The 54,127-nt window shown below is 65.0% G+C and carries 62 protein-coding genes (2 of these 62 cut by a window edge); 27 read left to right on the plus strand and 35 right to left on the minus strand.

Annotated features, from left to right (window positions below; translation table 11 throughout):
• Together ASF51_RS17515 and ASF51_RS17520 are read right to left on the minus strand one after the other, a co-directional pair.
• Positions 1-203: the 5' portion of a hypothetical protein gene (locus ASF51_RS17515; RefSeq protein WP_055933011.1), read on the minus strand. The gene continues 52 nt to the left of window position 1, outside the view; only the first 203 of its 255 coding nucleotides appear in the window; the start codon lies at positions 201-203; its stop codon lies beyond the left edge, outside the window.
• A 48-nt stretch (positions 204-251) separates the two neighbouring features.
• The gene (locus tag ASF51_RS17520) at positions 252-644 is read right to left on the minus strand and encodes a hypothetical protein (protein WP_157412210.1); all 393 of its coding nucleotides are present in this window, start codon (positions 642-644) and stop codon (positions 252-254) included.
• 137 nt (positions 645-781) lie between these two features.
• Between ASF51_RS17520 and ASF51_RS17525 the strand changes: the two genes are divergently transcribed.
• Both ASF51_RS17525 and ASF51_RS19475 read left to right on the plus strand, forming a co-directional pair.
• Positions 782-1,627, plus strand: coding sequence for a CPBP family intramembrane glutamic endopeptidase (locus ASF51_RS17525; protein ID WP_055933017.1), 846 nt, complete (start codon positions 782-784; stop codon positions 1,625-1,627).
• Positions 1,611-2,396, plus strand: coding sequence for a CPBP family intramembrane glutamic endopeptidase (locus ASF51_RS19475; RefSeq protein WP_055933020.1), 786 nt, complete (start codon positions 1,611-1,613; stop codon positions 2,394-2,396). Before ASF51_RS17525 ends, ASF51_RS19475 begins: the two co-directional genes overlap by 17 nt.
• An 11-nt stretch (positions 2,397-2,407) precedes the next feature.
• Here the strand turns inward: ASF51_RS19475 and ASF51_RS19480 are convergent, their stop codons facing one another.
• On the minus strand, positions 2,408-3,034 hold the full coding sequence (locus ASF51_RS19480; protein ID WP_055933023.1) for a response regulator transcription factor: 627 nt from the start codon (positions 3,032-3,034) through the stop codon (positions 2,408-2,410).
• Positions 3,031-4,266 carry a sensor histidine kinase gene (locus ASF51_RS17540; RefSeq protein ID WP_055933026.1) on the minus strand — a complete coding sequence of 412 codons (1,236 nt, stop codon included), beginning with the start codon at positions 4,264-4,266 and terminating at the stop codon, positions 3,031-3,033. The genes ASF51_RS19480 and ASF51_RS17540 overlap by 4 nt, the downstream gene beginning before the upstream one ends.
• A gap of 109 nt (positions 4,267-4,375) precedes the next feature.
• On the opposite strand from ASF51_RS17540, the gene ASF51_RS17545 reads away from it, so the two are divergent.
• A complete protein-coding gene (locus ASF51_RS17545) occupies positions 4,376-5,305 on the plus strand; it encodes a CPBP family intramembrane glutamic endopeptidase (protein ID WP_055933029.1) in 930 nt (309 codons plus the stop codon).
• A 126-nt stretch (positions 5,306-5,431) separates the two neighbouring features.
• The gene (locus ASF51_RS17550; RefSeq protein WP_055933032.1) at positions 5,432-5,995 is read left to right on the plus strand and encodes a hypothetical protein; all 564 of its coding nucleotides are present in this window, start codon (positions 5,432-5,434) and stop codon (positions 5,993-5,995) included.
• Between the two features lie 114 nt (positions 5,996-6,109).
• Here ASF51_RS17550 and ASF51_RS17555 read toward each other — a convergent pair whose 3' ends face one another.
• From ASF51_RS17555 to ASF51_RS17570, 4 genes are all read right to left on the minus strand, one after another.
• Positions 6,110-6,817 carry a hypothetical protein gene (locus tag ASF51_RS17555; protein WP_055933035.1) on the minus strand — a complete coding sequence of 236 codons (708 nt, stop codon included), beginning with the start codon at positions 6,815-6,817 and terminating at the stop codon, positions 6,110-6,112.
• Positions 6,810-7,184, minus strand: a complete 375-nt coding sequence (locus ASF51_RS17560) for a VOC family protein (RefSeq protein WP_055933038.1) — start codon at positions 7,182-7,184, stop codon at positions 6,810-6,812. The genes ASF51_RS17555 and ASF51_RS17560 overlap by 8 nt, the downstream gene beginning before the upstream one ends.
• Positions 7,181-7,996, minus strand: coding sequence for an alpha/beta hydrolase (locus tag ASF51_RS17565; RefSeq protein WP_055933041.1), 816 nt, complete (start codon positions 7,994-7,996; stop codon positions 7,181-7,183). The genes ASF51_RS17560 and ASF51_RS17565 overlap by 4 nt, the downstream gene beginning before the upstream one ends.
• Before the next feature lie 104 nt (positions 7,997-8,100).
• Positions 8,101-8,478, minus strand: a complete 378-nt coding sequence (locus tag ASF51_RS17570; protein ID WP_055933606.1) for a DUF1801 domain-containing protein — start codon at positions 8,476-8,478, stop codon at positions 8,101-8,103.
• Between the two features lie 162 nt (positions 8,479-8,640).
• Between ASF51_RS17570 and ASF51_RS17575 the strand changes: the two genes are divergently transcribed.
• Complete coding sequence (locus tag ASF51_RS17575) at positions 8,641-9,540, plus strand: MerR family transcriptional regulator (RefSeq protein ID WP_055933044.1); 900 nt, start codon at positions 8,641-8,643, stop codon at positions 9,538-9,540.
• A 15-nt stretch (positions 9,541-9,555) separates the two neighbouring features.
• Here ASF51_RS17575 and ASF51_RS17580 read toward each other — a convergent pair whose 3' ends face one another.
• A complete protein-coding gene (locus ASF51_RS17580) occupies positions 9,556-10,404 on the minus strand; it encodes an SDR family oxidoreductase (protein WP_055933047.1) in 849 nt (282 codons plus the stop codon).
• 106 nt (positions 10,405-10,510) lie between these two features.
• Between ASF51_RS17580 and ASF51_RS17585 the strand changes: the two genes are divergently transcribed.
• From ASF51_RS17585 to ASF51_RS17595, 4 genes are all read left to right on the plus strand, one after another.
• The gene (locus ASF51_RS17585; protein ID WP_200926159.1) at positions 10,511-11,104 is read left to right on the plus strand and encodes a TetR/AcrR family transcriptional regulator; all 594 of its coding nucleotides are present in this window, start codon (positions 10,511-10,513) and stop codon (positions 11,102-11,104) included.
• A gap of 24 nt (positions 11,105-11,128) precedes the next feature.
• Entirely contained in the window at positions 11,129-11,527 is a 399-nt protein-coding gene (locus ASF51_RS17590) for a DUF2256 and DUF3253 domain-containing protein (protein WP_235497306.1), read from the plus strand.
• Between the two features lie 132 nt (positions 11,528-11,659).
• Positions 11,660-11,827 (plus strand): hypothetical protein, encoded by a 168-nt coding sequence (locus ASF51_RS19485; RefSeq protein ID WP_200926160.1) that lies wholly within the window; start codon positions 11,660-11,662, stop codon positions 11,825-11,827.
• Between the two features lie 145 nt (positions 11,828-11,972).
• A complete protein-coding gene (locus ASF51_RS17595) occupies positions 11,973-12,269 on the plus strand; it encodes a DUF2277 domain-containing protein (RefSeq protein WP_055933053.1) in 297 nt (98 codons plus the stop codon).
• Positions 12,270-12,277: 8 nt separating this feature from the next.
• Here the strand turns inward: ASF51_RS17595 and ASF51_RS17600 are convergent, their stop codons facing one another.
• From ASF51_RS17600 to ASF51_RS19625, 4 genes are read right to left on the minus strand one after another with little or no spacing between them, the layout of a single operon-like run.
• The gene (locus ASF51_RS17600) at positions 12,278-12,604 is read right to left on the minus strand and encodes a type II toxin-antitoxin system PemK/MazF family toxin (RefSeq protein WP_235497307.1); all 327 of its coding nucleotides are present in this window, start codon (positions 12,602-12,604) and stop codon (positions 12,278-12,280) included.
• Positions 12,605-12,618: 14 nt separating this feature from the next.
• Complete coding sequence (locus ASF51_RS17605) at positions 12,619-12,864, minus strand: CopG family transcriptional regulator (RefSeq protein ID WP_055933059.1); 246 nt, start codon at positions 12,862-12,864, stop codon at positions 12,619-12,621.
• Between the two features lie 17 nt (positions 12,865-12,881).
• On the minus strand, positions 12,882-14,753 hold the full coding sequence (locus tag ASF51_RS19620; protein ID WP_235497308.1) for an alpha/beta fold hydrolase: 1,872 nt from the start codon (positions 14,751-14,753) through the stop codon (positions 12,882-12,884).
• Between the two features lie 60 nt (positions 14,754-14,813).
• Entirely contained in the window at positions 14,814-15,281 is a 468-nt protein-coding gene (locus tag ASF51_RS19625; protein ID WP_235497309.1) for an NAD(P)-binding protein, read from the minus strand.
• 70 nt (positions 15,282-15,351) lie between these two features.
• Between ASF51_RS19625 and ASF51_RS17615 the strand changes: the two genes are divergently transcribed.
• From ASF51_RS17615 to ASF51_RS17625, 3 genes are all read left to right on the plus strand, one after another.
• Positions 15,352-15,981, plus strand: coding sequence for a TetR/AcrR family transcriptional regulator (locus tag ASF51_RS17615; RefSeq protein WP_055933063.1), 630 nt, complete (start codon positions 15,352-15,354; stop codon positions 15,979-15,981).
• 12 nt (positions 15,982-15,993) lie between these two features.
• Positions 15,994-16,851: a 3-hydroxyacyl-CoA dehydrogenase gene (locus ASF51_RS17620; RefSeq protein ID WP_055933066.1), complete on the plus strand. Its 858-nt coding sequence runs from the start codon at positions 15,994-15,996 to the stop codon at positions 16,849-16,851.
• A gap of 209 nt (positions 16,852-17,060) precedes the next feature.
• A complete protein-coding gene (locus ASF51_RS17625; protein ID WP_055933069.1) occupies positions 17,061-17,675 on the plus strand; it encodes a hypothetical protein in 615 nt (204 codons plus the stop codon).
• Between the two features lie 671 nt (positions 17,676-18,346).
• Here the strand turns inward: ASF51_RS17625 and ASF51_RS17630 are convergent.
• Positions 18,347-18,781: a hypothetical protein gene (locus tag ASF51_RS17630; RefSeq protein ID WP_369797330.1), complete on the minus strand. Its 435-nt coding sequence runs from the start codon at positions 18,779-18,781 to the stop codon at positions 18,347-18,349.
• A gap of 165 nt (positions 18,782-18,946) precedes the next feature.
• Between ASF51_RS17630 and ASF51_RS17635 the strand changes: the two genes are divergently transcribed.
• Positions 18,947-19,528: a TetR/AcrR family transcriptional regulator gene (locus ASF51_RS17635; RefSeq protein WP_055933075.1), complete on the plus strand. Its 582-nt coding sequence runs from the start codon at positions 18,947-18,949 to the stop codon at positions 19,526-19,528.
• 13 nt (positions 19,529-19,541) lie between these two features.
• Here the strand turns inward: ASF51_RS17635 and ASF51_RS17640 are convergent, their stop codons facing one another.
• From ASF51_RS17640 to ASF51_RS17675, 8 genes are all read right to left on the minus strand, one after another.
• Positions 19,542-20,408 (minus strand): CPBP family intramembrane glutamic endopeptidase, encoded by an 867-nt coding sequence (locus tag ASF51_RS17640; protein WP_055933078.1) that lies wholly within the window; start codon positions 20,406-20,408, stop codon positions 19,542-19,544.
• Positions 20,409-20,418: 10 nt separating this feature from the next.
• The gene (locus tag ASF51_RS17645; protein ID WP_055933082.1) at positions 20,419-20,613 is read right to left on the minus strand and encodes a hypothetical protein; all 195 of its coding nucleotides are present in this window, start codon (positions 20,611-20,613) and stop codon (positions 20,419-20,421) included.
• Complete coding sequence (locus ASF51_RS17650) at positions 20,610-21,422, minus strand: MerR family transcriptional regulator (RefSeq protein WP_082480566.1); 813 nt, start codon at positions 21,420-21,422, stop codon at positions 20,610-20,612. The genes ASF51_RS17645 and ASF51_RS17650 overlap by 4 nt, the downstream gene beginning before the upstream one ends.
• 77 nt (positions 21,423-21,499) lie before the next feature.
• Entirely contained in the window at positions 21,500-23,401 is a 1,902-nt protein-coding gene (locus ASF51_RS17655; RefSeq protein ID WP_055933087.1) for an ABC transporter ATP-binding protein, read from the minus strand.
• 68 nt (positions 23,402-23,469) lie between these two features.
• Entirely contained in the window at positions 23,470-24,327 is an 858-nt protein-coding gene (locus tag ASF51_RS17660; protein ID WP_055933090.1) for a helix-turn-helix transcriptional regulator, read from the minus strand.
• Positions 24,328-24,399: 72 nt separating this feature from the next.
• Entirely contained in the window at positions 24,400-25,149 is a 750-nt protein-coding gene (locus tag ASF51_RS17665) for an SDR family oxidoreductase (RefSeq protein ID WP_055933093.1), read from the minus strand.
• Positions 25,150-25,283: 134 nt separating this feature from the next.
• On the minus strand, positions 25,284-26,150 hold the full coding sequence (locus ASF51_RS17670; protein ID WP_055933096.1) for an LLM class F420-dependent oxidoreductase: 867 nt from the start codon (positions 26,148-26,150) through the stop codon (positions 25,284-25,286).
• 34 nt (positions 26,151-26,184) lie between these two features.
• Positions 26,185-26,934, minus strand: a complete 750-nt coding sequence (locus tag ASF51_RS17675) for an SDR family oxidoreductase (RefSeq protein ID WP_055933100.1) — start codon at positions 26,932-26,934, stop codon at positions 26,185-26,187.
• A gap of 98 nt (positions 26,935-27,032) precedes the next feature.
• On the opposite strand from ASF51_RS17675, the gene ASF51_RS17680 reads away from it, so the two are divergent.
• Positions 27,033-27,860 (plus strand): helix-turn-helix transcriptional regulator, encoded by an 828-nt coding sequence (locus ASF51_RS17680; protein ID WP_055933103.1) that lies wholly within the window; start codon positions 27,033-27,035, stop codon positions 27,858-27,860.
• Between the two features lie 17 nt (positions 27,861-27,877).
• On the opposite strand, the gene ASF51_RS17685 is transcribed toward ASF51_RS17680, so the two are convergent.
• The 4 genes from ASF51_RS17685 to ASF51_RS17700 form a co-directional block, all read right to left on the minus strand.
• The gene (locus tag ASF51_RS17685; RefSeq protein WP_055933106.1) at positions 27,878-28,393 is read right to left on the minus strand and encodes a hypothetical protein; all 516 of its coding nucleotides are present in this window, start codon (positions 28,391-28,393) and stop codon (positions 27,878-27,880) included.
• A 93-nt stretch (positions 28,394-28,486) separates the two neighbouring features.
• Positions 28,487-28,801: an EthD family reductase gene (locus ASF51_RS17690; protein ID WP_055933109.1), complete on the minus strand. Its 315-nt coding sequence runs from the start codon at positions 28,799-28,801 to the stop codon at positions 28,487-28,489.
• A gap of 46 nt (positions 28,802-28,847) precedes the next feature.
• Positions 28,848-30,290 (minus strand): NAD(P)/FAD-dependent oxidoreductase, encoded by a 1,443-nt coding sequence (locus ASF51_RS17695; RefSeq protein ID WP_055933112.1) that lies wholly within the window; start codon positions 30,288-30,290, stop codon positions 28,848-28,850.
• Between the two features lie 2 nt (positions 30,291-30,292).
• Entirely contained in the window at positions 30,293-30,868 is a 576-nt protein-coding gene (locus ASF51_RS17700; RefSeq protein ID WP_157412213.1) for a hypothetical protein, read from the minus strand.
• A 185-nt stretch (positions 30,869-31,053) separates the two neighbouring features.
• On the opposite strand from ASF51_RS17700, the gene ASF51_RS17705 reads away from it, so the two are divergent.
• Together ASF51_RS17705 and ASF51_RS17710 are read left to right on the plus strand one after the other, a co-directional pair.
• The gene (locus tag ASF51_RS17705; protein ID WP_055933115.1) at positions 31,054-32,238 is read left to right on the plus strand and encodes a sensor histidine kinase; all 1,185 of its coding nucleotides are present in this window, start codon (positions 31,054-31,056) and stop codon (positions 32,236-32,238) included.
• Positions 32,235-32,894 (plus strand): response regulator transcription factor, encoded by a 660-nt coding sequence (locus tag ASF51_RS17710; RefSeq protein WP_055933119.1) that lies wholly within the window; start codon positions 32,235-32,237, stop codon positions 32,892-32,894. The genes ASF51_RS17705 and ASF51_RS17710 overlap by 4 nt, the downstream gene beginning before the upstream one ends.
• Positions 32,895-32,987: 93 nt before the next feature.
• On the opposite strand, the gene ASF51_RS19630 is transcribed toward ASF51_RS17710, so the two are convergent.
• From ASF51_RS19630 to ASF51_RS17735, 5 genes are all read right to left on the minus strand, one after another.
• Positions 32,988-33,509 (minus strand): hypothetical protein, encoded by a 522-nt coding sequence (locus ASF51_RS19630; RefSeq protein ID WP_055933122.1) that lies wholly within the window; start codon positions 33,507-33,509, stop codon positions 32,988-32,990.
• Between the two features lie 124 nt (positions 33,510-33,633).
• Positions 33,634-34,497, minus strand: a complete 864-nt coding sequence (locus tag ASF51_RS17720; protein ID WP_055933125.1) for a hypothetical protein — start codon at positions 34,495-34,497, stop codon at positions 33,634-33,636.
• A gap of 59 nt (positions 34,498-34,556) precedes the next feature.
• Positions 34,557-35,738 (minus strand): AAA family ATPase, encoded by a 1,182-nt coding sequence (locus ASF51_RS18870; protein ID WP_157412214.1) that lies wholly within the window; start codon positions 35,736-35,738, stop codon positions 34,557-34,559.
• 789 nt (positions 35,739-36,527) lie between these two features.
• Positions 36,528-36,851: a hypothetical protein gene (locus ASF51_RS19255; protein ID WP_235497311.1), complete on the minus strand. Its 324-nt coding sequence runs from the start codon at positions 36,849-36,851 to the stop codon at positions 36,528-36,530.
• An 848-nt stretch (positions 36,852-37,699) separates the two neighbouring features.
• The gene (locus ASF51_RS17735; protein ID WP_157412216.1) at positions 37,700-38,152 is read right to left on the minus strand and encodes a hypothetical protein; all 453 of its coding nucleotides are present in this window, start codon (positions 38,150-38,152) and stop codon (positions 37,700-37,702) included.
• Between the two features lie 423 nt (positions 38,153-38,575).
• Here ASF51_RS17735 and ASF51_RS18875 point away from each other — a divergent pair, with 423 nt between their 5' ends.
• The 8 genes from ASF51_RS18875 to ASF51_RS17770 all read left to right on the plus strand — a co-directional run bounded on the left by ASF51_RS18875 (position 38,576) and on the right by ASF51_RS17770 (position 48,115).
• On the plus strand, positions 38,576-39,064 hold the full coding sequence (locus ASF51_RS18875; protein WP_369797331.1) for a recombinase family protein: 489 nt from the start codon (positions 38,576-38,578) through the stop codon (positions 39,062-39,064).
• Between the two features lie 334 nt (positions 39,065-39,398).
• Positions 39,399-40,400 carry a hypothetical protein gene (locus ASF51_RS17740; RefSeq protein ID WP_157412217.1) on the plus strand — a complete coding sequence of 334 codons (1,002 nt, stop codon included), beginning with the start codon at positions 39,399-39,401 and terminating at the stop codon, positions 40,398-40,400.
• Positions 40,397-41,038 (plus strand): hypothetical protein, encoded by a 642-nt coding sequence (locus ASF51_RS19260; RefSeq protein ID WP_157412218.1) that lies wholly within the window; start codon positions 40,397-40,399, stop codon positions 41,036-41,038. Before ASF51_RS17740 ends, ASF51_RS19260 begins: the two co-directional genes overlap by 4 nt.
• The gene (locus ASF51_RS19265) at positions 41,028-43,142 is read left to right on the plus strand and encodes a DNA recombination protein RecN (protein ID WP_157412219.1); all 2,115 of its coding nucleotides are present in this window, start codon (positions 41,028-41,030) and stop codon (positions 43,140-43,142) included. Before ASF51_RS19260 ends, ASF51_RS19265 begins: the two co-directional genes overlap by 11 nt.
• Positions 43,143-43,306: 164 nt before the next feature.
• Positions 43,307-44,413, plus strand: coding sequence for a histidinol-phosphate transaminase (locus tag ASF51_RS17755; RefSeq protein ID WP_082480570.1), 1,107 nt, complete (start codon positions 43,307-43,309; stop codon positions 44,411-44,413).
• 31 nt (positions 44,414-44,444) lie between these two features.
• Entirely contained in the window at positions 44,445-45,566 is a 1,122-nt protein-coding gene (locus tag ASF51_RS17760) for a thiamine pyrophosphate-dependent dehydrogenase E1 component subunit alpha (protein WP_055933147.1), read from the plus strand.
• The gene (locus ASF51_RS17765; protein WP_055933150.1) at positions 45,566-46,546 is read left to right on the plus strand and encodes an alpha-ketoacid dehydrogenase subunit beta; all 981 of its coding nucleotides are present in this window, start codon (positions 45,566-45,568) and stop codon (positions 46,544-46,546) included. The genes ASF51_RS17760 and ASF51_RS17765 overlap by 1 nt, the downstream gene beginning before the upstream one ends.
• Positions 46,547-46,621: 75 nt before the next feature.
• Entirely contained in the window at positions 46,622-48,115 is a 1,494-nt protein-coding gene (locus ASF51_RS17770) for a dihydrolipoamide acetyltransferase family protein (RefSeq protein ID WP_055933153.1), read from the plus strand.
• A gap of 38 nt (positions 48,116-48,153) precedes the next feature.
• Here the strand turns inward: ASF51_RS17770 and ASF51_RS17775 are convergent, their stop codons facing one another.
• Positions 48,154-48,444: a 2Fe-2S iron-sulfur cluster binding domain-containing protein gene (locus ASF51_RS17775; protein WP_055933156.1), complete on the minus strand. Its 291-nt coding sequence runs from the start codon at positions 48,442-48,444 to the stop codon at positions 48,154-48,156.
• Between the two features lie 138 nt (positions 48,445-48,582).
• Here ASF51_RS17775 and ASF51_RS17780 point away from each other — a divergent pair, with 138 nt between their 5' ends.
• Positions 48,583-49,791 (plus strand): MFS transporter, encoded by a 1,209-nt coding sequence (locus ASF51_RS17780; RefSeq protein ID WP_055933159.1) that lies wholly within the window; start codon positions 48,583-48,585, stop codon positions 49,789-49,791.
• 141 nt (positions 49,792-49,932) lie between these two features.
• Here the strand turns inward: ASF51_RS17780 and ASF51_RS17785 are convergent, their stop codons facing one another.
• Positions 49,933-50,595 carry a hypothetical protein gene (locus ASF51_RS17785; protein ID WP_055933163.1) on the minus strand — a complete coding sequence of 221 codons (663 nt, stop codon included), beginning with the start codon at positions 50,593-50,595 and terminating at the stop codon, positions 49,933-49,935.
• 81 nt (positions 50,596-50,676) lie between these two features.
• Between ASF51_RS17785 and ASF51_RS17790 the strand changes: the two genes are divergently transcribed.
• Positions 50,677-51,351, plus strand: a complete 675-nt coding sequence (locus tag ASF51_RS17790; protein ID WP_055933166.1) for a hypothetical protein — start codon at positions 50,677-50,679, stop codon at positions 51,349-51,351.
• A gap of 111 nt (positions 51,352-51,462) precedes the next feature.
• On the plus strand, positions 51,463-52,197 hold the full coding sequence (locus tag ASF51_RS17795; protein ID WP_055933169.1) for a MerR family transcriptional regulator: 735 nt from the start codon (positions 51,463-51,465) through the stop codon (positions 52,195-52,197).
• Positions 52,198-52,315: 118 nt separating this feature from the next.
• Here ASF51_RS17795 and ASF51_RS17800 read toward each other — a convergent pair whose 3' ends face one another.
• Together ASF51_RS17800 and ASF51_RS17805 are read right to left on the minus strand one after the other, a co-directional pair.
• Positions 52,316-53,752 carry a hypothetical protein gene (locus ASF51_RS17800; RefSeq protein WP_055933172.1) on the minus strand — a complete coding sequence of 479 codons (1,437 nt, stop codon included), beginning with the start codon at positions 53,750-53,752 and terminating at the stop codon, positions 52,316-52,318.
• Between the two features lie 57 nt (positions 53,753-53,809).
• Positions 53,810-54,127, minus strand: the 3' portion of a protein-coding gene (locus ASF51_RS17805; protein WP_055933175.1) for a hypothetical protein. The gene runs 6 nt beyond the window's last position; only the last 318 of its 324 coding nucleotides appear in the window; the start codon falls outside the window, past its right edge — the gene reads right to left on this strand; the stop codon is at positions 53,810-53,812.

The following is a 54,127-nucleotide window of genomic DNA, read 5'->3' on the forward strand; positions in this document are numbered from 1 at the left end:
ACGCTCCCGATGAAGACGGCAACGGCGCCGGTCAACGCCGTTCTATCCGGCGTGGAACGGCGTGCCGTTGAGATGCCCATTAGGCCAAAGCCCATGAGTTGCTCGGCGAAGAACCGGGCGATGGGCTTACGGAAGACGATCAGTAGAACCCCCGCCGCGAAGCCAACGATGCCCGCGATCAGCATCTGGACCGTTTCGGACATCTGGTCTCGACTTCCTGGCGACTGCTCGGTGAGGTATTCGGCTCGATCCTACTTTTCGTACACGTCGAACTGGGTCACGGTCGGAGCCCCCAACTTGCCGTCCGTCGTCCTCAACTCGCAGATCCAGTCTCGAGACACGGGGCGACTGCTCGCCGCAACCAGGGCCGATGTTCCGCTCACCCAGTACATACCGAATTCCGCACCGTCGCGCGGTGCACGCACAACGATGTCGGTGGCTACCGCATTGATTGCGCGCACATCGGGGAGGTCAGTGAACGACAATGTGTTCCGTGCGCAGAGCACGACGGCATCCTCGTGCGGACCCTCGTAGACGATTCGATCGGCAGGGTCGAGATCGAATGTGTCCGCGCACCCGGCGGGTCCCACGGCCACTCCCATGAGCAGCGTGATCGCAGCCCCCACCCGAACTCGTCTGGCCATCGGATGTCCAATCGGTAGTCAGCGGGTTGAGGTAATGCTGACGTGGCCCGAACCTGCCCGTCAAGAGATCAGGTGTCCACTGCGCGGAACGGGCGCAACCCTCGAGGCGGTGCGTTTTCAGATGGAAGAATCGTCGGGTGAGTTCTGAGACCGAGGTAGTCGCCGGCCGTCCGCGCAGCATCTGGATGGCCCTAGCCGCCGTCGTGATCTACGTGCTCCTCGCTGCCGGGTTGGGCAACCTTCTCAGCGGACTCGTCGGTGACGATCAGCCGCAAGCACAGTTTGCCCTTGTGCACTTCATCCCCCTGGCCATCGCCATCAGTCTCCTTCTTCTGTTCCTTCGCTGGGCCAGCTGGGGAACGGATGTCTGGAGAGAGCGCCCCACGCCCACCCTCCGCCCACGCCGGTGGTGGCTGGTCGCTATCCCGGTGCTCGCGGTGGCCGCCCCCATCGCCGAACTCACCGAGGTGCCATGGGCGGAGACCAGTCTGGGGCTGATCGCGATCATCGCCCTCGGAACGCTGATGGTCGGCTTCGGCGAGGAACTCGTGATTCGCGGCATCCTGCTGACAGCCGTTCGCGCTCGGCACGGCGAGTTCGTGACCCTGCTCATCACCACCCTCGTGTTCGCCTTCGCGCACATTCCGGGCAGCATCATCGACGGGGTTCCTCCCGCTTACATCGCATTCCAGGTCGCAGGCCTCTCGACAATCGGAGCAACGTACTACTGGGTTCGCCGGGTCACCGGGCGCCTGTGGGCGGCCATGCTCGTGCATGCGTTTACAGACTTCGTGCTCTACCTCGGAGCCGGATCAGACACCCCGTCGACGTCTATGGCGGCCGACTATATGGCTCCGGACAGCGCGTTTCTGGGCACCGTCGGTGTACTGCTCTGGATCGCGCTCGCGGTCGGCGTCGTCAGTGTGATCCGAGAAGACCGCCGTGCCAAGCGACAGGAGAAGAATCGTGACAACGTCAACTGAGCACCGCTACCGCGTGCACCCCCGGGTCTGGATCGGGCTCGCCATCTGGGTGGGCTACCTCGTTCTCGTCTTCGCCGTGCAGAACCTCAGCGGCATCCCCTACGACGAATGGGGAGACAGCGCCGGCAATCTGTTCTTCGGTGCGGGGATCTCGCTCATCGTCGCCACCGTTCTGCTGGCGTTCACCACCAGTCTTCTCGGGTGGTGGCGTCCCGTGATGAGTGAACGCAGCCGCAGTCGTCACCGCTGGCCGATCTTCATCCCCATCCTGATGGCCGTCGCCGTGGTGCTCAACCTGGCGGGCACCGACTGGTCGGCATACAGCGGCGCCTTTCTCGCGGCATCCCTCGTTCTCGCCCTCGTCGGATTCACCGAGGAGATCGTGAACCGGGGGTTCCTTCTCGTCGGCTTGCGCACGCGGCTCAGCGAGGGATGGGTCTGGTTTCTGACCTCGTTCATGTTCGCCATCACGCACTTCATCAACATCGCGCTCGGTGCCGAGGCCGGCGGAACCGCACTCCAGGTCGTCTTCGCATTCCTGGCCGGAACCGTGTTCTACATCCTTCGACGCGTCACGGGCTCCCTTCTCTGGGCGATGCTGCTCCACGGCGCCTGGGACTTCTCCGTTTTCGCGGCCGGCGTCGGTACCCCGGGTGACATCGCGGCGATCGCGAACGTGCTCGAACCGCTCGCCGGCATCATCGGCCTGGCCTGTGTGGTCTTCGTCATCCGAGGCGCAGACGAGCGCATTCCCGCCCGACTCCCGTAGGCGACTGCCTGTTAAGGCCCCACCCCGCGCGCCAACCGCAGCGCCAGCGCCGTGCGGTCGGGCTCGCCGAGCTTGCGCAGCAGGGCCGACACCGTGTTCTTCACCGTGCCGTGCGCCAGGTGCAGGCGCGCCGCGATCTCGGCGTTCGGCAGGCCCCGGGCGACGAGGTCGGCGACGGCCTGCTCGGCGTCGGTGAGAACCGGATGCCTGTCGGCCGGTTGGGCAGGAACGAGCGCGGCCCGTGCGACGCGGGGGTCGAGAACGAGGCCGCCGTCGAGAACCTGGCGGATCGCATCCGTCAGCGCATCCGTCGAGATGTCTTTGAGTAGGAAGCCGGCGGCGCCCGCGTCGAGCAGCTCACGCACGAGGCGAGCGTCGTCGAAGGTCGTGAGCACGAGAACGGGCAGTCCCGGATGTGACGCCGCGCACTGCTTTACCAGTCCAAGCCCGTCGAGCACCGGCATGCGGGCGTCGGCCAGCACCACATCGGGCGCGAGCTCGGGGATCAGCGCGAGCGCGCGCATCCCGTTCTCCGCCTCGCCGACCACCTCGATGGCGGGGTCGGTCTCAAGGATCATGCGCAGTCCTCGCCGCAGCAGCTCCTGATCGTCGACGATCAGAACGCGGGCGGCGTTCACCGGGTGCCCCGCGCCGCGACGATTTTCGGCAGGGCTGCCTCGCCTGCGTCGGTCTCAGACGGTGCGGCAGCGGGCAGCGCGAGCGACAGGCGGAAGCCGGTCGGCGTCGGGGCCGCGTCGAGCGTTCCGCCGAGCGCGTCGGCTCGGGAGCGCAGGGAGCGGAGGCCGAACCCCTCGGTGACGGAGACGGTGCCAGCCGTGCCGGGCGAGGCCGCACCACGATCCTCGAGCACGGCATGCACGGTTCCGGTCTCGTCGACGGCGATCCGCAGCTGCGCGGAACTCGCATTCGAGTGCCGCACCACATTCGTCAGCCCCTCCTGCACGAAACGCAGCAGCAGCAGGGAACGCTCGTGCGTCAGCGCGGAGTCGTCGCCCTGGATCTCCACGCGGATGTCGATGCCCGTGCCCCTGAATGCCTCGGCCACCGCGCGGAACGCCTCCGCGTTGCCCAGCGTGCCCAGCTCGACGGGGTGCATCGCGCGCACGAGCCGGCGCATCGCATCCAGTGACTCGCCGACCTGCTCGCGGGCGTGCCGCAGTTCATCGCGCGCCGCGTGCGGGTCGTCGACGCGGGCGGCGTAGTCGAGCGAGAGGCCGATGGCGGTGAGGCGGTGCCCGAGGCCGTCGTGCAGCTCGCGCGCGGTGCGTTCGCGCTCCTCGGCGAGCACCAGGTCGCGGTCGGCGTCGAGACGTGCGCGCAGCTCGGCGTAGGCCGCATCCAGTCGCTGCAGCGTGTCGCCCAACTCGTCGTTCACCCGCAGGCTGTCGCGCAGGATCGCCGAGATCGCGGCCGCGATGCCGGCGAAGAACATCGCGCCGATCGCCTCGGTCACGAGCCGTTCGTCGGAGCTGCCGGCGGAGACGTGCAGCACGGCGACGAGCACAACAAGGGCCCCCGCGTAGCCCCACACGACGACCCCCGACGCGAACGTGACTCCGAGCACAAGGCAGGCCGCCCAGATGATGCCGTAGTACAGGGCACCGTCTCCGAGCATCATGGTTGCCGTGGCAACGAACGCGAAGGCGATCGCGGCCACGCGAGACCGCTGCGCTGAACGCCGCCACAGCGCCCAGATCGCGATCGCGGCGGCGAGCAGCAGCACGACCGTCACCGACGTCCAGAGCGGCCGCCGGTCGACCGAGTACAGCACCATCAGCACCGGACCGGCCAACCCGATGACCGCGGCGAGGTCGAGCAGAAGGGCGCGGCGGGTCGGGATGCTCGGCATATCCTTCAGCGTAGGCAGTCGGGCGGGCCCGCCGCACGTGACCCGGGTCACGATACGTCGTGACCGCGGGGGCGGGCCGGATGCCGGGCGGCTCCGTAGCGTGCTGAATATGAACACCGCACCCGTCGCATCCACCCCGCCTGATTCATCCGCTGCGCCCGCCGCGCCCGTCTCGTCTCCTCGTCTCGGACTCGGCCCGCTCGGAGTCGCCGTGCGCGTCGTGGTGGCCATCGGCATCCTGATGATCGCCAACCTCGTCGCGGGTCTGCTGCCTCTCGCTCTCACCGTCATCCCCGGCGCCGTCGAGACCTTCGGCGGGACGTCGCCGTGGGGCTTCGCCTTCGCCTTCGTGCTTCAGCTCTTCGTGCTCTGCATCGTCGTGCTCGCGGTGCGGTTCTGGATGCGGCGGGTCGAGCGCGCCCCGCTTCGCGCCGCCGGCTGGCGCTGGGGCAGGCGGTCGGTCGTGTGGCTGCTGCTCGGAGTGGTGGTCTCGGCGGGCAGCGCGTTCGCGGTCGTGGCGCTGCTTCCGTCGACAGGACCCGTGCTTGACGACTCGGCGTTCGTGGGCGACGAGTCGGTGACGCCGCTGATGGTCGCGCTGCTGATCGTCTACTACCTGGGCCTCGCGTTCATGCAGCAGGGCATTCCCGAAGAGTTGCTTTTCCGGGGCATGCTGCTGTGGAGTCTGCGGGAGCGCCCCGCGCTCGCGGTCGCCGTGACGACGCTCGCGTTCACGGTGATCCACCTCGTGTCGAACGGCGGGCAGCAGTCAGCGGCGGAGCATGTGCTCTACCTCGCACTGCCGCTCGGCTTCGCGCTGCTGGCGGTGGGACTGCTGCTCTGGACCGGATCGCTGTGGGCGGCGGTCGGGGTTCATGGAGGCTTCCATGTGGGGAACTACCTTGCGGTGGGGTTCCTGCCGCAGGTCGATTCGGTCACGTCGTGGCTTGCGATCGGCGGGGTGCAGGCGGTGGTCGGGCTGGCGCTGGTCGTCACGGCGCTGCGCCGTGGCAAGCGCATCCTGGATGGCGAGAGCTGAGCGTGCGCACAGCTGCCTCGCTTCCAACGCCCGTGAGCGGCACCTGTGATAGTTCTTAGGATGCGCGTCGAATCGCCGACGGGTGGCTGACCGACCGAACATCTATGGCAAGCGGGTTGATCGACGATGCTCCTGAATCTGAATGAATTCCTCCTCGGTGTTGCGGGCGTCGCTTCGACCCTGATCGGCACGTTCATCGTCGGCGTCTTCTTCTACATCGATACAGATCTGCACCGCATGATGATGTCGTCGGATGCGGCCGACCGTTACCTGCGTTCCGGAGTGCGCTGGGTTTTCATCATCTACACCCTGCCGCTTTTCATGTCGCTGGCGCTCGCGGCCTTCGAGCCGATCTGGGGCGCCGTGACGTTCATCGCTCTGGGTCTGCTCGTGGTGGTCACCACAATCGATACGGGCTGGCGAATGCTGCGGCGGGGAGGATCCGGTAACTCCATGACCCTCGTGGTCAATCAGTGGGCGTGTACTGTGGCCGTCGTTGTGCTCGTGGCCCTTCCGTGGATCATCGGAGGATGGGTGCCGCCCGCGACGGCGTACATCCCCTCGCTTCTCATCGCGCTCGCTGCCGGCTTCGCCAGCACGGCGGCACTGATCATGACGCAGTTCGACGCGACCGCAGCAATGGCCGCTTCGCGCGAGGACGACGACGAGCCGGCCGGTCCTCGGCACTAGGGGTGTCGGTACGGGCGGCGGATGCTCGGGGGCTGGGCTCCGACGTCCTCACTCGAGAAATGGTTGGCCTCGCACACAGCCTTTCGTTTTGATGCGTGGTCGCCATCCGTCGAATCACGTATCCGTGTTTGACCGCTCAGTATGGAGGAAGCGGCGCAGAGCCGCGTATCGGTACTCCTGGTAGAGGCCGTGGAGAACGGCCAGAAGTGCGGCCGTTCCCAGCCCGATGAGGATCGACGGGGTGGATTGCTCCGTGGACTGAACGACGATGATCGCGACGCCCGCGCCCGCCACCATCGAGTTCACCACCGCGATGGCGGTGGCCGTCGTGAAGAACACTCCCACCCATGATCGCCGACGTCCGATGGGCAGCATCTCGTTGGGCGCGTGGGGTCCGATAGGGCGGGGGAAATACTTCGCAGCCCCCGGAAGGATCGTTGTGTAGACGGCTCGAATGCGCTGGATGGAGTCAAGGGCCGCCACGTCTTCGAGGGAGGTCTCGACGAGTCGTTCGTACGTGAAGATGCCGAGAAGAAAGACGACCGGGATGATCACCATCAGGAATCCCAGCGCGTAGGCGGTCTGGGCGAGGAAGCCGAAGGCGACAAGGCTGCTCGACAGGGTCGTGAGATACAGGGCGGCTCGGCTGCTCGCCTCGCTCACCGTGATGCTGCGCGCGGACTCGAGCACGAAATGCTCGTTCATCAAGGCGCTGTAGAACGCGCCGGCGCGGTCCGTCAGCGCCGCGATCGCCTCGTCCGCAGTCGGCAGATCCGCCGACGAGGACGCGGGTGGTTCCGGGCGGACCCCCTCGTCAGTCATGGTCGACGACCTCCTGCCGAACAGAGAACAGATTGCCGAACGGGTCGAGCAGCTGACACAGCCGTTCTCCGGTGAACACGGTCTTCGGGCCACGGTGGGCCGTGGCCCCATGTGCGGTCCACCCTTCGACGAACGCATCCACATCGGCAACCGTCCAGTAGGGACTGGTTCCCGAAGGCCCCGGGGAGTTGAACTCGTCCTTCTCGTGCAGCGTCAGCCTCGTGCCGTCGAGATCGAACGCCGCGAGTGCTCCGCCTCGCACTACCGGCTGCCGTTGCAGCCGCTCCGAATACCACTCGACGGCTGCATCGAGGTCGTCGACGAAATAGAAGACGTTCCCGACGCCGGCGAACTCCACGCCGGTCATGCCGAGAACACGCCCTCGAGAAAAGCGAGAGACGGTCCGATGGCCGCCGACAAATACCCCTCGGCATGATGGGTGCCCGGGATCAGCTGCAGTGTTGTGGCGATGCCGACATTCGACAGGGCTTCCTGCATGGCGCGAGCATCGCTGACCGGCACGAACTCATGCAGTGAGTTCGCGAGAAAGACCGGGCCGCCCTGAGCCGATACGTGTCGCGTGGTCGACGCGGCTTCCAGCAGACTGCGGTCACCACCCACCTCGTTCAGGATGGTCCACCGCAGGAACGCGTCGTTCGGGCCGGTCTGGTTGATGTCGGCGCTCTTCAGCGCATTCAGGTCTTGTGAAGTCGGTGTCGCCGGCAGGTCGTCCGTCGCCTCCACGATGCCCAGGAGATCGAACATCCCCGACCAGCTCACCGCGGGCCTGCCCGTGGCCATGCTGGCCTCCACGACGAGATTGCCGCCCGCCGACCCGCCGAAGAATGCCAGCTTGCTGCGATCGAACGACCAGTCCGATGCGAGAGCCCACTTCGCTGCTGCCTGCACGTCGTCTCTGCTGGCCGGGAACGTGGCATCCGGCGCCTCGCGATAGTTCGGCGCGAAGACGATGTAACCGGCGTCGACCAGCTTCGTCGCCAGCGACAGCTCTTTGCTCTTGTCGCCCCGAAACCACCCGCCGCCGTGCACCAGCACGATGGCTGCGCGCTCGCGGTCGGCATCGTCGGAGATGCTCCTGTCGTACACGTCGAGCAGCAGGGGCGTCGACCCCACGACTCCATACTCGACGTCTCGGTTCACTGATGGCGCGTCGGACATGGGTGGCCTTCCTCTCGGCTGGCAGCGGTTGCGGCGTTGAGACGAGCCTAGAATCCGACCTCGCTGTGGGCCATGGCCCTGCTGGGGTCACCTAGGGCAGCGGCTCAGCCTTTCGGAGCAGTGTTCAGCGCCGCCGCCGCGCGGATCACGGCCTGGAACGCCTCCGCATCCACCGTGTCGCCCTCGTGCAGATCGATCGCCCGCCGCACGCCCGCGCCCACGGCGAGCAGCCCCTCGGGATCGGGAAGCGCCGAGCCCTTCGGGAACGTGAACTTGACCTTGTCTTTGTAGGTCTCGCCGGTGCAGATGAGCCCGCCGAGACTCCAGGTCGCGACGCCGAGCGGATTCGAGGGCTTCACCCATTTGGTCTCTTCAACGATGTCGGGCTCGGCCTCGAGAATCAGGTTCCGGATGCGCGAGAGCATGTCACCGCGCCAGTCGGGAAAGGCGGCGATGATCTTGTCTACGTCGGGTGATGGCATGCAACGACTGTAGCCACGCCTCGACAACGGGGTCGAGCTCTTCTGGCGCACGACCTTCGTCGATCCGACGTCGCCGTCGGTCTGAGTGAGGTCGACTTGCTCCTGCCGTAGCGTCATGTGGTCTTCTTGAATAACGTTCCATCCCGCTCCGAGAGGTATGCCATGCACCCGTTCCCGACCCCGCCCCGTCAGGTTCCGATCGGCGACGCCGCGGCGTTTGTCGGCATCACTCCCCGAGCGATCCGTCACTATCACCAGATCGGCCTGCTCCCGGAGCGCGAGCGGGGCAGCGACGGTCGCCGCCGGTACGGCTACGCGGAGATCATCCGGCTGCTCTGGATCCGCCGCATGGCCGACGCCGGGATCGCCCTCGAGGACATTCGCGGCGCGTTCGACGGTGCCGCACCAAGCGGTGCCGACGGTGAGGACGAGGTCGCAGGCGTGCTCGCACGGCTGGAGGACACTCTCGCCGCGCAGGAGGCCGAGCTGCAGCGGAAGCGGTCATCGGTGCAGCGAATGCGCACCCTGGGCAGTCGGTTGGGACTGCTCGACGATCTCGTCTCCGGCCGCCTCGAAGGCGCGCCCGAGGGCTCGCTGCGCCAGGACGACCTCGACGTGCTGCTGGTCACCGAGCGGATCTTCGGTCCGCTCGGCGCCGTCATGCAAGCCGGCCGCTTCGTCGCCCTGGCCGCCGATCCGGCACTGCGAGCAGCATCCGACCGCGTCGACGCCGCCGAGGAGGCCCTCGACGACACGGTCGCCGTCGACGACCCCCGGGTGGAGCAGGTGGCGGCCGAGCGGAGCGCCTTCGAGACCGCGCTGATGCGCGTCATCGAGGAGTCCGGTCAACTGGAAGAGGACGACGCTATCTTCGACGCGTGGGATGAGTCGCACCCGCCTGAGGGCGCCGACACCGCGCCCGTCCCCGACCCGGCAGAGGGCTCGCGCGCCAGGAGCGCGGCGGAGATCATCCGGAGTATGCCCTACGACTTTTCCCCGGCCCGCCTGCGCAGCATGGAGCTGGCGGTGCAACTCGGTGCGCCGGCGGCGCTGGAACACTGAGTGGGCCGGAAATGACTACCCGCGACGAATCGGCGCCTCGACGACCGGAACCTCGGCGGCCCCGCGGCGCGCCGGGTCGGTGACTCGATGCATGATCGTCGCCGTCGCGCGTCGGCTCAGCAGCCGGATGGGCGTCACGCCCATGCGGTTGCCGCGCCCGTCGATCACGCTCGGGCCGGGGTTCCGTCGCTCCAGGTGGGACAGCGCCGTGGCCACCACGTCGGCCGCCGTGCGCATGCGCGCGCCCGCGGTGGCGTCATCCGTGCCGACGACGGCGTTGAACTCGGTGCTCGTCGCACCGGGCGAGAGCGCGAAGACGGTGACTCCGGAGCCCCGCGTCTCGGCCCAGAGCGACTCGGTGAAGCTCAGCACGAACGCCTTCGCTGCGCCGTACACCGCCATCCGCGGGGTGGGCGCGTAGGCGGACATGCTGGCGACGTTGATCAGAAATCCCTGGCCCGCCTCGAGCATGCGGGGCAGAAACGCGGAGCTGAGCTGAACCGGAGCGCTGACGTCGACGGCGATCTCGCGGCTGAGTCGCTCGGGCTCCTCGCGCGCGAAGTCGCCGAACGTGCCGAAGCCGGCATTGTTGATGAGGCCCGTCACCCGCAGGCCGGCCTCGGTGATCGCAGACGAGAGATCGATCGCTGCCGAGGGGGATTCGAGGTCCTGAACTATCGCGGTGATGGTCACGCCGTGGGCGGCCTCGAGTTCGGATGCGATTGCGGCGAGCCTGTCTCGACGTCGTGCGACCAGCACGAGGTCGGCGCCGCGGGCGGCCAATGCCCGCGCGAAGGCTGCGCCGATACCCGAGGACGCGCCGGTGATCAGCACGGTCTGCGTGCGGTAGTCGATTGCGGGCATGGGTGGCTCCAATGAGTGAACGGCCGGTCGCGATCCGCGAACGCATCGACAACCTATGCCTAGCTGGCACTCAGTGTCAACCAGGCATCTGGGCTACACTCGACGGGTGAGCATCGAAACGAGCCTGTGGCAGCGGTCGCGCCGTGCGGCCTACGAGGAGATCACCGGCGTCGCGATGGGCCTGTTCCTCGAGCAGGGCTTCGAGCAGACGACGATCGACCAGATCGCGTCGTCGGCCGGCATCTCCCGGCGGTCGTTCTTCCGATACTTCGGCACCAAAGAAGACATCGTGCTGGGTGATCTGGCCAGCCAGGGCGAGCTCGTCACGGCAGCGCTCGAGCAGATTCCGCCCACGGTGGGTCCGTGGGAGGCCCTGCGCGAGGCTCTCCACGCGGTCGACGCGCTCACCATCGACCCCGAGGTCACCCTGAAGATCGCCCGCATGATGTACCAGACGTCGTCGCTGCGATCCCGCAGCATCGAGAAGCATCTGCACTGGCAGGCTCTGCTGGTGCCCGACATCCGGCGGCGTCTGGGCATAGCCGAAGACGACGTGACGAATCCGGCACCGGCCGCGATCGTGGCGAGCGCGATCGCATGTCTGGATGCCGCGGGCGAGGTCTGGGTCGAGGGCGACGGTCTCGCAGACCTCGCCTCGCTCTACGACCAGGCGGTGGCGGGAGTGCGCGGCACATCCTGACCGTGCCAGGCGCACAATGGACACGTGCCACACCGTCAGTCCGCCCCGCAGAACGAGCCGCACGAGAAGATGTGCGCATCCTGCGGCCGGCCGATGCAATGGAGAGCGAAGTGGGCCCAGAACTGGGCCGAGGTGAAGTACTGCTCCGACAGCTGTCGGCGCCGTGGCGTGACCGAGACCGACAGGCGGCTTGAGGCCACCGTCGTGAGGCTCGTGTCCGAGGGTCAGGATGCGCCCGTCACCCCGGAGCTCGTGGCCCGAACCGCGGCGCCCGATGACTGGCAGCCGCTCTACGAACCTGCTCGCCGCGCCGCACGCCGGCTCGCGCACCGCGGCGAGGTCGACATCGTGCAGAACGGTCATTCCGTCGACCCGGGCTCGGTGCGCGGGCCGTTCGCCATTCGCGCAGGTCAGCGCCGCTGATCCATCGCCTGATTCGGCCGGAGAGCGCGGCGCCGAGATCGCTGGACAACTAGGCCCCGTTGGATGAGGATCGACACGAAACCGCGCAGCACCGCTGAACGGATCCACTTCACGGAAAAGAAGGAGCAAGTCATGGCCGATCTCGAAACCCAAGCAGCGATCTCCGAGGCACGCAAAGCCGCAAGTGCCGCGAGCTACGACATCCAGAAACTCCCCGAGGATTCCGTCGAACGCCAGGCGCTCCACAACCTCCTCACCGCCGTCGACTACCTGATTCAGGCCGCAGACGCATCGGAGTGAGGCGTGCGGCGGCGCGACCATCGTCGGCGAACTACCCCTCCGCACGCTTCGGCACGCGATTCCGAGCTTTCCGACCATGAGCGAGGCCTGGCTCGAACTGAGGTGAAACGCGCCTTCCTGTCGGCTGAGGAGTAATCTCGCTCGCATGTGCAGGAACATTCGAGTACTCCACAATTTCGAGCCGCCGACCACCGACGATGAGGTGCACGAAGCGGCGCTGCAGTTCGTGCGCAAGGTCAGCGGATCCACGCACCCCTCTCGCGCGAACGCCGACGCGTTCGAGCAGGCCATCGAGGAGATCGCGGAGGCGACGCGGCGACTGCTCGACGGCCTGGTGACGAACGCTCCGCCCAAGAGCCGTGAGCTCGAGGCGGTCAAGGGCCGGGAGCGGCACGAGAAGCGAATGGAACGAGAGGTCCGCATCCGCACGGCCAGTGCCTAGGGCTTTGCCTACACCCCGGTGACGAGCCGGATGCCTGCGGCGATCTTCGCGAGCACGTAGGCGGGCAGATGGCCGACAGGGTCCGGTTCAATGAACTCCCGGCTGACGGGGCCGAGTTGCGAGACGACCGCCACCGAATCCTTCTCCAAGCCGGAGGCCTCTACCGGCACCAGAACGTTGCCGGGGAACCCCTCCAATGCGATGTTCGAGGTCAGCGGAACGACGAGAACGGTGCCGATCTTCGACGCCAGCAACCAGTCTTCCTGCATGACCACGCTGGGGCGGATCTTCGCAGGCTCGGAGCCGCGAGGCATCCCGAAATCGACCCAGACCACGTCTCCGTGCGCGATTACCACTCCGTGCCCTCGAGAATGGTCCGCTCTGACTCACGGAGGAAGGCGCCGTCTCCGGCCGGTTGTCCGGCGCGCGCGATGGTGGCATTCGCAAGGGCGGTCAATTCGGACTCCCCCTCGAGCTCTGCGGCGAACTTCTCGCCCGCCAATCTATAGAACTCGGAGCGGTTCATGCCGTGCCGCGCTGCGATGCGCTCGAAGCGCTCGAAGTCGCCATCAGGAAGAGAGATCGCCGTCTTCATGCACTAAGTATAACCAGTCATACCCCGACCGCGTCGAGGAGCCTGTCGAGGGTCGAGGCGAACTCCTCTGCACTCTCGATCTGAGGCATGTGCCCCGCGTCGGCGAAGACGGCGACCTGGGCCTGAGGCAGCGCCGCACGAGCGGCAGCGAGATGAGAGAAGGGCAGGATGCGGTCGCGCGCGCCCCACACGAGCAGCACGGGCCGGTCGTGCGCCGCGATCCGCGACAGCAGCGCCTGCCGCCACAGGGTCGTGATTCCCCGGAGGGTGCCGAGCTCGCGGGCGATGTCGAGCGTCGTGCGCGCGTGCCCCTGCCGCTGCGATAACCGGAACCCGCGCGCGATACGCGCATCCGTTGCGTGTTTCGCATCGGCGAACACCGCCCGCACGGCAGCCCTGGCCGTGCCGAGCCGGGGTCGCGCCAGCAACTCTCCGAGCAGTGGCACCGTTAGCAGGCGCAGGGCGAGGGTGACCTCCGAGCCGAAGCCCGCGCTGTCGACCAGCACCAGCGCCGAGACGCGGTCGGGGTGCTCTGCGGCGAACTGCATGGCCACCGCTCCTCCGAGCGAGTTGCCCACGACGGGGATGGCGTGGGTCACCCCGACCGAGTCGAGGAACGCAGGAAGCACTGCGGCGAGCCGCTTCAGCGTCGCCCGGCCAGGCAGTCGTTCCGAGTAGGCGAATCCGGGCAGATCGAGGCTGTACACCGTGTGGCGCGGGGAGAGCAGCTCGTGCTGCTCGTTCCAATCGTCGAGGCTCTGACCGATGCCGTGCAGCAGAAGCACCGCGGGCCCGTCGCCGGTCACCCGATATCGGATGCGTCGGCCCTCGACCTCGACGCTGGCCATGCCCGGTCGATCGAGCAGCACCCGTCGTTCGCCGTCGCCCGGCCGCTCCAGGCCGGGCGGCGTGCGCTCACCCGCGAAGCCGAATCGCACAGAGTCCGTCACTCGTCCGGTGCGCAACAGCACGAAGTCGCGCACATAGTTCTGGTGCAGGCGCCACGGCGTGCGTTCTCCCTGCTTCGGCAACGATCGGATGCTGCGGCGCACGTATCCCGCAGCCAGATCGATCAGCGGGGTGAGCTGGCCCGAAGTCACGACGGAGTCGGCGCGAGGCGTGACGCTCGAGTACCCGTGCCGGTCCATGAACCTGAGCAGCCTCGCGACGTAGTGGGCCACGAGGTCTGCCTTCAATGTCCAGGAGGCGTTGGTGTAGCCGATCGTCATCGACAGGTTGGGCACGCCGGCCAGCATCATGCCCTTGTAGGCGAGCGTCTTCGACACGTCGACGTCGCGCCCGTCGACGACCAATCGCATCCCACCGAGGTAGAGCAGGCTGAGGCCCGTGGCGGTCACGATGACGTCGGCGTCGAGATGTCCGCCATCCACCAGGTCGATTCCGTCGGGGGTGACCCGGTCGATGCGGCCGGTCACGATGTCGGCCTTGCCGCGGCGGATCGCAGAGAAGAGGTCGCCGTCGGGGATCGCGCACAGGCGCTGATCCCACGGCTCGTAGGTGGGAGTGAGGTGCGGGTCGATCGCGAAGTTCGCCGGCAGTCGTTGCGCGGCGGCCTTGCGCAGGATGCCCTTCATCGCCTCGGGTCGACGGCGGGCGAACTGGTAGATGAGTTGCGAGCGGCCGATGTTCTTCGCCCGCACCAGCGCGTAGGCGAGGCGCTCGGGCATCCGGCCCCTCAGCCTGTCGGCGAGGCGGTCGACCGACGAGACCGAGGCGATGTACGTGGGGGAGCGCTGCAGCATGGTGACATGCTCGGCGCGTTCCGCCATCGACGGCACGAGAGTGACCGCGGTGGCTCCGCTGCCGACGACCACTACGCGGCTGCCCGCGTAGTCGAGGTCGGCGGGCCAGTTCTGCGGGTGGACCACGCGGCCGCTGAACGACTCGAGCCCGGGCAGATCCGGCGTGTAGCCCTGGTCGTAGCGGTACTAGCCGGAACACACCTGCAGGAACGAACACGTGATGGTGACCGTCTCGCCCTGTCGGTCGCCCTGCTGGTCGCTCTGCGTGAACTCGGCACCGGGGGGCGTGCGCACCACGGTGAGGGTCCAGAGCGAGTCGGCGCTCGACCAGGATGCCGAGACGACACGGTGGTTGAGACGGATCGCGGGCTCCAGCCCTTCGTCGGCGACGGTCGAGGTGATGTACTCGCGGATGGCGTCGCCGTCGGCCAGCGCTCGCGAGTCTCGCCAGGGGCGGAACGAGTAGCCGAGCGTCGACATGTCGGAATCCGAGCGCACGCCGGGGTAGCGGAACAGGTCCCAGGTGCCGCCCACCGCATCGCGGGACTCGAGGATCAGAAACGTTTTGTTCGGGCAGTCGCGCTTGAGGATGCTCGCGGCGCCGATGCCGCTGAGGCCAGCGCCCACAACCACCACGTCTGCGTGAACCACCATGACGACCACTCTACTCGACGCGGTGTCGAGTTAGTCAACACGGTGTCGAGAGAACTGCTAGCGTGGAGTCATGGCCGAACGATCGCGACGTGCATCCCGCCCCTCCGGCGACGACCGGCAGGAGGCGATCCTCATCACCACGGAGGCGCTGCTTCAGTCGCGCGACTTCGACAGCCTGTCGATCGACGAGCTGGCGAAGGGCGCCGGCATCTCTCGCCCGACCTTCTACTTCTACTTCGCCTCGAAAGAGGCGGTGCTGCTCGCCCTTCTCGACCGGGTCATCCGGCAGGTGGAGGATCGAGTCGCAGCGCTGTCGCGCGAGTTCGAGGCCGACCCCGCCTCGGCCTGGCGTCGATCGATCGCGGCCTTCGTCGAGGTCTTTTCCGAGCACCGCGCTGTCGCGACGGCCGCCATGGCGGTGCGCTCGCGCAATGCCGAGGTGCACGATCTCTGGTCGCGCTCGATGCTGAGCTGGGTCGATTACACGGCCGAGGTCATCGAGGCCGAACGGACCCGCGGGGCCGCGCCCATAGGCATCCATGCTCGTGATCTCGCCGCATCTCTGAATCTCATGAACGAACGTGTGCTGCTCGCGGCGGCCACCGGCGAGCATCCGGCCGTGACCGCCGGCGCCGAACTCGACGTTCTCGTCGACGTGTGGGTGCGCAGCATCTACGGCGTCATCCCCGTTTCCAACTAAAGGAGCACCACCATGCAAGCCATTCAGAACGTCACCGTCATCGGCACCGGAGTGCTCGGGTCGCAGATCGCGTACCAGGCCGCCTTCCACGGATTCGACGTGACGGCGTACGACGTCACCGACGAGGCGCTCGATCACGCCCGCACGCGCATCGCCCAGATGGCACCGGTGTACGTGGCCGACAAGGTGGCCGGAGCCACCGCGGAGTCGACCGAAGCGGCGGCCAACGGCATCCGGTATTCGAGCGACCTCGCCCAGGCCGTGGCCGATGCCGACCTCGTGATCGAGGCGGCGCCGGAGAGCATCGACATCAAGCGCGACCTCTACCAGCGGCTCGCCGAGGCGGCTCCGCAGAAGACGATCTTCGCCACCAACTCTTCGACGCTGCTGCCCAGCGACCTGAAGGACTTCACCGGGCGCGCCGACCGCTTTCTCGCCCTGCACTACGCGAACCAGGTCTGGCGGCAGAACACGGCTGAGATCATGGGCACGACCGATACCGATCCGGATGTCTACCGCTCGGTGGTCGACTTCGCCGAACGCAGCGGACTCGTGCCCATCGAGCTGAAGAAGGAGAAGGCGGGCTACGTTCTGAACTCCCTGCTGGTGCCGCTGCTCAATGCCGCGGCCGGCCTCGTTCTTCAGGGCATCGCCGACCCGGAGACTGTCGACAAGACGTGGCGCATCGGCACGGGAGCGCCCGTCGGACCGTTCCAGATCTACGACGTCGTCGGCCTCACGACGGCCTACAACATCGCGTCGGCGAACCCGGATCAGGGATCGCAGGCCTGGGCCGCCTACCTCAAGACGAACTTCATCGACCAGGGCAAGCTGGGCGTCGCGACGGGTGAAGGGTTCTACCGGTACTAGGCCTCAGCTCTAGTGGGCGTCGCCGGCGTCGCCTACGCAACGACAGCGCGTCGAGCTCGAAAGAAATCGGCACCGGTAGCCCAGCCACTGTCTCCGACAGAAGAAAGTGCCGCTGAGGGATCCCCTACGGGCGCAGAAGCTGCGTGCGCAAGTGACCAAAGAGGAACCGCGTGAAAAACCGCCTGAGCGTGCTCGCGGTAACCTGACGCATGGCTCTCACCACGGCACATCCTGGGGTCGTCCGCTGGCGCAGAATGCTGTGGATCACTGACCCTGACGCGCAGGGCGCGAAGCGCCCGCCAGAGGGACCGCCTCGGCGCAGTGGCAGCCTGTGGGCGTACTTGATCGTCGCCGGGGTGTTCACGCCGGTTATCTTGCTGCCGATCTACGTGCCGTGGAAGGTTCAGCAGCTTCTGGGCGGTTGGGTGCCGGGGGCTGACTCCGGAACGGGCTTCAAGGGGATTCTTTGCGCCTCCGCCCTGATAGTGCTTGTCGTGATCGCCTTCTTCACGTATTGGAAACCCGCGAAACCCATTCAAGGTGTGCTCGCTCGCACGCGAGTCGCCGTAGGTGTGTTTGCCGAGGTCGGTGTTGAGGTAGATGATGAAATGCCGTGGGCCGATCTCTGGAACCTCGCGGACGCAATCCAGACGCTGAATGATAAGGCGACGGAAGAGTTCGTGGCACGCGAAGCGGGGGACCGCGCTGAAGCATCCCGGATCCGCTCCAGCGTCGAGACGCAAATCGTTCGCGCGAGGCGGGCGGCTCGGAAGCTCGGTGTTGAACCCGACCTCAGTTTCTTCGACGACGCACCGACTTCGTAGTGCGGACTGGACCTCGCTTCTCCAAGAGGACACGACCGCCGAAACAACGACTAAGTGCCCGGAAGACGATTCCCAATCGGGCACTCGGTCTGAGCTCAGCGACTAGGCCCCGCTCACCGCTTCCTCATCTTCCGCGATCACGATCGCCCTCGCGACCTGGACATCGATCTATCAATGCTCAATGTGACTGCGACTCCGACGCTGACGACAGCCTGAACGCAGAGAGCAGCCACAACTATGAATTGGCGGTCGCCTGGCAGGGGAAGTGGGAGGTTGTACACAAGGGGAAGTGCCAGAGCCTCAGCTGCACCACTGATCACGAATATCCCTATCGAGGCAATGCCGATTTTGGCCATAGCCGGCCATCGCACTTTTCGCAGCATCAGCTGGACAAGGCTCACGGCACCTGCTGAGATGGCAGCCGCTGCAAGTCCAAATAAGACAAGGTACTCGAGCAGGAGGATTACGCTGAAGCCCGCAAAACTCCAGTCCTCGGAAGTCCATCGGGAAGCGCTCGCCCCGAATGCCGCGAACGCGATCCCGACGCTTGACGCGAAGGTCGCGAACGCCCAGGCAACGGCGACCGAACTCCGACTCGGAGCCCATTCTCGACTACGGGTTTCCACTTGCGGCCTCAATCCTGTGCATGCCAGTTAAAGAGATGACCGTCCCTAAGCGGCGACCGGGGTCTTTTTCGGCCAGAGGGTGTAGCCAATTGCCCGAACGAGTTCCACGGCGGCGATTATGCCGAGGATGCCAAACATCGAGGTTAGCGCTGCTGAACGTTGTGGATCACTGGCGATGGCAATGAGTAGCCAGAGAACGCCTGCTGCGATTGCGAGTGCGATGCCCGTTCGCACCACGTCCCGCCAGCATTCTGCCGTGTAGGCCGATTCGTATCGTTTCGTCGGGGCGGGGCCGTCGGCGAAACGGTGGGCGAAACGAGTATCCGCCCATTGGATCATTTTGTGGCCGTAGGCGACGGAGACGCCCAAGTAGATCGCGGCGAGACCGTGCGCGAATGTTGCGGTCGATCCGCGGCTCAGGTCGATCGCGTTCGCAGCCAACAGGATCAGATCAAGTACCGGCGTGAGTGCTAGCAGCACAAGCCCGAGGCGTCGCCTTTTCAGAGGGTAGCGAGCGATGAGGCCAGCCAGGATGACGACCCAGAAGCCGACCTCGCAGGCGATGATGATGGCGAGAATGTCAGGGCTCCTTGTCGGTACGGTCGTGCTACCAAAAAACTAGCACGACCGTGCTAATGTCGACAAATGCCGCGACTGATAGACCGTGGCCAACGGAAGATCGAGTTGGCTGAAGCGGTCTGGCGCGTTATCCGGGAACGTGGGATCGGCGCGGTGTCCGTGCGAATTGTCGCCGAGGAAGCGGGCGTGGCTGTCGGTTCACTCCGACACCTGTTCCCCAACCGGGCGGGACTACTTCGTTATTCGGCGGAGCTGATGGCTCAACGCGCAACGGAGCGCATACGCGGCCTCGCACCGGCCTCTGACCCCATCACGCAGGCCGAGAACATCATCCGAGAACTACTGCCGTTGACGCCAGACAGTCGCACTGAGCTCGAGGTGAACCTCGCCCTCATCGCAGAGACTCCCGCTCTGCCGGAGCTATCGGATGTGCGCGATGCCGCCACCGCGGAGTTGTTTGGAGTGTGTCAACTGATAGTCGCTGGGCTGCAGGGCGGGCCACGGCCGACTCAGGAGCTCGTCGCACGGAGGCTCCATGCTCTTCTCGACGGGGTCGCTCTTCACCTACTGACGCAGCCCGCCGGTTCCGACATAACGTGGGCAACGCAGATTATCAGGGCCGAGATCAAGCACATCGCAGCCAGCTGAGGAGGGTGCCACGCTACCCGGCCAGGAGAGCGACTCCGACAGCCCACCCGTTCGCGAAGACGTGAACGATGACGTTGGCCGTCAGATTCCGGTATCGCCACCACATGATGCCGAGAAATAGCCCGAACGAGCCTTGAACGACAATGACGCGTGCGACGTCGATGAAGAAGTCGCCTGTCCCATGCGAACCGAGATGCATGAGCGCGAACGCGAGGGAGGCGATCACGATTCCCGACCATGCCCCGAGCCCAGCTTCCAGCCGGGTCTGAAGCCACCGTCGGTAGAAGAGTTCCTCGCCAACTCCTGCTGTCAAGGCAGTAGCGACCGCAGCAGTGACAACGACAGCTGGATCCAGACCTGCAATCGCGAAGGTTGGATTCCACGGTGCGACCTGCGACAAAACGGTCCAGATCACGATCACGATCGCCGGGGCCCACCACCGCGCAGCGCTCTTGTCGAAGTCGATGTGCACACCTCGGCGGACCAGAAGCAGGACGACAGCGGGAAGGATGATGAGAAGGATGAGCTTTCCGAGAATGTACAGCTCACCTTGAAGCGGAATCATCGCGCAAGCTAACGGGAAGAGCGCGGCAAGCACCAGCAGGACCACCGTCGTGATGACAAACGGTCGCCGTTCTCTCACGACCGAGGTGCGCGGACGCGAACGCCGTGGGATCAGAAGAACCAGCGCAATTCCCACCGCCGATGGGAGCAGCGTCACCCAGTACGAGATTGCCTCCGCGCCGGGATCCGACGAGACCGCGGTACCCAAGGGCGAAACGATGAGCAAAGCCGTAAGACTGACGGCCCAGAGAACGGCCCCAGTGATCACCACCCAGAAGCCGAGCGACCGGGATCCTCGAATCGAACGTGGCAGCATTCAATCGACCCTAATGGTCGCGCCACGCAATGAGGGAGACGCCTCCGATGAGCACGATCCATGCAATGCCGTGAAGCAGCAACGGGACCGCAATTTCGCTTGAGACCGTCGCGAGCAGGCCGTCTCGGAGCCCAAGCCAGGCGATGAACACGACGACCAGACCGATTCCGCCGACAAGGCTTGCAAGCCTTTTCGTCTTGCTCATCGGGAGACCGTAATCGACACCTCGACGGTGTAATCATCCTCGCTCTGCCCCAGGACGGTCTGCCTCACCTCTACATCACCAAGACTGAGATCGCGATCCGCAATCGAGTCGAAGAGCCCGACTATTGCGGGGTGGAGCGAGCCGTCTGGCAGTTCCTCGCCCTCGACCGGTCGCCATGTCGCCACCAGCTCGGTGCGGGACGGCAGCATTCCAGAGAAACTTTCTGGACCGCAGGCGCTCTCAGGCACCGAGGAGAAGGTGGGCCAGCAGCACACGAGCTCAACGGTTCCCCGGTCGCCAGCGCGTAAGGCGGTCCAGAACTGGCCAGATGGCCCGAGCCCTGAGCCGTGAAGCTGCGCAAACAGTGCGCTGAACACCTGGTTGGCGTCCTCGTTTGACACTGCGTCCACGTCGTCGACGGAAACGATGATGGCCTGTCCCAGAAATGGTTGGGCCGGCATCGTCCGCTCGCTGACGTTCACCGGAACCGCGAGAGCACGCAACACACCTGCCGCAGTGGAATAAGCCTGATCCTCGCTCTCACGCTGCTCAAGGACGCGCCGACGATGATCCACGAGGACACGTTCGGCCCCACCCGAAGCTATTGCGTCGGATACGGCAGGCAATGGAACTCCGGCACCCCGAAGGGCCTGGATCACGACTCCTGCGCGCACCTGCGCTTCCGAGTAACGGCGATATGCCGACCGTTCATCTATATCGGCTGGCACCAGCACGTTCTTCTCGTCGTAGTGACGAAGTGCCTTTACGCTCAACCCGGTCAAACCTGCAAACTCACCAATTCCCAACATGAGTCAAGCATCACGTGTCCCCTAAGAGGAGAGTCAACCTGGGTGTTGAGAGACGACTTTTTGTCTGGGCTCAGTGCCTACGCCCCGCTCACCGCTTCCTCATCTGCCGCAACGTCCTTCTGCACTGCGAACTGCGTGCGGTGCAGCTCCTCGTAACGCCCTCCCGCAGCGAGCAGTTCGTCGTGCGTGCCGCGCTCCACGATCGAGCCGTCCTCGACCACCAGGATCATGTCCGCGCTGCGAATAGTCGAGAGGCGGTGCGCGATCACCATCGCCGTGCGTCCCTCGAGCGCCTCGCTAAGCGCTGCCTGCACGGCGGCCTCCGACGTCGAGTCCAGCGCCGCCGTCGCCTCATCGAGAATCACGACGCGCGGCTGAGCGAGCAGCAGCCTCGCGATGGTCATCCGCTGGCGCTCGCCGCCGCTCAACCGGTAGCCGCGCTCTCCCACCATGGTGTCCAGCTGATCCGGCAGCGACCGGATGAGCGGCTCGAGCCGTGCGCGACGCACGGCGTCCCACACGTCGTCGGCGGATGCATCCGGCCTCGCGAGACGCAGATTGGAGAGGATGGTCTCGTGGAAGAGGTGGCCGTCTTGGGTCACCATTCCCAGGGTGTGCCGCAGGGAGGCGAACGTGACGTCGCGCACATCCATGCCCGCGAGGCGCACGGCGCCGCTATCGACGTCGTACAGGCGCGAGAGCAGCTGCGCGATCGTCGACTTGCCGGCACCGGACGTGCCGACGAGGGCGACGGTCTGCCCCGGCTCGATCCTGAACGATATGCCGTGGAGTACCTCTTCGCCGCCGCGGGTGTCGAGGGTCGAGACCTCCTCGAGGGATGCGAGCGACACCTTGTCGGCGGACGGGTACGCGAAGCGCACATCGTCGAACTCGACCGACACCGGGCCTTCGGGCACGGATGCGGCGTCGGGCTTCTCCTGGATGAGCGGTTCGAGATCGAGCACCTCGAAGACGCGCTCGAAGCTCACCACGGCGCTCATGATCTCGACTCGGGCGCTTGCGAGGCCGGTCAACGGAACGTAGAGGCGGGTGAGAAGGAGCGCCAGGGTGACGACGTCACCGGTGTCGAGCTGGCCGGCGAGCGCAAGGAAGCCGCCGAGCCCGTACACGAGCGCGAGGGCGAGAGCGGAGACGAGCGTCAGCGCGGTGACGAAGATGAACTGCAGCGTCGTCGAGCGCACTCCGATGTCCCGCACACGGGCGGCGCGCACGCGGAATTCCTCGGCCTCCTCGTCGGGCCGGCCGAACAGCTTGACGAGGGTGGCGCCGGGGGCCGAGAAGCGCTCGGTCATCTGCGTGCTCATGGCGGAGTTGTGGTCGGCTGCCTCGCGGCGCAACGCGGCGAGGCGACTGCCCATGCGACGCGCGGGGATCAGGAAGATGGGCAGCATGATCACGGCGAGAACCGTCACGAGCCAGGAGGTGCTGAGCATCACGATGAGGGTGAGGATCAGCGCCACGAGGTTCGTGACCACGCCGGACAGTGTGCCGCTGAAGGCCTGCTGGGCGCCGATCACATCGTTGTTGAGGCGGCTCACGAGGGCGCCCGTTCGTGTTCGGGTGAAGAACGCGATCGGCATCTTCTGCACGTGGTTGAAGACGGCGGTGCGCAGATCCAGGATGACGCCTTCGCCGATGCGCGACGAGAACCAGCGAGTCACGAGTGACACGCCGGCGTCGGCCACGGCCACGAGGGCGATGACGACGGCGAGCCACACGATCGTGTTGACCGCGCCCCGGGCGACGATGACGTTGACCACCTGGCCGGCGAGCACCGGAGTCGCGACCGCGAGGAAGGCGCCCACGACGGAGAGCGCGATGAAGGTCAGCAGCTTGGCCCGGTAGGGCACCGCGAACGTCAGGATGCGCCGCACGGACTCACGCGAGAAGCCGTGCTTATTGTCTTTGGCGCTCGAGATCTTGTACAGCGAGCTCCAGGCAGCGCTTTCCATGCTCATGGCGATTCCTTCCGGGGGACCATGCCAACCTACGTGACCGGTCCCGCTCCGGATTTCAGCCGCTCGGATTACTGAGCGGGGGTCGAGTCAAGAGACGACGTCTGCCGGCCGAGAACCTTGAGCAGGTCGATTTTGCCGCGACTCGTCGATCCTGGACGCGTAGTCAGGACGACGAGACTTTGGGAGTGATTCTCGGTGAAGAGCACCTGACCGTCCACCTCGATCGGCCCGAGTGCTGGATGGAGGATGGTCTTGCAGTCGTCGTATCGGTGAGCAACCTCCTGGAGGTCCCACATACGCACGAACTCGGGACTCTGCCTGTTCAGTTCCGAAAAGATGCGCTGGGCCCGCGCCGTATCGCTTCCCGCAGCCATTGCGGCCCGCAGACGAGCGGCATGGGATCGGCCGTGTTGTTCGTGGGTGTCCGCAGGGTAGATCGAGCGCTCCTCCGGGTCGAGAAACCATCGGAGGTAGCCACTGCTGTTCAGGCCGGTGAAGCGGGTCTGGTCTCCGAGGAGGGCGGCGGCGAGGGGGTTCATCGCGAGGGTTTCGAGCAGATCGGTCTGTACCAGGCACGGGGTGTCGACAAGGCTGTCCAGCACTCCGAGCAGGGCGGGGCTGACATGATCGCTGCGCTCGAAGCGTGTCGGCGCGTTGTGGCCGGCGAGAACGAACAGGTGATCGCGCTCGTCGAGAGTCAGCCTGAGCGCGCGCGCGAGCGCGGCCGTGATCTGCGTCGACGGGCGCGGTGCGCGCTGCTGCTCGAGCTTGGCGTAGTAGTCGGTAGACATTCCGGCGAGTTGGGCGACTTCTTCTCGCCGGAGTCCGGGTGCCCGTCTTCTCGGACCTTCGACCATACCCACGTCTCGTGGGCTCAGGAGCTCACGTCGCGCGCGCAGAAAGGAGGCGAGTTCCTCTTTGTTCATGAATCCATCCTCGCCGCTCGCGCGACGGCTATCCAGAGACCAGCGATGCACCCCTACGCGAGGGGTAGCTGCTCAGATGCTGCTGAAGGTGGTCAGGAGTTTGTCGTACGAGCCATTCGCAAGGGCGTGACGAATGGGCTTGGCGGCGTCGACGACGAGTTCTCGTGCCTCGGGGTCGTCGCGCAGCAGGCCCAGGAGTTCGGTGAGGAAGTCCTCCAGGGGAAGGGCGTGTTCGTTGTCCCGCTGGTCGAGAAGATCGGTGCGAACGCCCGGAGGAACGATTTCGATGACCTGGATGCCAGTGGCTGCGTTCGAGAGCTGGACGCGAAGGCTCTCGGTGAACGAATGCAACGCGGCCTTGGTGGCGTTGTAGGTGGGTGTTACCGGATACGGAACGAAAGCAAGCGATGACGTGACGTTGACGATTGCGGCATCGGCTTTGCCTGCCAGGAGCGGCAGGAGGGCGTACGTCAACCGGATGGTGCCGAGCAGGTTGATGGCGATGTGCTGCTCTGCGATGCCGACGTCGGCCGGGTCGAGCAGATCCTCCTTCAGCATGATGCCGGCGTTGTTCACGAGCACGTTCAGGTGCGGGTGACTCTTCTCGAGCTGGGCGCGGGCGCGGGCAATGGACTCCGGATCGGCAACGTCGAGCTCGATGCCGTCGATTCCCGGGTGCTCGGTCGTAATCGCCTCGATTAGCGCTTTGCGTCGCCCGGCAATGATGACCTTGTTGCCGCTGGCCTGCAGGCGCAGAGCGAGGCCGAGGCCTATACCGGAGGTTCCGCCCGTGATGAGAATTGTGTTGCCTGTGAGGTGCATGGTGTGAACTCCATTTGTTTCAGTGTGACGGGCTCGACGGAAGCCTCGTCAGTCACGCTATGTGAGGTGGTGAGGGGCAGGGAGAGAAGGTTTATCCACGGACAAGGAATCCACGGACCGGTTGGTCGCAGCCGTCAGCTCAGTGCAGCAGCATCGTCCGATACAGACGCGAGCAGGTCGAGCGCCTCGAACGGCCGCGGGGTCGCAGCGGCGAGATAGAGCACCGAGAAGCCGAGCTCGTGTGCATCCTCCATCGTGCCGAGCAACTCATCGCGACTGGTCGTGGGCGTGATGCTCATTGTCGTCGTCTTCTGCACGGTGGCGAAGTCGCGGCCCACGTCATCGCAGTGCCGTTGCAGCACCTCGAGTTTGTGGAGCGTGTCGTCGGCGACCCTGAGGTTGCACGCGTCTGCATACTGGGCGACGAGGCGCAGAGTCTTGCGTTCGCCGCCGCCGCCGATGAGGAGGTACGGCCGCGGACGGGACAGGGGCGCGGGCGCGCTCAGCGTTCGGGTCAGTTGGTAGTGCTGCCCGTCGTACGGCCCATCAACCTCGCCCCACATCTGCAGACAGATCTGCACTGTCTCTTCGAGCCTCTCGAAGCGTTCCTTGAGCGGCGGCAGATGAAGGCCGAGTCCTGATGCCTCGTCTTCATTCCAGGCTGCCCCGATGCCCAGACCCGCTCTTCCGTTGCTTAGGGTGTCGAGCGTGGCCACCTGCTTGGCCAGCAGGCCCGGTGACCGGTAGGTCACACCGGTCACCAGGGTATGCAGGAGAACTGACTCGGTTCGACCGGCCAGAAACCCGAGCAGCGTGTAGGCCTCCAGCATCGCGTTCTCGACGGGCCCGTACATGCTGACCTGCCAGACATGGTCCATCACACTGATGCGTTTAGCTCCCCCCTGTTCGGCCGTCTGCGCCAGCCGCGCGATGGTCTGCGCAAGCTGGGCGGGCGGGGTGTCCTGCTGGGTGAAGTTGGCGAGGTGAAATCCGAGGTCCATGGTGAGGCTCCTGCCTAATACGTCTGAGCGCGGCTCAGAGCGCGCCGCTCAACATCTCGAGAACCTGCGGGTAGCTTCCGTTCGCGGTGGCCTGGCGCAGGAAGGCGACGTTCTGCACGGTGATTTCGTGCGCATCCGGCTGGCTGGTGATGAGCTCCATCACCTCGTCGAGGAATGCCTCGAGCGGCATCGCGATCGGCGACTCCGACTGACCCGGCATGAGTTCCGTCTGAACGGCCGGCGGGACGAGCTCGATGACCTGCACCGACGTGTCGGCGAGCTGCACCCTCATGCTTTCCGTGAAGGAGTGGACGGCGGCTTTGGAAGCACTGTAGGTCGGGGTGAAGGGCAGGGGCACGAACGCGAGGCCCGATGACACCGTGACCACAACCGGGTCGGTGGCCTGCTGCAGGAACGGAAGGAATGCCGCGAACAGTCGGATCGGTCCGAGCAGGTTCGTCTCGATCGTGAGCTCGGCCGTCGAAAGGAAGGATGCGTCGTGCAGGTTCTCCGGCTGCTGGATGCCGGCCATCGGGATCAGCACATTGAGGGCGGGGTGACGCTCGGTAACCGTTTCGAACGCAGCTGCGATGGAGGAGGGATCAGTGATGTCGATCTGGACCGAGTCCAGTCCGGGGTGCTCAGCCACGAGGCTGTCGAGCAGCTCCGCGCGGCGTCCGCCGATGATGACGGTGTTGCCGAGGGCCTGGAACCTGAGGGCGAGGCCGAGGCCGATGCCCGAGGTCGCGCCGGGGATGAATATGGTGTTTCCTGTTGTCTTCATGAGATTGAGTGTGCTCGGGTGCGCGAGAGTGCGGCAGAGTGCGCTTATCCACGGACTGGCATTCCTAGCTTCCAGACCTGCGCGTCATACTGGATCACATGGACCGCGCCGAGCTCGCCGACTTCTTGCGGACGCGCCGCGAGTCGATACAGCCGGCCGACGTCGGAATCAGTGTCGGGCAGCGTCGTCGAGCGCCGGGACTGCGCCGAGAAGAGGTCGCCTGGCTCGCAGGAATGTCGACCGACTACTACGCCCGCCTCGAGCAGCAGCGCGCAGTCCAGCCGAGCGAGCAGATCCTCATCGCGGTGGCGCGCGCACTTCGCCTCACTGCCGAGGAGCACGCCCACCTCTTCCGCCTTGCCGGTCATCACGCGGCACCACCGCGAGACCGGTCGCAACAGATCGAACCCGCCCTCCTGCGCGTGCTCGATCGGCTCGATGATACGCCGGCGATGATCGTGACCGACATCGCCTTCACCCTCGCGCAGAATGCGCTCGCGACGGCGCTGTTCGGAGACGAGACCAGCTACACGGGTCTGGCTCGCAGCTCGTACTACCGCTGGTTCACAGACGATTCCGCCAGGGCCCTGTCGCCGATCCGGGAACACGCGATTCACAGCCGGTTGAATGTCGCGGGCCTGCGCGCAGCTCTGTCTGCGGGGGGAGAAGACCCGACCGCAACCACCATGGTCGATGAGCTTCTACGTCGCAGTCCGGAGTTCGCGTCGCTGTGGGCGGAACACATCGTCGCCGAGCGTCTGGGCGACGAGAAGACCGTGATTCATCCAGAGCTGGGCGAGATCGAATTCGACTGCCAGCCCCTCTACCTCGAGAACCGTGCCCAGGCTCTCCTTGTGATGACGCCCCGAGCCGGCTCGAACGCGTCGGAGAAACTGCGTCTCTTACAGCTGAGCACCCTGGTCTGAGCCAGGCATCCGGTCGGTCAGCCCTTGCTGCGTTTGTAGGCGCGGTACAGGGAGATTCCGCGAACGGCGAGCACGATGACGGCAGGGATCTGGATCGCCGCGGCGATCCAGTGCCAGCCCACTCCTTCTTCAAGGTAACTGTCGAAATCGGTGGGGATGCCGCTCGTCGATGTGTAGACGCCGGCGAAGAACAGCGACATGAATCCGAACAGGATGATTGAGACCGCCCCCATGAGCGCCAGGTCGTCTGCCGTGTCGTGGCGGAAAAAGGGCACCGCCATGAACACGCCGGTCGCGGCCGCGAGCCCGGCCGCGATCACGAGAAGTGCGGGCAGCGGGATGAACGGCCACGCGGCCGTCTCGTCCCAGCGAGCCGTGTCGCGAAGTCCCATTCGGCCGCCGGCGAGAACGAAGTTCAGCAGGCTGAGCAGGAAGAAGAGGAACATGGCGAAGGCGGCGTACATGAAGACGCGCTTGCCTCGCGCGACACGACGGTCGAGTTCGACGTCTGTCAGTGTCGCTGCTCTGGTCATTCGTCTATCGTCCCAACGTCGGGGTCGTGTGCGCACCGAACGCCCGAAGGCCACGCATCCATCGGACGCATGGCCTTCGGGCAATGGCTCCGCTCAGCCCTCTTCGACGTCGGCGAACGTGATCCGCACCCCTCCGGTCGCGAGTCCGAAGATCGTCGGGAACAGCGCCGCCGCCTCAGGAGTCGCGACCGCCGCCGACGCGGTGTCGTAGTCGGCGAAGTACAGGTCGACGAGGCGGTAAGCCGGCGTCGGGCTGCCATCCTCCTTCGGCCAGACCTTCGACGATTCGAGGCGCTGCAGGCCGGGAAGTGCCTTGGCCAGCTCGAGCTGCTTCGACTCGGCGAAGCCGGCCTCGAATGCGTCGGCGTCGGTGGGGTTGTCGTAGATGACGGTGATCTTGGTAGTCATGATTCTTTCTTCTTTCTGTTGGGTTGAGCGGTGAGGGGGAAGAGCGTCAGGAGTCCCGGCCGTAGGTCTCGAGCAGTCGCAGCCAGACCTCGCTGACCGTGGGGTAGGCGGGCACGGCGTGCCACAGCCGGTCGATCGGCACCTCGCCGGCGATCGCGATGGTCGCCGCGTGCAGCAGCTCGGCGACATCGGGCCCGACCACGGTGAAGCCCACGATCACGCCGCGATCCTCGTCGACGACCATTCCGGCTCGGCCGGTGTAGCCGTCGGCGTGCAGGGATGCGCCGGCTACAGCGCCCAGGTCGTACTCGACGGCGCGAATGCGCAGTCCGCGCCGCGTGGCCTCGGCGACAGTGAATCCGACGGATGCGATCTCCGGGTCTGCGAAGATCACCTGCGGCACCGCGAGATCGTCGGCCGTGAAGGCGTGACGCCCCCACGCCGCGGTGTCCAGCGCCGTGCCCTGAGCGCGGGCCACGATGCTGTCGCCGAGAATCCGGGCCTGGTACTTGCCCTGATGCGTCAGCAGCACGCGCCGGTTCACATCTCCGGCCGCGTACAGCCACTCGCCCTCCACGGGCACGCCGTCGCGAAGAACGAGAAGCGCGTCGTCGACGGTCAGCCAGTCGCCCGGCTCCAGCCCCACGTTCTCCAGGCCCAGGCGAGACGTGTTCGGCATCCGACCCGTGGCCACGAGCACCTCATCGGCGAGCACGGCCGTTCCATCGGCGAGCTCGATGTGCACGAGCCCGCTGTCGTCGCGCGTGACAGACGTCGGCTCTGTGTCCAGATGCAGCGACACCCCCTTCGCGCTCAGCGACTCCGTCAGCAGTTCGCGGGCGAACGGTTCAGTGGCGGGCAGCAGCCCGTCGCGAGCGACGATCGTCACGGCCGTTCCGAACGCCGAGAACGCCGTCGCTATCTCGACGCCCACGACTCCACCGCCGATGATCGCCAGCCGCTCGGGCACGGTCGGGGTGGATGCCGCTTCCCGGCTCGTCCACGGACGTGCGGCCGCCAGGCCGGGCACCTCGGGAACGCGGGCGCTCGACCCGGTCGCGATGACGACCGCGTGGCGCGCATCCAGTGTCTGAGCAGCACCGAAACCGTCGATGACCGACACCGAGCGGGTGCCGCTGATGCGGCCCTCGCCGCGGAACAGCGTGACGCCCGCGCTCTCGAGCCACGCGGCCTGGCCGTCGTCTTTCCAGTGCGAGGCGAACGAGTCGCGGCGGCGCAGCACGGCCGACACGTCGAGGTCGCCGGTGACCGCGGCCCGGGCGCCGGGCAGGGCGGCGACGGCGCGCAGGGCAGCGGCATCCCGAAGCAGAGCCTTGGTGGGCATGCAGGCCCAGTACGAGCACTCGCCGCCGATGAGCTCGCGTTCGACGATGGCGGCGGTGAGCCCGCCCTGCACGACGCGGTCGGCCACGTTCTCGCCGACGGGGCCGGCGCCGATGATGATGACGTCGAAGGTGGGGTTCGTCATGACTACAGGCCCTTCGTGGCGCGGCCCAGGCGCAGGGCCGAGACGAGGAAGAAGATGCCGCCGAGGGTGGCGTAGCCGCCGACGGTGCCGACAGAGGCGGATGCGCCGCCGGCCATCGAGGCGATTCCAGCGCCGGCGAGCACCGAGAGGCCGCCCGAGAGGATCATGGCCCACTGGCCGCCGAGTGCGCGGCGGCGCAGGGCGACGATCAGCTGAACAGCTCCGGCGGTGATGGCCCAGACTCCCCAGACGACGAGAACGGCGGGCGTTCCGGATGCCGCTGCGATCGCCAGGCCGATGGCCGCCAGCAGGCTGAGTGCCATGTTGATGTAGAGCAGCGGGGTGGCGCCGGTGCCGCGGTTCGAGCGGGAGTCGACGACGGCCGCCGCCACATCGAAGAGCGGATACAGCACGAGCAGCGCGACGGTCGCGAAGCCGAGGGCTGCCCCGGCGCTCGGCGCCGTGACGAACACGAGCACCGCCCACACGACGGCGAAGGCGAAGCGAACGAAGTACAGCTTTCGCAGCGACGACGCCACGGTGGCGGTCTCGGTGGTGGGCGTGGTGGTTGTCATCATGATCCTGTTCTCAAGCGGTGAAGAGTGGGGCGGCTGCCTCGCTGAGCAGTCTTCGCTTCGCCGACAGGGGCCGTGTACTTCGTTTGAACTACTTCGGCGGGCAATCTCGACCGGGTCGGCTCAATCGCGCGCCGTCTACTTCGAACGAAGTACACGGCAGGTCGTCAGAGGGCCAGACTCGACTCATGAGCACAGCAGAGAACGTCGTCGACGCCGCCCGGGCGCCCCTCTGGATTCGCCGCCCCGGCACCCTGCACCTCGTCGCGTACGTCGTGGCCGGGCTCGTCTTCGTGGGCCAGCTCATCGTCATGGCCATTCAGGGCGCGGATGCCGTGACGCTCGCCGGTGTGCTGGTCGCGGGCGCCGGGGTCGCGATCTCATGGCGGATGCCGTGGGTCGGCCTCATCGTGACGAGCGCCGCGTCGTTCGCGGTCGCGGCCGTGGGCGAGAACCGCATCTCGGTCTGGATGATGGCCGTGCTCGTGCTGTTCTCGTTCACCCTGCGCGGCAAGCGCCCCGTGGTCGGAACCGTCATCGTCGCCCTCGTGTTCTTGGCCGCGCTGTTCACCGTCGGCGACATGCGCGGGGGTGCGGTCGTTGCGACCGCGGCCCTCTTCTCTGCCATTGGCGGCGGCGCGACGGGCGCTGCCTTACGTCTCGCGCGAGAGCACTGGCTGGCAGTGGAGGAGCGGGCCCGCCAGGCATCCGCCACCCGCGAGATCGAGGCCGAGCGTCGCGTCACCGAGGAGCGCCTGCGCATCGCTCGCGACCTGCACGACGTGGTCGGCCACCAGGTGGCGATGCTCAGCGTCAACCTCGGAGTCGCCGAGATCGGCCTGCCTGGCGAGGCGGTGTCGTCGCGGCAGGCCCTGGACTCGGCCCGCTCGAACGCGCGCAACGTCGTGAGCGAAACCCAACGCATCCTGAACCTGCTTCGTCGCGGAGACATAACGAACGACGACGACGCCCTGCGGCCCACCCCGTCCTTCGGCGCCCTCGAGAGTCTGGTCGAGTCGTTCGAGAGCATCGGTCTCGAGGTGACGGCGTCGATCTCGGTTCCGGATGCCGTGGGCGGCCCGGTCGTGGGAGTGACGGTCTATCGCATCGTGCAGGAGGCGCTGACGAACGCGTACCGGCACGGTGAGGGAGCGGCGGTCGTTTCTGTTCATGAATCGGACGGGCGGGTGCACGTGAGTGTGGAGAACCGGATCAGCCACACGCTGCGCGGATCGGTCGCGGGCAGTGGCCTCGGACTGGTCGGGATGAGGGAGCGCGTGGAGTCGTGCGGTGGGACGCTCTCGGTGTCTGCTCTTGACGATGTCTTTCGCGTCAGCGCCGTGCTCGACCCGGTGGGAGCGCAGCTCGCATGACGAACATTCTGATCGTCGACGACCAAGACGATATGCGGGCGGGCATTCGGTCGATGCTGCTGCTCGACCCGACGTTCGTTGTGGTCGGCGACCTGTCGGACGGACTGCAGGTGCCCGCCTTTCTGCGGGACAACGCTGTGGATCTGGTGCTGATGGACATCCGGATGCCCGGGATCGACGGCGTCGAGGCGACGCGGCGGATTCGCAGGGAGCACCCGGCGTCTCGCTTGCGGGTGATCGTTCTGACCACGTTCGACCAGGACGAGATCGTGCTCGCGGCGCTGCGCGCGGGGGCGAACGGGTTCTTGAGTAAGACCGTGAGCCCTGCGGAGCTCGTGGCGGGTATCGCCGAGGTGGTTGCCGGCGGGGGAGCGCTATCGGCTGCCGCGACGGCGGCGCTGATCGGTCACATGACAGACAGCCCGCCGCCTGTGATCGACAAGGAGCTGCTTGAGCGCTTCTCCGCTTTGACGCCCCGGGAGCGCGACGTGGTCGTGGCTGTCGCGAGCGGGCTCGACAACCACGAGATCGCGGCACAGATGTCGGTGTCGCCGTTCACGGTGAAGACCCACGCGGTGCGAGCGATGACAAAGGTCGGAGCGAGGGATCGCGCGCAGCTAGTGACGTTCACGTTCAGGGCGGGGTTGTATCCGTGAGGGTTAGCGCGTCCGTAGTGCAAGCCGCGCTGAGGTTGCGGCTCTTTTGAGGCTGACGTGTACCCTCGCCGATGCGCGACGAGAACCAGCGCGTCACGAGTGACACGACAGGGTCGGCCACGACCACGGCCACGAGCGCGATACTGACGGCGAGCCACACGATCGTGTTAACCGCGCCCCGCGCAACGATGACGTTGACCACTTGCCCGCGAGTACCGGAGTCGCGACCGCGAGGGAAGCCCCCACGACGGAGAGCGCGATGAAGGTCACCAGCTTGGCCCGGTAGGGCACCGCGAACGTCAGGATGCGCCGCACGGACTCACGCGAGAAGCCGTGTTTGCCGCGTCTGGCGCTCGAGATCTTGGAAAGGTCGCCGCCTGAGATATCAGGATCGGATGCGGTGCGCAGATCGGCGCCGCCGGGGCCCTCGAAGCGGCGCCCCCAGCTGGTGACGACCGCGATGACCATCACGGTGGTGAGCGCGACGGGATAGAAGGCCGTTGTGAAGATCGCCATCGCCGAGACCTCGGGCACCCCTTCGTAGCCAGCGGTTAGATGGTTCGAGATGAGCAAGAACACGCTTTCGACGAGCCCTGACGCCGAGAGCACGGTCATGCCGAAGACATTAAAGATCACGAAGTAGGCGGCGTCGAGTGAATTCTCGGAATGGAGGGTCGGTTTTTCGTGGCTTCAAGTCCAGAATCGCGGCACGGTCGTCAATTCTGGAAATGAATCCTGGTCACGTCATTGCAAGGAGAGCATCCAGTCTCTGGCGATAATGAGTCGTCCAAGATCCCTTGAAATCCACGGTTGCGAGGGCGACACCGACGAGCGCGTCGGGCGCCACGCCGTTCTTGATCGTTAAGCCCGATAGCTGGGTTTTCACTAGGTACGCGAAATACTTTGATAGCCATCGACCTTTTATTAGCTCATGAGCGCGATCGGACGCTAACCTCGTGGTGACCTCGGTCTGGGCAGTTAAGGCGTCGGCTTGGGCAGATGCGGCAAGAACGGCTGCCCCGATGTGTGTAAAGAGAACACTCTCGAGCGCTGAATCCAAGGGTCCGAAAATGTCGCGATTGATCTGAGATAGATTTCCGTATTTGGCTGCTCCGGGCAGCCCACACGAACAGCTCGTTGCTCGAGCTTGGAGCCAACGTTCCCAACGCAGGCCGAGATCAGTGAAGGGATCAGTGTTGTTCGGCGCGACGTCACGGACCATCGCCTTAGTTAAGCCGTAAGTCGCAGCGAGAGACTTTCGTAATTTGCCCGTTCTCAGGATCTCGGCCTCGACGTCGGCGCTCTCTGTGGCTATGAGATGAGGGCTCGAGCGTGGCTGCGGCTCGAAATCTTCAAAATCTTTGTCGAGCATAAAGACAATCTGGCGCGGCCCGACGCTGTTGCGTTGATTCAGATAGCCGTTCGCATCAAAGTAGTCGAACAACTTGTGAGCGAATGGCTTCCCCCCGGCGGAGACCCCGTCTAGCTTTAGGTCTTCGACGAGTCGAATCGTAAAGCCGGAGGACGCGGCCGGTGGGTACTTCGATAAAAGCCGTTCGTAGAAGGGCCGGTCGTGGTCTCGTCCCTCCACGAGTACGAACATTCGTCGCCTGCTCATCCTCACGCGAGCTGCGAACGACTTCGCTCCCCGTTGCGGCCGATTCACAACTCGAAGACGTTCTCTTCGTGTACCTCTGCAATGATTTCTGGAGAGTGCGTCGCCAAAAGCAGCTGACACCCGGGATTAACCCGTTGCATCGACGCGACCAGCCTCTCTTGCCAGTCCACGTGCATGGATAGTTCTGGTTCGTCAATCATGACCGTATGCGCGTTGGCCGCGAGAATCTCGAGTAGAAGCTGAAGTAGTTGTTTCTCACCCGACGAGAGAGATTGTAGCGGAATGGAACTCCCGCCGATTTCGATCTGTATTGAGTTGCGGGCCGACGGCGCTTTCCCGGAGAAAACTACGTGCTTGTCGCCCGCATAGAATTCCTCAATGATGGACTGAAACTCTGTTTGAGGTCGCTGCGCGAGGTCAACCTCTTGGGTAACCTCCTGAATGTTAGTTACGACTTCTTGGAGCGCGACTTCCTTCTCGTACCTGGAGATAAATTCGGCGCGGCTGACGCGAAGTATGATGCGTTGGCTACGGAGGAAAGCCTTCACGAGGAGATATGCGCTGTCCGAGCCGATCGAAGTTGTCGATTCTCCGGGTGCAGCAACTCCACCGCCGAACAGAATCGCCAATATTTCCGCCAATCCTCGTTGCTGGATCTCTCTAATGCGAAGGAGGGCGTTATTGCTATAGGTCTGCCAACGGCGGCGAACTTGATCTGCGAAGATTTCGTCGAATGCTGCATCATCGATGGCCTGTCGCTCAATGTTCGTCCGACCATTCATTAGCCCAGGTGTGCGGGATTGACTGACACGCGATATAGGGAGGTACGCGTGTGTGAAACGCATGGTGTCGTAATCGCGGTCTAGATCGCCGTCCAGGGTCTCTGTTTGCCACGATTTCGGGGGCGTTGTCCGCGGTCGCCAACTGTCCACAAATTCGAAAGCCGTGGGCTCCGAGTCGCGGTCGTTCTCGTCTTGCTCGGGGCCGATCACCGTGCGGCTGACGAGATTACCGCCAGACCTAATGAGAACTTGCGCGCTTTGGAAAGGCACGCGGCTTAGGCTCGACGTGTCATTCTCCAGCGCACTATGCAAGATCTTTAATAGAGAAGTCTTGCCGGAACCGTTCAACCCCCAGAAAACATTCAGATTACGATCGAGCCGCCGTGAGATGGGGCGAATGCGGCCAGCAAGACCATATATCGTGAATGATTCGATGTATGCCACGTTGCTCCCATGCTGCTGTATCTGCTACGGATTTCGAGCTTAGGGCGTCACCGACGCATCGGTGGGATCACGTCCCATTTGCCGCCAGCAAACTCGACATGAGCACAGCCGATACAACTCGGACCTGCTTTAATCCTCGGCCATGAATTTCCGTCGTCAGTTAGCCACAATCGCTTGCCCAACTGATGACCTCAGCGAATGTGGTCAACTCGGGTTCGCTTATAGACGCACCGTTGCCTACGCGCTGCTGAAGCGCTGCCCTAACCGCATTGAGCGGCCAGCCGTTTTACTCGGTCGACACGGCCGAGACCGCCGTCTGGACGCGCTTCCCCTGGGCTGCGAGTTCTCGCCCAAAAGTGGGGTTCGGCACGAATGTCATGAGGCGAGCATGGGCCCAGCCTGTTCTCGCCCAGAGCTCGCCTGTAAATGGTGCATTTGGACAGCACTAACGCTTTGTAATTTCACCGGCGTTAGTGACTGTCATTGCCGTCAGGTTCGCATTCCAGATCCCCTGTCTCGCCGAGCTTGGGAGCTATCCGAAAGCGATCATTTATGAGTTGGGCCCGCCGTCCGTGGTCGCCGCCGTCGACACGCAAGCTTGACCGGTGGACTCGATCAGTAAATGGCTGTGTTCTGTGGTCGCTCGGTGACGCGTCCAGGCGCCGAGCCGCCTCGGATCACCCATGGGATTTGAGACGCTGGGGTCGCGAGAGTGGGCGGCCTCAGGAGATACGCCTGACAGCATTCAACCCACGCGTACGCGGAGCCAACACTCAATACATCGAGGCGTCATGGCGCGTCCGGCATGGTCCAGTCGGGGGCCGTGGCGAGGGCTTCGCGGATGACGAAGTACCGCTTGCGTTTGCGAATCTCGTAGTCATCGTCTCCCCAAAAACCTTCCTTGGTTCGCAGAAGGCCGAAATACTCCAACTCCCTGGTCGCGCTCGTCCAGGTGTCGTCGGAGAGTCCGTACTGCTTCTTGCGGTGGCCATCCATCCACTCCCCGTCAGGATGCTGGGAGCCGCCGTTAAGTTCGAGGAGGGCCATTAGAACGACGATGGCCCTTCCGCTGAGACGGAGTATCCAGGCGTTCGACCATAAAGTGAAGGGCACTCCGACCCAACGAGCTCCATTACTCTCCCAGCCGTCGCCTGAGCCGTCGGGGTGGAGCAAGAGAAGGCCAGCCTTGTCGCCCGCCAAGAGCGTGGGGGTGATGAGTCTATTTTCTTGAAGCCATTTTTTCGCGTCGTTTGCCCGTCTCGGGCCGGTGTCTTGCGGAAGGTTGAGCAAGCGCGCCAACGACTGGGTTGGGCGATCGGGAAGTGTGTAGGGAGCCTTCGTTGCCTGCATTACGAGCATCATGTGCATCTTGAGGCGCAGCTCGTGCGATCGCACGAGCCTCGCAGCGGTCGGGGTGGTATCGCCTCGCTTGACGTATGTGATTGGGAAGTTGACGCTGCTGGCCCGTCTGGACCTGACGGTTGCTCGACTAAGCGCCGCGAGGGCTTCTGAAGGGACGTCCATGGGGGCTCCGAGGAAGAAGTTGACGACCTCAACGGAGAGACGTGGGGTCCGGGGGTACCTCGGGGTACCTGGGGTACTAAGTTACTTCTTTTAAGATACCGCTTAAACCGCGTTTTGTCTCCGATGAAAACGTCGGATGGTGCCGGAGAAAGCGATCTTTGGGTCCGAGTCAACCGTAGCGCCTCTCCGGTAAACCCGGGAGCCGCTTTGGTTGCTGCTGAAGTGGTTCTAGGTAACTCTGTTTTCAGAACCAGATCCGCCCTCGTCCGCCAAGACCGGAGGGGGATCGCGAAGAGAGAGGAGGACCCGATGAGCAGAGGCTTCCGCATCACTATCACTAGAACTGTATCCGGAATCACCATCACGATCGAGCCCTGGTAGCTCGAGGGGCGGGGCTTACGCCCCGCCCCTCCCGACCGGGTTCCCCGCTGATCTAATCAATTTTCGGGAAGAGTGGCGTAGTCAAATCTGTACGGCGCCCCGGGAAACTCAGCCTGGCCGATGAAAGCCGAAGGCACTTTCACTCTGATATCCCCGGGCAGTAGCTTGTCCTTTGTATAGACAGTCCCTGTTCGAACCTCTTCAAAGGTTGCATGAGGCTTAGAACCAAGAGATGCACGAACGCGGGCAATGACCGGTTCAGCGAACGTAGTGGACTCTCCCATCCACAGGGTCCTCTCATCTCGAAGGATGCAGGCGATCGTACGAGCCGTCCCATAGTCGGCCCCTTCGATGACCCTGATGGAGTTTTTCGGCCAGTACACCGTGTAGGACCCGTCAGTCGCGCTCTCCTCGTAGTCCTTCATCATCGATTCGATCGAAGGTCCTGAGCGTCCCGCGCTGAGACCCAGCAGAAGAGTGTCAAATGTCACTTCATTGAATTGGCTCATTTGTGAACTGTAGTGCGAACAAAAAATCACGTCAGAATGACTGGGAAATATCGCTCGCACGAGAGACGACTCAGACCACACCGGCTGGCCCCGATCTCACCTTATTGGTGCCTCGCAACCCTCGCGGTATGAAGCGTGGCGGGCATGCGACGGACTAAAAGGACGGATAGTCGGGTTTTCGGGTTAGCGATTCTCATGAATAGGTGCCGAAGTTGCGTGCTTGAACCGAAGTGCACACGATCACTTATGAGACATCGGCGGCGTCGTGACGAAGATTGTCGGTTATGCGCGAGTAACGACTAAATTGCAGTCGACCGATCGGCGCGAGTCTGACCTGCTCGCAGCGGGAGTGCGACGCCCTCTATGTCGATCAGGGCGTCTCCGGAGCTCGTGTCTCGCAACCGGAGTTCGATCGAGCGCGCAATGCGCTCGAGACGGGGCACACTCGCCGTCACTTTTTCGGACAGACTCGGCCAATCGACGCAAAACATGCTCGACTTTGCAAAAGGGCTCCGTGAAGGAGGCGCTGGGCTTCGAGTGCGGAACCTTGGTGGGGGAGACGTCGACACCTCGACACCAATGGGCTCGAGGCTCTTCACAGCCACGGCTGCTCTAGCGCAAATGGAGCACGAAAATAGGAAAGGATCGTGGATTCGATCAGCAAACGTCGCGCTGTCTGGGAGAATCTTGGCGGACGCCCCCGAATCGTCATCGCTAGTCAGATCCGGAAGGCCATTTGCCTGGTCGAAAGAGGCGAGCCGACTGCTCGAGCGCCTGGGGTCTCGGAATGTCAAGAGCGACGCTCGACAAAAAGTCCCGCGCGCTCACGGATTAGCCCCCGAGAAGCTCGTCAAGCGGCAGGGCTACCGCGTATCGACGCGGCCGATCGTGAGGGGCACATCGGAGAGTTAGTGATGGGGCCGATCAGCCGCTCGCCAGCTATCTTCCGCTCTTTGGCACGAGCGGCCGCGAGTCTCCCTGGGGCGCGGTGGTTGCGTTATTCGTTAGAGAGTTCGACTTTGTTTTAGGTACGTCTGACTTCGATACCGCCGGCACCGGTTGTGGGGGCCCGTGTTCAACAGCTAACGCATGCAGGGCCCATAACGCCCGTGCGTCTGACGCCCCCGGTTTGGGGACAATTTCGCGCTCACAACCCCTTCCGCTACCCAATAAACTTGGCAAAGGCCGAGGGGGTGCGCACGGTGGAGCTCAACGTGGAGAGTGGCCGTGCTCGTGTGCACGGACAATGACGCAACCTTCAAAGATCGACTTCCGTATTCATGCCATCGATGCTGGAAGTGACGATGGCGGACGGGTCGTCTTTCATCGAGTCTTGTCCGCCCTCGTGGGGATCGAGCACCCTACCGCGACGGATATTCGGGCCGACCCTGGGGACTGGGGCATAGATGTCATGGTTGGCAGCCTCGCCGACTCGATCTTGATCTGGCAGTCGAAGTACTTCTACGACAAGCTCGGTGACTCGCAAAAGAAGCAGATTCGCGAATCCTTTGCCTCAGCCATGACTCACGCAACGACTCATGGGTATGCCGTGGACGCCTGGACGTTGTGTGTTGCTTGTGAAGTTAGCGCGCCGGAAAAAAAGTGGTGGGACACAAAAGTTCGCGAGTGGTCCAAGCTCTATCCGCATGTTCAATTCGACCTTTGGGATGCGCCCCGACTCAGAAGAAAGCTGATGTCGCCGGAAGCACACCCCGTTTGGGCGGAATTCTACGGGCCTAACAAAGACATTCTCGAGGCTCGAAAGACTGGATCTGAACCGGCTCCAGTCGCGGCGCCTCTGTCGCTCGATGAAACGCCAACATACGACAGAGCATTGTTCGTCAGACAGATGACGGTTGCTGGAATTAGCGAAATGGACGCACAGCGGCATGCGTACTTTAATGCTGACTTGCTCGTTCGGGACATCACCGCGAGGTCGGTGCCGGCGCAATTGGCCGCGATCGCAGAGATCGACGCAGTACTCCTTGGCTCCTGGGAAGACGCTGTCGCGGACCCCGCGACAGCGCCAAACGCTGAGAACTACGAGCCATCTGCGCGCAAGCTATTCTCGGCGGTCATGAAAGAGACGAGAGGCGTGGTTGCTCCGGTCGAGCTGCCACTGCGAGCGATCCACACCAGGGGGCTTATGCATCGGATCGTCGAAGATGCAAGAGCCGGCTGGGTTCACGATTGGCGCGACGTAGCAAAACGCGTCGATTCGTCTGATCCCGGCGAGTTGGTCACATGAGCCTTCATACTCATTGGCATGACGACCCGGGTCAGCATCTTCATGATCCCGAAGCCGCACCTTCGCCCGAGGACCACATGATATTTCGGCTCACCCAACTCGTGATACTTCTCGACGAGATTACGCCCGTAAATTCCAAGGGAGTCGATCTCGAGCGCATCGGCTACTACGACTTCCTTGCTGCTAATCCATTCGCAATTTTTAAGGACAGCGATTCGAGCGAACGTGCTCGACTGCACCGTGCTGCATTCGACGAGCGTCAGCTTTCCTACGCGTCGACGGGGTCGCGGTTCGCCAATCGACGGCAGCGGCTGCAGCATGATTTTGCCATACTCATTGGCTACGGTTTGGCTGCTCCGCGAGCTGGTGGTTATGGGGTTACTGACCGAGGTACGGCCTTCGTCGGCGCATTGACGGCGCTTTACGCAGATCAGTACCGCGAATCAGTGCGGGTTGTCCACACGCGGCTGAAGCGGCTATCGGACGCACAGTTGGCGAACTCCGCGAGAGGGTGGTTGAAGACACCCTCACTTCTTCTCGACCTTTACGGCAGCTCGGATGGCATCGCCGAAGAAAGAACAGGGCGACTCTCCCCGCCCTTAAATCCACAACAAGCCGGAGCCGACCGTGACGCCTGAAGACCTGTCGGCTGACCTGGATAGAGGGGGTGACTCCGGCGATTTAGTCGCGGGCGGCGCGTCATCGACCTTGAACAAAGGTATTCGAATTCGTCGCCTTCGGCTGCTTGGAGTCAGTAAGCCCTTCGAAGTCGACTTCCGCGATGACGGACATAACGCTCATCGTGCTTTGAGCATCATCGCCGGACGAACTAACACGGGTAAGACCAGCGTGTTTCGATTTATTGAATATGCCCTCGGCGGCACGACGTTCCCGAATCACACTGAAGTACAGCGCCAAGTCCGATCGGTTGCCGTCGAAGTGCAAACCCCCGATGGCATTTTCACCCTTGAAAGGGCCCTTGGAGCCAAGAACGCGATTCTGTTTCCATCTCCAATGGATGCCCTCGACAACTTGACATCCACAATGCTCGTCGTCGACCCAATCAGCGACCCACAAAGCGTCTCCCAATGGTTGCTGACGACCGTGGGACTACAAGACGTAAAACTAAAAGAAGCGCCCACCAAGGACGATTCGGGCACGGACACATTAGGGTTCCGTGACCTTTTGTGGCTTTGTCTCTTCTACAACGAGCGAGTCGGCAGTCAACAACTGCTGCATGTCGGCCACACCATGAAAGAAATCAAGCTGCGCCAGGTTGTTGACGCAGTTTTCGGCGTTCATGACAACGACCAAGCTGAGCTTGCGCGACGGGTCAAAGAGGCGCAAACCGCGCTCGACTATCAACGCAGATCAGTCGAGTCACTTCAAGAGTTCGTCTCCCAGCAGCAGCCCAAATCGTTGGACGCCCTCGAATTAGAGGCCGATGACCTCGACAAAGAACTATCCCGAGTCAGTAAGGACCTTCGCGCACTCACACAGCGGGAGTTAGCCGCGTCGGATTTCGCCGCAAAGCTACGCCAGCGACACGCGGAACTTGCCGGTAGTGCGGCTGACGCTGACGCTCTCGTTCGAGACCGCGCCTCACTCGTCGATCGGTTTGCGAGCTTGCGTGCCCAGTATGCGGACGACATCCGCAAACTCACGCTTCTCGCCGAAGCCGAGAGCGTTTTCGACCAGTTGTCGGTCACTACCTGTCCTGTGTGCTTCAATCCGCTTCCCAGTTCGCCCACTCAGGAAGATGGCGTTTGCAGCTTGTGTCACCAACCAGTTCATCCACTGTTGGGAGACGAGAACCCTAATAAGGTAAAAGTAGATGGCGCTGACCTCGCCGGTAAAGAACTTCGAGCCGCCAGACGCCGCTATAAGGAGCTCGACGAATATTGGCAGCGGCTTAACGCGGACCTGCCCCGACTAAGAGACCGTGCTGCGGTCGCGGCTGATGCAGAATCGAAGGCTGGTCGTGATCTCGACGATGCGACGCTCACAGCTGTGAACCCTTTTCTCGGTGAGAGAGACGAACTCCAAGGCCGCCGACAGGCAATCCTCGTGCTTCGAAATGATGTGACAAACGGGATCAAACTCCGAACCGGTCTGGACGCCAGAATGGCGGCCTACGACCGCGCTCGTAGAAACCTTGACGCCCTACGCAAGGAACAGCGAGATACGAAAGCGCGGCCGGATCGTGGCGTAGTGCTGCAGGCTCTCAGCAGCCGCTATTCGCAGATCCTCCACGAGATTGAGTATCCGAAAGTCGACGAGCGGGGAGTTGTCCCTCCGTATATCGACGACAAGCTTGTACCGCATGTGCGAAGTCAGCACTTCAGGGAAGCGAGCAGCGGCGGGCAAGTGTTGGTTAGCCTCGCCTGGATGCTCGCCATATTCGAGACTGCGTACGAGACCAATGAAGCTCACCCTGGATTCCTGATGATTGACACGCCGCAGAAGAATCTCGGCGGACTCGCGGACGAGGCAGAATTTGCCGACATTCATCTGGTGGAGCGGGTGTACACGCATCTGGAGAGATGGCTCTCAAACGCCGGCCAAGGAGCGCAGGTGTTAATCGTGGACAACACCCCGCCGTCAGTGGCCGAAGCAAACGTTGTCGTTCGCTACACGCGTGATCCGCAGATTCCACCATTTGGCCTTATCGATAACGAGGTCGGCGCGGCACCGGTGGTGCCACGGGAGCGCGACATCGACGAAGAACAGGACGAACAATAAGAGGAGTCATTTCTAGTCCCGAGTATCGGCATCGTGTAGGTGGATACAGCGTGCTGCCGCTCGGGGCAGAAACGACTCAGGTACGTCATCGACCTCAGCGCGCACGTTTCCGGCTTGCCTCCGCGTTTCCACAAGCCTCAGACGTCGCAACATAGACTGACCCAGTGAGTGACTCCTCCATTTCCCCCGTCAAGCTGCGCCCCGAAATCCTCGCTCTGCCCCCGTACAAGCAGGGCACCTCTATAGAGGGAGGGTTCAAGCTCTCCAGCAACGAGAACCCCTTTCCGCCGCTGCCCGGGGTGCTCGAGGCCGTCGAGAAAGCGAGCGCCTCGCTCAATCGCTATCCGAATGCCGCCGCGCCCGACCTCACCGCCAAGCTGGCCGAGCGGTTCGGTGTGAGCGCCGATGAGGTCATCATCGGTGCCGGGTCGGTCTCCCTCCTTGTTCAGCTGGTGCAGGCCGCGGCCGGCGCGGGTGATGAGGTCGTCTACTCGTGGCGGTCGTTCGAGGCCTACCCCTGGATGCCCACACTTACCGGGGCGGTCAGCGTCAAGGTTGAGAACAGCGACGACCACCGGCACGACCTGCCGGCGATGCTCGACGCGATCACCGAGCGCACCCGCCTGATCATCGTCTGCAGCCCCAACAACCCCACCGGAACCATCGTCACCAAAGACGAGTTCGCCGCTTTCATGGACGCGGTTCCCGACGACCTGCTCGTCATTCTCGACGAGGCCTACCGCGAGTTCGTCACCGACGACGACGCGGTCGACGGCAAAGAGCTGCTGGGCAAGTATCCGAACCTCGTCGTGCTGCGTACCTTCTCCAAGGCCTACGGGCTGGCCGGCCTTCGAGTTGGCTACGGCATCGGACCGGCCGCCATCCTGCAGGCCGCGCGCACGACTGCTATCCCGCTCGGAATCACTGACCAGGCGCAGCACGCCGCCGTCGTGAGCCTGGGCGACGACGTTCAGCTCAACGAGCGAGTCGCAGACATCGCCAAGCGCCGCGACGACCTCTGGGTCGCCCTCATCGACCAGGGCTGGGATGCTCCGAAGCCGCAGGGAAACTTCATCTGGCTGCCCACCGGAGAGCACACCGCACACGCCGCGCAGGTATATGCCGAAAATGGAATAGTCGTCCGGGCATTCCACCCCGAGGGCGTGCGGATTTCGATCGGCGAGCATGAATCTGTAGAGAAACTCATCGCTATCTCGTCAAAGCTTGTCGCAACCCTCTCAGATGGCCCGTCGACGCACCCGATAGCGTAGCCATACAAGCGAAAGACAAGAGGGTTCATCCATGACCACTCCTCCGCCCGCGGTTCAATTTCTGGCCACAGACGGTTCCTTCGCTCCCAGTGCCGGGAGTGACGAGTACCTGCCCTATATAGAGGCACTCAGCGACGAACAGCACGAGCAGTTCTATCGCGACATGGCCGTCATCCGGCGCTTCGACACCGAGTGCACCAACCTGCAGCGCCAGGGGCAGATGGCCCTGTGGCCGCCGAGTCATGGACAGGAAGCCGCGCAGGTCGGATCGGCCCGAGCCACCCGACGCCAGGACCACATCTTCCCCAGCTACCGAGAGCACGTGGTTGCCAAGATCCGCGGCGTCGACATCATGGGCATCGTCGAACTGATGCGCGGCACCACCCTCGGCGGGTGGGACGTGAACGACCCCAAGAACGGCAACTTCCACGGCTACACGCTGGTGCTCGGCACGCAGACGCTGCACGCCACCGGCTACGGCATGGGCATCAACTTCGACGGCGCCGTCGGCACGGGCAACGCAGACACCGACACCGCCGTGATCGTCTACTTCGGCGACGGCTCCACCAGCGAGGGCGACGTCAACGAGGCCATGGTCTTCGCGGCCAGCTATCAGACGCCCACCGTCTTCTTCCTGCAGAACAACCAGTGGGCCATCTCGGTTCCGGTCAGCACCCAGGCGCGCGTTCCCCTCTACCTGCGCCCGCGCGGCTTCGGCATTCCGAGCGTGCAGGTCGACGGCAACGACGTTCTCGCCAGTTACGCGGTGAGCGCCAAGCACCTCGACGACGCCCGTAACGGCCTTGGGCCCAGCTATATCGAGGCCCAGACGTACCGCATCGGCGCCCACACGACATCCGATGACCCCACCCGCTACCAGAACGACGAGCAGCTGGCCTATTGGGTCGCCCGCGACCCGATCGTGCGCTTCGAGGCCTTCTTGAAGAACAAGGGCGCGAGCGAGGCCTTCTTTGCCGACGTCGAGCAGGAGGCGAGCGACTTCGCGGCGGACATCCGGCGCCGCACGCTCGAGCTGCCCAACCCCACGATCGACAATCTGTTCGACCACGTCTACAGCGAGCCGCACCCGCTCATCACCGAGCAGAAGGCCTGGCTGGCGAACTACGAGGCGTCGTTCGGAGGAGACAAGTAATGGCCGTCGAAGAACTTCCGCTGGCGAAGGCCATCAACGCGGGCCTGCGCAAGGCCATGACCGACAACGACAAAGTCCTTCTTATGGGCGAAGACATCGGCACGCTCGGCGGCGTCTTCCGCGTGACCGAGGGCATCAAGGCCGAGTTCGGCGACAAGCGCGTGCTCGACACGCCCCTCGCCGAGTCGGGAATCGTCGGCACCGCCATCGGCCTCGCCCTGCGCGGCTACCGCCCGGTCTGCGAGATCCAGTTCGACGGCTTCGTCTACCCGGCCTTCAACCAGATCACCACGCAGCTCGCCAAGCTCACCAACCGCGGCCGCGGAACGCTCACCATGCCCGTGGTCATCCGCATCCCCTACGGCGCCCACATCGGCGCGATCGAGCACCACATGGAGAGCCCCGAGGCGTACTTCGCGCACACGGCCGGCCTGCGCGTGGTCAGCCCGTCGACCCCCAACGACGCCTACTGGATGATCCAGGAGTCGATCGAATCGAACGACCCCGTGATCTTCTTCGAGCCCAAAAGCCGCTACTGGCCCAAGGGCCCCGTCGATCTGGATGCCTCGGCCTCGCCGCTGCACGCCAGTCGCGTCGCGCGCACGGGCACGGATGCGACGCTCGTCGGCCACGGCGCGATGGTCACCATGATGCTGCAGGCCGCAGAGCTCGCCGCGTCGGAAGGCGTGAGCCTCGAGGTCATCGACCTGCGTTCTCTGAGCCCGGTCGACTACGCGCCCATTCTCGACTCGGTCACGAAAACCGGTCGCCTGGTCGTGTGCCAGGAGGCCGCCGGGTTCGTCAGCGTCGGATCCGAGATCGCCGCCACCGTCGCCGAGAAGGCGTTCTACTCGTTGCAGGCTCCCGTCATCCGGGTGTCCGGATTCGACGTTCCCATGCCGGCTCCACGCATCGAGAACCTGTATCTGCCCGACGTCGACCGTATTCTCGAAGCGGTCGACCGGTCGCTGGCGTTCTAGACCCATGTTTCCCCTTCGACAGGCTCAGGGAACGAGCCGTTCGAAGGGCCCGTTTCAATCGCAAAGGATGGCATCGTGACCACCTCGCACTTCAACCTCCCCGACGTCGGCGAAGGCCTCACCGAGGCCGAGATCGTCTCGTGGCGCGTCGCCCCCGGTGACACCGTCGCCATCAACGACGTTCTCGTCGAGATCGAGACCGCCAAGTCGCTCGTCGAACTGCCCTCTCCGTTCGAGGGCGTCGTCGAAGGACTGCTCGTTGCCGAAGGCGACACCGTCGACGTGGGAACGCCCATCATCACCGTCACCTCCTCCGGGTCCGGCGCGGTCGCTCCCGCACCCGTTCCGGGATTCGAGACGCCCATCACCGCGGCCGCCATGCCCGCGTCGGCACCGGCCTCGGTTCCCGCCGCGCCGGCGCCTGCCGCGCACCACGTCGCTCCCGCGTCTGCGTCGTCGCCCGTGGTCGTCGAGGCCGAGCAGGTGCGAGCGGATGCCGCCGCTTCCGTCTCGCAGGAATCCGACAGCTCGTCGGGCGCGGTTCTGGTCGGGTACGGCATCAAGGGTCACGTCGCCAGCCGCCGGCCCAGTCGCTCCGGCGCGGGCGCCTCGGCGCCCAAGCCGAACGCCGCGTCGACCGGGGCCGCCTCGAGCGGCCAGCCGCAGGCATCCGGTGCCCGCGCGGCACGCGTGCCCGTTCTCACGGGTCTGCCGATCATCGCCAAGCCGCCCATTCGCAAGCTGGCCAAAGACCTGGGCGTGAACCTCGGCGAGGTGCAGCCCACCGGTCCGATCGGCGACATCACCCGCGACGATGTGGTGCGCCACGCAGAGCAGGCGAAGGTGTTCCACAACATCGAGACGCCGCAGTGGGCCGATACGCGTGAAGAGATCATTCCCGTGAAGGGCGTGCGCAAGCAGATCGCGAAGGCCATGACGCACTCCGCGTTCTCGGCGCCGCACGTGAGCCTGTTCGTCGACGTGGATGCGACGCGCACCATGGAGTTCGTGAAGCGTCTGAAGACGTCGACCGACTTCACGGGCGTGAAGGTGTCGCCGCTGCTGATCATGGCGCGGGCCATGATCTGGGCCGTGCGCCGCAACCCGATGGTGAACTCCGCGTGGACCGACAAGGAGATCATCGTTCGCAACTACGTGAATCTCGGCATCGCGGCGGCGACCCCGCGCGGGCTGATCGTTCCGAACGTGAAGGATGCGCAGGACATGTCGCTGCTCGAGCTCGCCACGGCGCTGGAGCAGCTCACGCTGACCGCGCGCGAGGGGCGCACCTCGCCGGCGGATCAGGCCAATGGAACGATCACCATCACGAACATCGGTGTCTTCGGCATGGACACGGGCACGCCGATTCTGAACCCGGGCGAGGTCGCGATCGTCGCCCTGGGAACGATCAAGCAGAAGCCGTGGGTTGTTGACGGTGAGGTGCGTCCGCGCTTCGTGACCACTGTCGGGGCGAGCTTCGATCACCGCGTTGTCGACGGCGATGTGGCGAGCCGCTTCCTGGCCGACGTCGCGAGCATCATGGAGGAGCCGGCGCTGCTGCTCGACTAGCGGGTCCGCTCCCTGAGCTTGTCGAAGGGCGGCGGCGCTCAGTCGTAGATGACCGTGATGGGTTCGTCACCGTCGGGCACGGCCTGGCAGCCGAGAATCAAGTCGTTCGCGAGGTCGTCCTCGTCGAGGATCTCGTTGATGGCCATGGTCACGCTGCCGCTGGTCAGACGCGCGATGCACCCGCCGCAGTAACCTTCGCCGCACGCGTAGGGCACCTTCATGCCGCGGGACTTCAGGAAGTCGGCGAGCGGAACGGCCGGCGGCCACAAAAGCTCGTGCCGTTCGCCCTTGAACTCCACGACGAGAGGAGTGTCGGTGTCGCTCTCCATGCTTGCTCCCGGAAGGAATCGATCGGTAGGGCGCACGCTCGCGCTGCGTCGAAGCCTCGAGAAGCGTAACGCAGTGCAGACCGTGGAGTCACTGCACGGCCGTCTTCGGCCGAAGCATATCGAGACCAGACTGGACCTATGACTCGCACGTCCCCTCCCGTCGTCTCCGTTCTGCGGAGCCGGCACACCGCGTACCTGCTCTTCACTTCGCTGCTGGGCCGCCTGCCCGGAGCGATGGCGGCGCTCGCGATCGTGCAGCTCGTGCGGTCGACCAGCGGAGACTTCGGCTTCGCCGGGCTCATCACCGCGGTCTACGTGGTCGCCGGAGCCGTCGGGCAGCCGCTTCTCGGCAGACTCATCGACCGTCTCGGGCAGGTCGCCATTCTTGCCCTGAGCGGCATCCTGAGCTTTCTCGCCTTCACCGGCATGGCGCTGACCCTCGAACCGTTGCCGGGCCTCGCCGTAGCCCTCGCGGCGGCTGCTGGAGTGTTCACTCCGCCGCTCGAGCCCGCCCTCCGCGCGCTCTGGCCGCGTCTGGTGAGCCCGGGGCCGCAGCTGAAGGCCGCGTTCAGTCTGGATGCCGGTGCCCAGGAGATCATCTTCATCATCGGTCCGCTGCTCACCGTCGTCGGAATCGCCGTCTTCGGCCCGGTCGGCAACCTCCTGTTCGCGGCAGGGCTCGGACTCATCGGCGCGCTCGCCTTCATCGTCAATCCGGCACCCCGCGCCGCGTCGGCCCACCGATCGAGCCGGGACGCGGCGCACCCGGGCATCCGGTCGCCTATTCTGATGCCGGCGGTCGCGCGGGTCGCCGTGTTCACGTTCGGTATCGGCGTTCCGGTCGGTGCGCTGACCATCGTGGCGACCGCTTCCGAGGCGGCGCGTGACAGCGATGGACTGGCCGGATGGATCCTCGCGGTGAACGCCGCGGGTGCCCTCGTCGGCGCGACCGTCGTCGGCATCCGGCCCCTGGGCTCGACCCCGGCGCGACTGCTCACGGTGTGCGGGCTTCTGCTGGCGGTCGGGTACCTGCCGCTCGTGGCGACAGGGCTGCCCACGTGGGCTTACGTCGTCGTCGCCGGTGTCTCGGGGCTGATGCTTCCTCCGACACTGGGCCAGGTTTTCGAGCGCATCTCGCAGCTCAGCCCTGCCGCCGCGCTCACCGAGGCGAACGGGTGGGTGGTCAGCGCGATGACGCTCGGGATCGGCGCGGGCACACTCGTGGCGGGAGCGATCGTCGGGGCGGCGGGAACCTCTGTCGTGGCGTGGGTGGTTCTGGGGGCGTCGGCGCTCACGGCGCTGCTGTCGCTGAGTGTGCTGCCGCGCCGGGCGTCCGTCACGGAGTGATCTCGATCCGCGGGCTCCTTCGTCGCGCCGCTACTCGATCGGCGCAAGTGAGGTGTGCCCCGATCGCGTCTCGACAGGCTCGACGAACGGGGAGCCGTTCCCTGAGCCTGTCGAAGGGGCAACTGGCGGCGGGGCGGAGGGTCAGGCGCCTGTCGCGACCCGCAGGGCGAGCCACACCGAGGTTGTGCCCACGGTCGTCCAGAAGGCGATCGCGACTGCCTGCCAGAGGAGAACCCACGCGCGCGGGGTGCCTCCGGCGACCAGGATGGCCGACGTGATCTGGGTGGGGATCGCGAGCGGGCCGAGGATGCTCGCGCCCGGTACGCCGAAGCGCACGAGCCACGTGTAGAAGCGCTGGCGGCCCTTGGAGAGGGGCTTCTTGGGGGCTGCGTCCTCCGCGGCCTCAGCCGCTTCGGCTGCGTCGAGTTCAGAAGCGTCGATCGTGGCGATCCTCGTGGTCGGAACACCCGCCGTCGAAGAGCCGACCCCGACACTGCCCGCGCGCATCCGCTTCGCCGAAGCCGAAGCCGAAGCCGAAGCGCGAGCCGCCCGGCGGTCGACGACCGCGCTGCGGGCCCGCGAACTCAGCAGCACCACGAGCAGTACGCACAGGAAGTTGCCCGTGGCGCCGGCGATGGCGGCGGCGATCGGATTGACTCCGCCGATCACTCCGATGATGGCGGCGAGCTCGCCCTCGACGAAGGGAACGGCTCCGGCGAGCACGAGGATGAGTGGTTGGAGGAACTCGGGCACCTGGGCGACGAGGTCTTGAAAATTGCTGACGAGCTGTTCGATGGGGTTCATGGGTGACAGTAGAAACCGTGTTCCCGCCACAGGGTCAAGCGCCCTTGACCCTGTGGTGGGAACAGGGTGTCTCATGTGGTCATGACACAGAAAACGTACGAACCCGAGGTAGAAGCCTCGGACACCCGGCGGCCCCGCATGCTGCGCCGACCCTTCGAGATCATCGGCGCGAACAAGCGCGCCTACCTCGCCATCAACCTGATGGCCTACGGCCTGGTGGTCGCCGGCTTCGTCGTGGGAATCGTGTTCCCCGACCTCAGTCGCGCACAGCTGCAGACGCAGCAGACCGACGGCACGTCGGAGCTGGTCGGTTCGCTGCTCAGCAGCCCGTGGCTCTTCGCGGTGGTCATCTTCGCCATCAACGTCGGAAAGCTCAGCGCCCTCACGATCGTGCTGCCCTCGCTCGTCGTGCCCTTCCTGGGTCTGCCGCTCTTCGCCTGGTGGTCGTTCACCACCGGAATCACCATCGCCCCGACGACCGACATCGGCTGGGTGGCCCTCATCCCGCATTCCCTGACGGTCGTGATCGAGCTGCAGGCATACATCCTGCTTCTGCTCGGCGCCTATCTGCTCGGCCGGTCGTGGCTGCGGCCCCGCACCGCCGGCGTGACCACCCACCGCCAGGGCTACCTGCGCGGCCTGCAGAAGCTGGGCTGGCTGGCCCTGCCCGCGTTGGTTCTGCTCGTGATCGGCGCGCTCTACGAGTCGTTCTCGCTGCTCTACCTCGTGCACCCGCTGTCGCTGTGGCTGCTGTGAACCGGCGAGATGCCGTGACGGCGGCGCCGATGTTTGACAGTGTGGGGTGCACAGGCATCTCGATCGCTGCGCACCCTACAGCGACACCGAGAACCGAAGGGAGCATGCGACATGCCGTGGAGCACCCGTGAAGTGGCCGACCTCGCCGGAACGACCGTGAACACCGTGCGGCACTATCACCGCGCCGGCCTGCTCGACGAGCCGGTGCGCATGTCGAACGGCTACAAGCAGTATCAGGTCGCCCACCTCGTGCGGCTGCTGCAGATCAGGCGGCTGCGCGACCTCGGGGTTCCGCTCGACCAGATCGAGCAGGTGGGCTTCGGCAAAGACTCGCCGGCGGATGCCCTCCGCGCGATAGACGCGGACCTCGCGTCGAGCATCGAACGGCTCCAACGCGCCCGCGCGGAGGTGCGCGCCATCCTCGACGGCTCCTCCGTCACGGGCGTGCCTGCCGGATTCGAGAACGTCGCAGCGCGACTCACGAAGCCCGAGCAGTCGCTCATGCTGGTCTACAACCAGCTCTACGACGACACAGCCATGGCCGATCTGCGGCAGATGGCCGAGGTCGATCCGGATGCCGTCGATGAGGAATTCGAGAACCTCGCGCCGGATGCGGACGAGCCCACGCGCATCCGATTGGCGGAGCATTTCGGCCCCGTGTTTGCGAAGCTCTTCGACGAGTACCCCTGGCTGGTGACGCCCGGAGCGCACCTGACGAAAGGTTCACACGTCGTTCGCGAAACGATCGACGAGTCGGTGCGCGTGACCTACAACGCCGCCCAGCTCGAGGTGATGGCCCGTGCCGGCGCTATTGCCCTCGAAGTCGCCAAGGAGCACAACGACTGACAACGCCGTTAGCTGTCACCCGTTCAACAGGATGTTTCGATTCAGGCTCGGCGTTTCTGCGCCGCCGCGGCGGCGTGTTGGACTGTCTGTCCTGTAGTACGGATCGCGCCCTGCTTAGTCAGCTCAGGCCGTCGGGCGGAAGCAGGCGGCCGCCCCCGAGGTAGACCATCTCCTCGGCCTCGGCGCGCCGCCTGCGGGTCACCGACATGAACATGGCGACCCCGATGCCCACGAGGGCCAGTCCGCTCACCAGGATTCCGATTCTCGTGAACAGCGGCAGCTCACTGTCGACGAGCGCGACGATTCCGATGATGATCATGACCGCACCGACCACGCTCCAGATGCCCGCCCCTGCGGAGCGCAGCCTCCAGGCCTGCTCCGTCCACGCCAGCAGAAACGGCGTCGGCATGCCGCGCTTGCGCTCGCCGCCGTCGCGCAGCGCCATCCAGCGACGGGCGAGATCGCGCCGGCTCCGCACGTCGGCATCGGCCGCGGCGCACCAGCCCAAAACGAGCGCGATCGACAGCAGGATGGCGCTCGCGACCACCAGCAGCACCACGTCTTCGCCGGTCGCGTTGAGGATTCTCGAGCTGATCGCGTCGAGCACGATCGACACCGCGACCACGCCGACGCCCACCCCGATGCAGCCGATGAGCAGCCGCAGCAGCAATCGGCGCAGACGACCGGTGCGGGCCAGGTGCGATGCGAGAAGGTCGGTGGCCTCCGCGTCGTCATCTTCCCGCGCGCGCTCGAGGCGGTCGGCCTTGACCAGGGCGATCAGGGCCCGGATGCCGCCGCGCGGCCGCCGGGTCGCCGCTGCGGCGGACTCGCGCGACTCCGTGGTTCCGTCGGCACCCGACGGGTAGCGAGAGTCCGCTGCCTCTGCGGCGTCGATCAGGCCCTGCAGTTCGATCAACAGGGTCTCCCGGCCGACGCGCGACTTCCCTCCGCCCTCGGTCAGCGACACCGCCGCGGCACGCTGCCGCTCAGTGAGCGCGGGAGGGCCGGCCGCCTCGCGGCCGTCGCCGATGCGCGCGGGCCGCGCCGCGGCATCCGGAACCTCGAGCGGAAGGCCGCCGACGAACGCGGCCAGACTGCGCAGGCCCTGCGCATCCAGGCCTTTCATCGGGTGGCCCCGAACGAGCACGCGGGAGGTGGCGCCGTCTGTCGAGGTGAAGCGATAGACCTTGTAGCCGGTGCCGTTCGGTGCCGACGAGACCGAGCGCCAGGCCTCCGTGATCGTGTCGAGCGGCACGGTGCGGCGGCGGAACGAGAGGGTTCCGCGGCGCATCGAGGCTGTGCTTTCGCCGGGGCTGAATTCGATCACCGCGTAGGCGAGGGTGACTCCGATCGCGATGCCGCCGCCGAAGACGAGCCAGACAGAGAGCACCCCGAGAGGCCAGCTCCCCTCGCCGGCGCCGAGGGTGGAGAAGAGGAGCGAGGCGGGTGCCCCGAGGGCCGCGGCCACGCTGAGAGAGGCCTCCGCTATGAGGCGCAGGTTCTGGATGCCCGGGTGCCGCCCGATGCGCACGGTGTCGTCGGTGGGCGCGGGCATGGGACAACGCTCGCAGAAATTTCTGTGCTACTCAATCAGCGCAGGGTGAGACGGCGTCTACTCGTCAAGGGCGTCGAGTTGTCTCAGGGCCTCGTTCGCCCGGGCGATCCTGTCTTTCTCGGGGGAGTCCCACCAGAGGGGACCGCGCTCGCCGAGGCCGTGCTTCGCCAGGCCGACCCGCGTTCGCGCTGCGGCGACGGCCGCAGCAACGGCGGCCTCGTCGCCCGCTGACTTCGTCGCGCGCACCCCGGAGCGGCCGCGCCCGAGGTGCGACTTAAGTCGAGACACCAGCGTTTCACTGAGAGCGCGGTCTGTGCGACGCCACTTGCGGCCATTGATGACCAACCAGCGGTCGTCGTCGACAGACCCCGTCTC

Origin of the sequence: Agreia sp. Leaf283 (assembly GCF_001422485.1) — a bacterium.
Taxonomy (GTDB): Bacteria; Actinomycetota; Actinomycetes; order Actinomycetales; family Microbacteriaceae; genus Agreia.

Excerpts from the sequence above, each read along its gene's own strand:
- ASF51_RS17790 (WP_055933166.1), top strand. The coding sequence starts at position 50,677 with ATGACACAGAAAACGTACGAACCCGAGGTAGAAGCCTCGGACACCCGG.
- ASF51_RS17645 (WP_055933082.1), bottom strand. The coding sequence starts at position 20,613 with ATGAGCAAGACGAAAAGGCTTGCAAGCCTTGTCGGCGGAATCGGTCTG.
- ASF51_RS17670 (WP_055933096.1), bottom strand. The coding sequence starts at position 26,150 with ATGGACCTCGGATTTCACCTCGCCAACTTCACCCAGCAGGACACCCCG.
- ASF51_RS17570 (WP_055933606.1), bottom strand. The coding sequence starts at position 8,478 with ATGCCATCACCCGACGTAGACAAGATCATCGCCGCCTTTCCCGACTGG.
- ASF51_RS17800 (WP_055933172.1), bottom strand. The coding sequence starts at position 53,752 with ATGCCCGCGCCCACCGACGACACCGTGCGCATCGGGCGGCACCCGGGC.
- ASF51_RS17650 (WP_082480566.1), bottom strand. The coding sequence starts at position 21,422 with ATGTTGGGAATTGGTGAGTTTGCAGGTTTGACCGGGTTGAGCGTAAAG.
- ASF51_RS19630 (WP_055933122.1), bottom strand. The coding sequence starts at position 33,509 with ATGACCGTGCTCTCGGCGTCAGGGCTCGTCGAAAGCGTGTTCTTGCTC.
- ASF51_RS17720 (WP_055933125.1), bottom strand. The coding sequence starts at position 34,497 with ATGTTCGTACTCGTGGAGGGACGAGACCACGACCGGCCCTTCTACGAA.
- ASF51_RS17760 (WP_055933147.1), top strand. The coding sequence starts at position 44,445 with ATGACCACTCCTCCGCCCGCGGTTCAATTTCTGGCCACAGACGGTTCC.
- ASF51_RS17555 (WP_055933035.1), bottom strand. The coding sequence starts at position 6,817 with ATGACTGACGAGGGGGTCCGCCCGGAACCACCCGCGTCCTCGTCGGCG.
- ASF51_RS17560 (WP_055933038.1), bottom strand. The coding sequence starts at position 7,184 with ATGACCGGCGTGGAGTTCGCCGGCGTCGGGAACGTCTTCTATTTCGTC.
- ASF51_RS17580 (WP_055933047.1), bottom strand. The coding sequence starts at position 10,404 with ATGCCCGCAATCGACTACCGCACGCAGACCGTGCTGATCACCGGCGCG.
- ASF51_RS17635 (WP_055933075.1), top strand. The coding sequence starts at position 18,947 with ATGCCGCGACTGATAGACCGTGGCCAACGGAAGATCGAGTTGGCTGAA.
- ASF51_RS17675 (WP_055933100.1), bottom strand. The coding sequence starts at position 26,934 with ATGAAGACAACAGGAAACACCATATTCATCCCCGGCGCGACCTCGGGC.
- ASF51_RS19625 (WP_235497309.1), bottom strand. The coding sequence starts at position 15,281 with ATGGTGGTTCACGCAGACGTGGTGGTTGTGGGCGCTGGCCTCAGCGGC.
- ASF51_RS17550 (WP_055933032.1), top strand. The coding sequence starts at position 5,432 with ATGCTCCTGAATCTGAATGAATTCCTCCTCGGTGTTGCGGGCGTCGCT.
- ASF51_RS17640 (WP_055933078.1), bottom strand. The coding sequence starts at position 20,408 with ATGCTGCCACGTTCGATTCGAGGATCCCGGTCGCTCGGCTTCTGGGTG.
- ASF51_RS17780 (WP_055933159.1), top strand. The coding sequence starts at position 48,583 with ATGACTCGCACGTCCCCTCCCGTCGTCTCCGTTCTGCGGAGCCGGCAC.
- ASF51_RS17615 (WP_055933063.1), top strand. The coding sequence starts at position 15,352 with ATGGCCGAACGATCGCGACGTGCATCCCGCCCCTCCGGCGACGACCGG.
- ASF51_RS17740 (WP_157412217.1), top strand. The coding sequence starts at position 39,399 with ATGACGCAACCTTCAAAGATCGACTTCCGTATTCATGCCATCGATGCT.
- ASF51_RS17545 (WP_055933029.1), top strand. The coding sequence starts at position 4,376 with ATGAACACCGCACCCGTCGCATCCACCCCGCCTGATTCATCCGCTGCG.
- ASF51_RS17700 (WP_157412213.1), bottom strand. The coding sequence starts at position 30,868 with ATGATGACAACCACCACGCCCACCACCGAGACCGCCACCGTGGCGTCG.
- ASF51_RS17620 (WP_055933066.1), top strand. The coding sequence starts at position 15,994 with ATGCAAGCCATTCAGAACGTCACCGTCATCGGCACCGGAGTGCTCGGG.
- ASF51_RS17520 (WP_157412210.1), bottom strand. The coding sequence starts at position 644 with ATGGCCAGACGAGTTCGGGTGGGGGCTGCGATCACGCTGCTCATGGGA.
- ASF51_RS17605 (WP_055933059.1), bottom strand. The coding sequence starts at position 12,864 with ATGAAGACGGCGATCTCTCTTCCTGATGGCGACTTCGAGCGCTTCGAG.
- ASF51_RS17735 (WP_157412216.1), bottom strand. The coding sequence starts at position 38,152 with ATGAGCCAATTCAATGAAGTGACATTTGACACTCTTCTGCTGGGTCTC.
- ASF51_RS17685 (WP_055933106.1), bottom strand. The coding sequence starts at position 28,393 with ATGACCAGAGCAGCGACACTGACAGACGTCGAACTCGACCGTCGTGTC.
- ASF51_RS17665 (WP_055933093.1), bottom strand. The coding sequence starts at position 25,149 with ATGCACCTCACAGGCAACACAATTCTCATCACGGGCGGAACCTCCGGT.
- ASF51_RS17795 (WP_055933169.1), top strand. The coding sequence starts at position 51,463 with ATGCCGTGGAGCACCCGTGAAGTGGCCGACCTCGCCGGAACGACCGTG.
- ASF51_RS17785 (WP_055933163.1), bottom strand. The coding sequence starts at position 50,595 with ATGAACCCCATCGAACAGCTCGTCAGCAATTTTCAAGACCTCGTCGCC.
- ASF51_RS19485 (WP_200926160.1), top strand. The coding sequence starts at position 11,660 with ATGGCCGATCTCGAAACCCAAGCAGCGATCTCCGAGGCACGCAAAGCC.
- ASF51_RS17575 (WP_055933044.1), top strand. The coding sequence starts at position 8,641 with ATGCACCCGTTCCCGACCCCGCCCCGTCAGGTTCCGATCGGCGACGCC.
- ASF51_RS18875 (WP_369797331.1), top strand. The coding sequence starts at position 38,576 with ATGCGCTCGAGACGGGGCACACTCGCCGTCACTTTTTCGGACAGACTC.
- ASF51_RS17680 (WP_055933103.1), top strand. The coding sequence starts at position 27,033 with ATGGACCGCGCCGAGCTCGCCGACTTCTTGCGGACGCGCCGCGAGTCG.
- ASF51_RS17660 (WP_055933090.1), bottom strand. The coding sequence starts at position 24,327 with ATGAACAAAGAGGAACTCGCCTCCTTTCTGCGCGCGCGACGTGAGCTC.
- ASF51_RS17625 (WP_055933069.1), top strand. The coding sequence starts at position 17,061 with ATGGCTCTCACCACGGCACATCCTGGGGTCGTCCGCTGGCGCAGAATG.
- ASF51_RS19260 (WP_157412218.1), top strand. The coding sequence starts at position 40,397 with ATGAGCCTTCATACTCATTGGCATGACGACCCGGGTCAGCATCTTCAT.
- ASF51_RS17565 (WP_055933041.1), bottom strand. The coding sequence starts at position 7,996 with ATGTCCGACGCGCCATCAGTGAACCGAGACGTCGAGTATGGAGTCGTG.
- ASF51_RS17690 (WP_055933109.1), bottom strand. The coding sequence starts at position 28,801 with ATGACTACCAAGATCACCGTCATCTACGACAACCCCACCGACGCCGAC.
- ASF51_RS17705 (WP_055933115.1), top strand. The coding sequence starts at position 31,054 with ATGAGCACAGCAGAGAACGTCGTCGACGCCGCCCGGGCGCCCCTCTGG.
- ASF51_RS17765 (WP_055933150.1), top strand. The coding sequence starts at position 45,566 with ATGGCCGTCGAAGAACTTCCGCTGGCGAAGGCCATCAACGCGGGCCTG.
- ASF51_RS17710 (WP_055933119.1), top strand. The coding sequence starts at position 32,235 with ATGACGAACATTCTGATCGTCGACGACCAAGACGATATGCGGGCGGGC.
- ASF51_RS17775 (WP_055933156.1), bottom strand. The coding sequence starts at position 48,444 with ATGGAGAGCGACACCGACACTCCTCTCGTCGTGGAGTTCAAGGGCGAA.
- ASF51_RS17540 (WP_055933026.1), bottom strand. The coding sequence starts at position 4,266 with ATGCCGAGCATCCCGACCCGCCGCGCCCTTCTGCTCGACCTCGCCGCG.
- ASF51_RS17655 (WP_055933087.1), bottom strand. The coding sequence starts at position 23,401 with ATGAGCATGGAAAGCGCTGCCTGGAGCTCGCTGTACAAGATCTCGAGC.
- ASF51_RS17595 (WP_055933053.1), top strand. The coding sequence starts at position 11,973 with ATGTGCAGGAACATTCGAGTACTCCACAATTTCGAGCCGCCGACCACC.
- ASF51_RS17695 (WP_055933112.1), bottom strand. The coding sequence starts at position 30,290 with ATGACGAACCCCACCTTCGACGTCATCATCATCGGCGCCGGCCCCGTC.